The sequence below is a fragment of the Frigidibacter albus genome (assembly GCF_009908165.1).
Lineage (GTDB): Bacteria > Pseudomonadota > Alphaproteobacteria > Rhodobacterales > Rhodobacteraceae > Frigidibacter > Frigidibacter albus.
Genome location: NZ_JAAAUC010000001.1, coordinates 113,017 through 169,324, shown reverse-complemented (window position 1 = coordinate 169,324; position 56,308 = coordinate 113,017). Strand labels below are relative to the sequence as shown.

The following is a 56,308-nucleotide window of genomic DNA, read 5'->3' as shown; positions in this document are numbered from 1 at the left end:
CCGGTGGCCGATTGCCCCGCCTCCACCCCCATCGCGCCGGGCAGGACGCTGCCGGGCACCGCGCCGCAGATGCCGGCGACGGGCGGCGTATCGGCCCCCATCGCCGCGATGATGCAGGTGGAGGTTCCGACCACGTTCACCACCTCCCCGGTGCGGATCCCGGCGCCGACCGCGTCCCAATGCGCATCAAAGGCCCCGAACGGAATCGGGATGCCCGCGCGCAGCCCCAGCCTCTCGGCCCACTGCGCCGACAGGGTCCCGGCGATCTGGTCCGAGCTGCCATAGCGCCCGCCGAGCTTGGCGTTGATCCCGTCCAGCAGCGGGTCGACGGCGGACAGGAAGTCCTGCGGCGGCAGTCCGCGCCATTTCGGCGACCACATCCATTTGTGGCCCATCGCGCAGATGCTGCGCGGCAGCTGGTCGACGGCGGTAATCCCGCAGAGCGTCGCCACCAGCATGTCGCAATGCTCCAGCGCGGTCGCGACCTTGTCGCGCTTGCCGGGATTGTGGCGCAGGAAATGCAGCAGCTTGGAGTAGCCCCATTCGTGCGAATAGGTGCCGCCGCACCAATCCAGCGCCTCGATACCGCGGGCGCGGCCAAGGGCGGTGATCTCGGCAGCCTCGGCATGGGCGCGGTGGTCGCACCAGAGGTAATAGTCGTCCAGCGGCTGCAGCGCGTCATCCACCATCACCACGCTGGACCCGGTGGTATCGGCGGCGAAAGCCGCGATGTCCTGGCCGTCGATCCCCGCCGCGGCAATCGCCTCGCGCATCGCCGCGGCAAGGGCCTGCATGTGGTCGGCGTGGGCCTGCTGGCCCAGCAAGGGATCGGCGGCGCTGCGCTTGAGCGGATAAGGCGCAACCGCGACGGCCAGAGCTTCGCCCGAGCCAGTGTCCATGATCGTGACGCGTACGCTCAGCGTGCCGAAATCGGCACCTGCAACCAGATGGCGCGGCCCCCCGGCGCCGGTCACGACGGCTGCCCGTAGGTGGCATCGGCGCCGTGCTTGCGCAGGAAATGACGGTCGAGCAGATGCGTCGCAATCGGCTGCAGGGCGGGACGCAGCATCATCGCGTGCCAGGCCATGCGCGCCACCTCTTCCAGGATCAGCGCGTTCAGCGTCGCCTCTTCGGGGGTGCGCCCCCAGACGAAGGGGCCGTGCCCCGCGACCAGCACGGCGGGAACGTCCAGCGGGTCGCGCCCCCGGAACGTCTCGACGATGACGGCGCCGGTGGCTTCGACATAGTCGGCGCCGGTCTCATCGGGCGTCAGCGGGCGGGTCACCGGGATCTCGCCGCGGAAGTAGTCGGCATGGGTGGTTCCGAACGGCGGGATCGGCACCATCGCCTGCGCCATGATCGTGGCAAAGGTCGAATGGGTATGGATGACCGAGCCGATTTCGGGAAAGGCACGGTAGAGCGCAAGGTGCGTTCCAAGATCCGACGAGGCGCGCAGCCGGTTGTCCAGCACCTGCCCGTTCAAGTCAGTAACCACCATCGCCTCGGCGGTCATCTGGTCATAGGGCACGCCGCTTGGCTTGATGACCACCCGCCCGGCGCCCCGGTCGATGCCGCTGGCATTGCCGAAGGTCGCGATGACCAACCCGTGCTGAACGGTTGCAAGATTGGCCTCGAGGACGGCATTCTTAAGCTCGGTCAATGGCATGGTCGGGTTCCGGGAACAGGGGCCTGGCGGGGGCAGCGCGACGGAGCCGCCCGGAGGGTCTGCAGGCGGCCCCGGAGGGCCGCCTGCCATGCGGCATCTTCAGCGGACGGCGGTCCAGCCCTGATACTCGGCAAGGTTGTCGGAGGTGATCAGCTGCGGCTCCAGCAGGATCGTGTCCTCTGCGGGGACATTGCCCTGGAAGAACTCATAGGCCATTTCCAGCGATTGCCCGGCCATCACATAGGGGTCCTGCGAGGCGGAGGCCTTGATCAGCGCCTCGGGGTCCTTCAGCGCCTCCTCGATGTCCGGGGCGCCGTCGACGCCGGTGATGATGAACTCCGACCGTCCCAGTTGGCGGGCGGCGAGTTGCGCGCCGATGGCCGTCGGATCGTTGATGGCAAACACGGCGTCGATCTTGTCATGGCGGGTCAGCAGGCCCTGCATGACATTCAGCCCGCCATCGCGCGAGCCCTGACCGTTCTGGTCCGACGACAGCACATTGATCCCGCTATTGGCGGAAAACACCTCCTGGCAACCGGCGACCCGGTCGCGGATCGACGAGGATTGCGGGCCGTTGATGATGACGACATCGCCGGTCCCGTTCAGGTGATCGACGATGTACTGGCAGGCCTTCCGCCCGGCATCGACGTTGTCGGTCATCACCGTGACATCCGCGCCCGGCGCCGAGACGTCGAAGGCGGCGACGACGACGCCGGCGGCCTTGGCGCGCTGCACTGCGGGGGCAATGGCCTCGGCATCGACGGCGTTGAGCATGATGATGTTCATGCCGGCCGCGATGAAGCTGTCGATCTGCGAGGACTGGCGGTTCAGGTCATAGTCGGCCGAGACCGAGGTGATCTCCACATCGGGGTTGATCTCGCGGGCGCGGTCCTCGATCCCGGCGATGGTCGCCACGAAGAACGGGTTGCCAAGCAGTCCGACCGAAATGCCGATGCGCTCCAGTTCCTGGGCGCCGGCGCTGCCGGTCAGGGTGATCACGGCGGCGGCCGTGCCAAGCATGGTGGTGATGGTTCGCATGGTATCCTCCCAATAATGCGACGTAGTTCAGGTGCGGGCGTTGCCTTGCAGGCGCAGCCGGTCAAGCGAGACGGCGACGATGATCACCAGCCCCTTGATGATGAATTGCCAGATGTCGGACACGCCGCTGAGGATCAGCCCGTTCGACAGCACGGCGATGATCAACGCGCCGATCAGCGTGCCCCAGATCGAGCCGACGCCGCCGACAAAGCTGGTCCCGCCCAGGATGACGGCGGCGATCGCGTCGAGCTCGTAGGCCTGGCCCAGTTGCAGCCCGTTCGCGGCATAGAGCCGTGCGGCCGACATCACGCCGCCAAGCCCCGCCAGCAGGCCCGAGATGCCATAGACGAACAGCAGCACCAGCCAGACCTTGATGCCGGTCAGGCGCGCGGCCTCCTGGTTGCCGCCCACGGCGTAGATCCAGGTGCCAAGCACCGTCCGGCGCAGGATGAACCACGAGGCAATGATGATTCCAAGCGCGATGATCGCCAGCCACGGGATGCCCAGGAAGGTCGCGTTGCCCATGGCGGCAAAGGGCAGGTCGGCGTTGAAGACGGTCGTGTCCGATCCCATCAGCCGCGCGATGCCCCGCACCGCCGTCAAGGAGCCGAGGGTGACGATGAAGGGCGGCAACCTCAGAAAGGCGATGAGGCAGCCGTTGATCAGCCCGAAGGCCAGCCCCGTCGCCAGCCCCGCGGGAATGGCCATCGCCCCCCATCCGGGGGTGACCGAGGCGATCAGCGACGCCATGGCCGAGGCCGACAGGATCGAGCCGACTGAAAGGTCGATCCCGCCGGTCAGGATGACATAGGTCATCCCCGCCGCCAGCACGATATTGATCGAGGCCTGCTGCATCACGATCGACAGGTTGTTGGTGGACAGGAAGCGCCCGCTGATCAGCTCGAACGCGATGGCCAGGATCACCAGCACAGGCAGCATTCCAAGCGCGCGGACGAAGGTGCGCATTCGCGCCTGCTGGCCCTGCACGGTGCGGGCGTTTTGGTCGGTCATCACAGCTCCTCCTGCGGGATGGGGATTTGGGCCGTCTCGGGCGCGGCGCCGGTCGAAAAGGTCATGACCGCCTCTTGCGTGATCGGCGCGCCGGGGGCGGCGGTGATCTCACCCACGATGCGGCCCTCGCGCATCACCAGCACGCGGTCGGCCACGCCGATGATCTCCGGCAGCTCGCTGGAAATCATCACGACGGCCATGCCGCGCTGCGCCAGCCCGTCGATCAGGCGGTAGATTTCGGATTTCGCGCCGACATCGACACCCCGCGTCGGCTCGTCCAGCAAGATCACCCGCGGCTCCAGCTCCAGCAGCCGGGCCAGCAGAACCTTCTGCTGGTTGCCTCCCGAAAGGGCGCCGACCGTCAGCCGCGCCGAGGGCGCCTTGATCGCGAGCGCGGACATCGCAGAGGCCGCGCGCTGCCGGACCCGCGCGAAATCGATCACGCCGACGGCGTGGGCGTCGCTGCCAATCACGCACATGTTGATGTTGTCGGCGATGGTCATGTCGAGGAACAGGCCGAGCCCCTTGCGATCCTCGGTCAGGTAGACGATGCCCGCCGCCAGCGCCTCGCGCGGGGTGCGGGGCGTCACGTCGCGCCCGTCCAGCAGCACCCGGCCAGAAGCCGCGGGATCCGCGCCATAGATCAGCCGCGCCAGTTCGGTCCGGCCGGACCCGACCAGCCCCGCGATCCCCAGCACCTCGCCTGCGCGCACAGTGAAGCTGCACCCCTGTACCAGCCGGCCATCGCCCATGCCCTCGACCGCCAGCACCGGCTCCCCCGCCGCGACCTGCTTATGGTCCTTCTTGTAGAAGGTGCTCAGATCGCGCCCGACCATCATCGACACCAGCTTGGACGCCGACAGCTCTGCCCGGTCCAGCGTGCCGACATACCCACCATCGCGCAGCACCGAGCAGCGGTCTGACAGGCGATAGATCTCGTCCATGCGGTGGCTGATATAGACGATGGCGATGCCTTGGGCCTTGAGGTCGGCGATCACGTCGAACAGCTTTTCCGCCTCGCGGCTGGAAAGCGAGGTGGTCGGCTCGTCCATGACCACGATCCGCGCATTGGCGCCGATGGCCCGGGCTATCTCGACCAGTTGCCGCTCGCCCATCGACAGGGTGGCGACCTGGGTCTCGGGACCGAAGCCAACGCCCAGCCTGTCGAGGATCGGGCGCGTCTCGGCCGCCATGCGGTGGCGGCTGACGATGCCCAAGCGTGACCGCTCGGCGCCCAGAAACAGGTTCTCAGCCACGCTGAGGTTCGGGGCCAGCGACAGTTCCTGATAGATCACGGCGATGCCCGCGGCCTTGGCGGCCTTGGGATCGCCGGTGACAAGCGGTGCGCCCCCGACCATCACCTCGCCGCCCGGATCGGGCGTATAGGCCCCCGACAGGATCTTCATCAGCGTCGACTTGCCGGCGCCGTTCTCGCCCATCAGGGCATGGACCTCGCCGGCGCGCAGCGTCAGGGATACATCCCTGAGAGCGCGGATCGGCCCGAAGGTCTTCGAGATGCCGCGCATCTCCAGCATGACAGCGCCGCTCATGCCGCCACCTGCCCGGTCTCGGCGATGATGTAGTCCACGCCCTGATCCTCCAGCATCTGCGCATCCGCGTCCGACAGCCCGTCATCGGTGATCAGCCGGTTCACGCGGGCCAGCGGCAGCGCCACGTTGGGCGGCCGCTCGGCGAACTTGCGGCTGTCCACCAGCACCACGACCTCGTTCGCCAGCTCGACCATCTCATTGATGAAGCGCACCAATAGTGGGTGCGATTCCAGCAGCCCGCGCGAACTGATGCCAAGCGCACCCACGAAGAACTGCGAGCCGTAGAAGCTGTCCGGCGCGCGCTGCGGATCGTAGAGCACGCCCGGCTCGCGGTGCAGGTCACCCCCGCCCACCGTCAACTGGCAGGTGCCATTCTCGGCCAGATAGGCGGCCAGCGGCATGGAATTGGTGAAGACGCGCAGGTTCCGGTCGGCGATATGCGCGCCGAAATGAAAGCAGGTGGAGCCGGCGTGGATGATGATCAGGCTGCCATCGCGCACGATCTGGCCAGCCGCCTTGGCAATGGCGCGCTTGGCCTCGGTGGCAATGTCACGGTTGACAATGAACGGCAGAGCCACGGCGCGCCGCTCCTGCCCCTCTAGTGCCGCGATGCCGCCATGGACCTTCTTCGAAAGGCCCGCCGCATCCAGTTTTTCAATGTCACGCCGGACTGTGGCAGGAGAAACGCCCGTGGCGGCGACAAGGTCGTGCACCGACAGGAAAGGCCGGTTCGCCAACAACTGCAGAACAGCTTGATGTCGCCGATGTTCGCTCATGCTTCGTCCTCCCCCTGGCTGAGAATGACGCAATTAAATCGTGGGTGCAATAATTTCTTCGCAACCTGATCCAAGATGATCATTCATGCACAATGCGGCCCGCAAATCATCCACGCTCGGCTTTGGCCCCCGCATCCGCATTGCCCCGACAAAACCGCTGCAATTCGGACGGATTCCACGCTAGGATAGGAAAAAACAAGATGAGCAGGACCACCATGACCCGAACCCGAACTGCCCTGCGCCTTGCTGGTGCGAGTCTCGCGCTCGCGCTGCTGACAAGCTGCGGCGCGCGGCATACCGAAGTCGAATGCATGGAACGCGCGATGTATTTCGAATCCAACCGCTCCAGCCTCGACGGCATGGTCGCCGTCGGAAGCGTGGTGATGAACCGCGTCGAATCCGGCCAGTATCCGCGCAGCGTCTGCGGCGTCGTCGGCCAGCGCAACCAGTTCGCGCCCGGTGTGCTGGACCGCCGGATGGAGACGCGGACGGCCCCTCTGGTGCCTCAAGCCGCGCGGTCGGTGCTGCGCGGCCAGCGCCACCCCCTTGTCGGCAACGCGCAGTTCTTCCATGCGGCGAGCTACCGCGCCTCCTACAACAACATGCATTACGTGCTGACCACCGGCGGGAACGCCTTCTACGAGCGGCGTGATCCCGAACGGGTCACCCAGCCGGTGCCATTGCCGCCGATCGAGGGCATTGTCGGGAGGTGAGGGCCGCCAATTGCGCTTTGGCGCAAATGCGTCAGCCGGGCGGGGAAAAGGTGCTCGTCTCGCCTGACCCCAGCAACCTGTGGCGGCCAATGGGCAGCATCATCGGGCGGCCGGTCACAGGGTCGGGCAGCGTGACGCAAGGCAGTCCGAACACGGCCGCCACAAGGTCCACGGTCAGCACATCCTCAGGCGCGCCGGCGGCATGGACGCGGCCGGCCAGCATCGCCACCAGCGTGTCGGCATAGCGCGCTGCAAGGTTCAGGTCGTGCAGCACCATGACGATGGTCGTTCCGCGCGACTGGTTGAGGTCGGTGAGCAGGTCCAGCACCTCGACCTGATGCGCGATGTCGAGGAAGGTCGTCGGCTCATCCAGCAGCAGAAGGCCGGTTTCCTGCGCCAGCGCCATCGCGATCCAGACCCGCTGGCGCTGGCCGCCTGACAGCTCGTCCACCGCGCGTTCGGCCAGATCCGCAGTGCCCGTCGCCTCCAGCGCCGAGGCAACGGCCGCGTCATCCGCGCGGGTCCAGCGCGACAGCAGCCCGTGATGCGGGTGGCGGCCGCGGCTGACGAGGTCCAGCACGGTGATGCCGTCGGGCGCGACGGGGGATTGCGGCAACAGCCCCATTCGCCGCGCAAGCTCTTTCGGGGCCATCTGATGCACCGATTTGCCATCCAGCAGCACCTGGCCCTGCGCCGGAGCCAGCAGCCGCGACATCGTATGCAGCAGTGTGGACTTGCCGCAGGCATTCGCACCGACGATGGCGGTGATGCGGCCGGGCGGCAGCGCAAGGTCGAGCCCCTGCAGGACGGGCTGGTCCCGGTAGCCGGCATGGATGCCGCGGGCGACAAGGCCGGGGGGGATCATATCGTGCCTCCTGCCCGGTTCATCCGGACGATCAGGTAGATGAGGTAGGGCGCGCCAAGCGCCCCGGTCACGACGCCGACCGGGTAGCGCCCCGGCAACAGGAACTGCCCGGCATAATCGCCCAGCAGCACCAGCGCCGCCCCGATCAGCGCGGCGGGGATCAGCACCGGCTGCCCCGGTGCCGCAATCCGCGCCGCGATGGGGCCGGAAAGAAAGGCGACGAAGGCGATGGGGCCGACCACGGCAGTTGCAACCGCGATCAACCCGACCACAGCCACGATCGTCAGCAGCCGGGTGCGCGCCAGCCGCACGCCAAGCGCGGCGGCCTTGTCATCGCCAAGCTGCATCGCCTGAAGGTTTGCGCCCTGCGCCAGAAGGATCGTGCCGAAGACGCCGAGCGAGAGTAGCAGCGGTACCGCATCCGGCAGCCTTGCGCCGTTGACGCTGCCGGTCAGCCAGCGCAGCGCCTCTTGCAGGCTCCATTCGGGGGCTTGCAGCAGCATGTAGGCGATCACGCTTTGCAGCATCGCCGAAATGCCGATCCCGACGAGGATCAGCCGCGTGCCCGCCACCCCGCCGCGCCAGGCCAACAGGTAGATCAGGCAGGCGGTGCCGAGACCGCAGACGACGGCAAGCACCGACACCGCCGGCCCGGTCCAGGCCAGCACCACGATGGCAAAGACCGCCGCGGCGCTGCTGCCGGCAGAGATGCCGATGATGTCGGGGCTGGCCAGCGGGCTGCGCAGCAGGGTCTGGCAGGCGGCCCCGCCAAGGCCGAAGCTGAGGCCCGCGAGGATGGAGATGATCGCCCGCGGCAGCCGCAACCGCCCCACGGTAAAGGACGCGCCCGGCACATCATGCCCGGCCAGCACCCGCAGCACGTCCAGCGGCGGCGTCAGGCTTTGTCCCAGCATCAGCGTCAGGGCCAGCCCGGCCAGCAGCACAGCCAGCAAGGCGAGCGCAAGGCGGGTGGACCGGCGGGAGACGCTACGCCGGTGGCGGGCGACGCGGGCGCTGAGGTCAAGAGCGCTCACAGCTCGCGGATCCTTCTGCGCCGGACGATCCAGATGAACACCGGCGCGCCGACAAAGGCGGTGACGATGCCCACATCCAGCTCGCCCGGGCGGGCAACGATGCGGCCCACCACGTCGGCCAGCACCAGCAGCACCGCCCCGGTCAGGGCCGAGAACGGCAGCTGCCAGCGGTGATCGACGCCGACCAGCAACCGGCACAGATGCGGCACGACGAGCCCGACAAAGCCGATCGGCCCGCAGATCGCCGTGATCGCGCCGCAGAGCAGGACCGCCCCAGCAGCGGCGGCAAGTCGGCTCAGCGCAACCGGAACGCCCAGACCGGCCGCGGCTTCGTCGCCAAGCGCCAGCATGTTGAGGTTGCGCGCCGATAGAAGGCTGACCGCGAACCCAACAACAAGGAACGGCAGCATCGCGGCAATCGCGTCGTAGCTGGCGCCACCGACGCCCCCTATCTGCCAGGACTGCACGGATCCGGCGATATCATTGCGCGGAAGGATGATGGCCACCGTGAACGAGGACATGGCAATCGAGGTGGCGGCTCCGCCGAGCGCGAGCTTCAAGGGCGTTGCCCCGCCGCGGCCGACCGACCCGATGGCATAAACCAGGCAGGCCGCGCCCGCCGCACCCAGGATCGCAGTCCACAGATAGCCGCCAAGCGACGCTAACCCGAACCAGGCCATCCCGATCACCACCGCCAGGGCTGCGCCCGCATTCACACCAAGGATGCCGGGATCGGCCAGCGGGCTGCGCGTGATCCCTTGCATCACCGCGCCCGACAGGCCAAGCGCCGCCCCGGCCAGCACCGCAAGGACGGTGCGCGGCACCCTCACGGCAACCACCGATTGGCCGATCGTGGCCGTCTCTCCGCCAAGCCCGGCGAGGATGTCGGACCAAGCGACATCCCGTGTGCCGATGGTCACCGACAACCCGCAGACCAGCAGCAGCGCCGCCAAGGCCACCAGCAGCCAGAGCAGGCGCACGCTGCCGGGGCGCCGGGAAGGGAAGGCCGCCGGGGAGGAAACGGGCGTGATCATTCTGCCTTGCGCGCCGCCTCGGCCAGCAGCGCGGCATAGTCCTCCAGCACCCAGGATATCGACAGGGGCGTCGGGTTGGCGGCGGTGCCGACCGGATCGTTCCCCAGCAGCACGACCGCGCCGGTTTCCACCGTCTTCATCCGCGAGGTCAGCAGGTTCTTGCGAACCCGGTCCATCAGCGCCATGCCGCCATAGGTAACGACGATGTCCACGTCATCAAAGCTGTCGATCCGCTCGGCACTGACCTCGGCAGAGAAGCTGCCGCCCTCGCTCGCCCCCAGCACCGAGGCGGGCGAGACGAGGCCGAGGTCCTCGAAGAACTTCACCCGCGTGTCGTTGGCCGTGTAGAAGCGGATCACACTCAGATCGCGGATGTCGAGATGGGTCACGAACATCGCCGACTTGCCCTTGAGCTCGGGGTGGCGGGCCGCGACCTCGGCAATCTCGCCCTCGATCTTGCCAATCAGCGCCTCGCCTTCCGCGGCCATGCCGATGGCGGCCCCGTTGAGGCGGATCATCTCGCGCCAGTCGGTGGCCCAGGGCGCCTCGCGATAGGCGACGACGGGGGCGATCTCGCTGAGGGTATCGTAGTCCGACTGGCTGAGCCCGGAATAGGCGGCAAGGATCACGTCGGGCGCGGTGGCCGCGACCGCCTCGAAGTCGATGCCGTCGCCTTCGTCGAACAGCGGCGGAACGTCCGCGTCCAGTTCCTGAAGCCGTTCCGCGACCCAGGGCAGCAGCCCGTCGCCATCGTCATCGCCGAAATTGGCCCGGGCAAAGCCGACCGGCACCACGCCAAGCGCCAGCGGCACTTCATGGTTGGCCCAGGCGACAGTTGCCACCCGCTGCGGCTTTTGCGCGATGGTGGTGCTGCCGAAGGCATGTTCGAGTGTCACCGGAAACTCGTCTGCGGCCCCTGGGGCAGCAGAGAAAGCCGCCGCGAGGCACAGCGCAATCAGCATTCGGCCCTTCCGGAAGAGCTTGGACATCGGGGGCACCTTTCGCGGGATGAAAGCCAACCGTTTCTGTCGACCTTTCATCTTGCCAGCGCAGCGTCAAGCAGCGGAGGCGGGGTTCTGCGCCTTGATCTCGGTGTGATCGCAACTTTTCCATAGAAACTGACAAAAACAGTCTGAATCTACAAGACAGCCGCACTGCGCGTGCTGTAGCGCTTGCGGCGGATCACTCCGTGCCCTGCACCGGCCGCCTGTTCGGCTGCACCGCGCAGGCGCCGGGTGGCGCGCCTCGATCGACAAAGGTCAGCAAGCACGCGGCGCTCCGGCGCCAGGGGCCAGCCAGAACCACACCCCAGCTTTGGATACGAACCCATGCACTCAAGACCCGACGATATCCGGCGCCGCTGGCCCCGTTTCCGCTTTTGCGCGCGCCTGCTGATGGGCTGCACCGCGCTGGTGGCGCTGCCGATGGGCGCGCTTGCGCAGACCGCAGCGACAGAAAATGAGACGACCTTCCGCCTGTCGCCCATCATCGTCTACGCGGGCGCCGCGGCCGACGACGACGCGGCCTCGATCGTCGCACAGGAGATGTCGGTCGGCGGCAAGGTCGCGACCAGCATCCTCGACACCCCCGCCTCGGTCTCCGTGATCACCCAAAAAGAGATCACGATCCGCGACGCGGGCACGACCGAAGAAGTGCTGCAATACTCCGCCGGCATCGTCACCGACTATTATGGCAGCGATGACCGCAACGATTACTTCCTGCTGCGGGGCTTCCAGGCCTCGACCTACCGGGACGGGCTGACGCTGGGAACGATGCGCGGCGTGCGCGAGGAGCCCTATGCCTATGAACGGCTGGAGGTGCTGAAGGGCGCCAACTCCACCCTGTTCGGCGCCTCGGATCCGGGCGGATCGGTCAACTTCGTGACCAAGGTGCCGAAGTTCATGCGCTTTGGCGAGGTCTATGGCCAGGCGGGGTCATTCGATCAGGCCGAGGTCGGCTTCGACTTTGGCGACACCCTGAATGAAGACGAGACCCTTGCCTACCGGCTGACCGGCAAGATCCGCGACAGCAAGCTGGAATACGCCACCTCGCGCGATGACGAGGCCTTCCTGATGGGCGGGCTCAGCTGGCGGCCGACGGACGATACCACCCTCTCCGTCGTGTTCGACCATCTCAAGCGCGACGGTACCCCGAACAGCGGCGGCTACCCGCTGGACCGCGAGTATGACCGCAGCAACTTCTATGGCGAGCCGGATTACAACGATCACGACGTCGAGCGCAGCACCCTGACGGCCCTGCTGCAGCACGATTTCGGCGGCGGGCTGACCCTGCGCGGCAACCTGCGCTACAGCGACCTGACCGACGATTTCGGCTATGTCTACCTCACCGACTCCGCCACGCGCGTGGGCGACATCGTCGAACGGGACTATTTCGGCACCGACAGCACCGCCGAAGAGCTGATCGGCAATGTGATCTTGCAATACGATACCAGCTTCGGGTCCACCGACAGCAGTACCCTGCTCGGCGCAGAGTTCCGCAACGCCTCGACCAGCGAGACCTCTGTCTACGGCGATGCTACACCCATCGACCTGTCGGACCCGCAATACAGCGGCGCGCCCGCCAGCCTGAACGTCTACAGCGAGCGCGACAGCAACTATGACACCCGCTCGGTCTTCATCCAGCAGAACCTGTCCTTTGCGGACAGGATCATCGCCACCTTCGGGGCGCGTCACGATTGGCTGGACCTCGCCAGCAAGGGCCAGACCTTCGGCACGGCCTTTGACGACAGCGACGACTTTTCGGAAACCTCCTTCCGCGGCGCGGTGACCTACAAGGTCACGGATCAGATTTCGGCCTATGCAAGCTACGTGGAATCCGTCGCCCCGCCCGATATCGGGGTAGAGCCGGAGCGCGGGTCGCAATACGAACTGGGCGTCAAGTATCAGCCCGCCGGCACCAATGCGCTGATCTCGGCCTCGGTCTATGACCTGACACAGGACAATGTCACCGTCGCGGTTGTCCAGGGCGACGGCAGCATCGAGCGGCAGGTGGTGGGCGAATCCCGCGCCCGCGGCTTCGAGATCGAGGCGAGGGCAGAGATTGCGGCAAGCTGGGACGTGGTCGCCGCCTATGCCTATACCGACACCGAAGTGCTTCGCGGCCCCGATACCGGCCCCGACGTGACCGGCAACCAGTTCGCCACCGTGCCCGAGCATCTTGCCTCGGTCTGGGTGACCTACACGATGCCGAGTCAGGGCTCCCTGGGTGACATGACCTTCGGCCTTGGGGCACGGCATGTCGGATCCTATTACTACACCCTGGCGAACGATACCGGGATGAGCGAGGCGACAACGCTGCTGGACGCGGCCTTCACCTATGACCTGGCCGAGAATACCGGCCTCTCGGTCAACGTCAGCAACCTGCTGGACAACCAGCACGTGGTGGGAAGCGGCACGGCCGATTACTACAACCCCGGCCGCACCATCTCGGCGACCCTGCGCCGGACGTGGTAGGCGGATGATCCCCGCGGCAAGGCCTGGCTCGTCAGGCCTTGCGCTGCGGCGGGTCCGATGCGGCGGGCGCCCCGGCCGGATGCGTGCGCCGCCAGGCGGCAGGCGTCTCGCCCGTCACCCGGCGGAACACCTTCGTCAGGTGCGCCTGATCGGTGAAGCCCAGCCGGCCCGCGATCTCGGCCAGGCTGAGGCCGCTGCTGCCCAGCAGGTCCTGCGCAAGCTCGACCCGCTGGCGCAGTTGCCATTGCAGCGGGGTGGTGCCGGTGGTGTTCTTGAACAGGTGCGAGAACCAGCTTTCCGACAGGCCCACCTCCGCCGACATCTCGGCGATGGTCAGGCGGCGCCCACCCCGCGCCCTGAAGCAGGTGACAAGCTTGCGCATCTGGCCCCGGGTCAGGCGGGGCTCTGCCCGATCCGGCTCGCCCACTCGCGCACCCACCCCAATATCCAGCAGCCCGGCCACGAGGCTGTCCACGAGGCTTTCGGCGAAGAGCGCATGGCGGGCCCGCGTCCGGATTTCATCTGTCAGAAGCGTTGCCAGCGCGTCGATGGCCTGGTTTCCCTCGCACTCTACCGGACGGCCCAGAACCCTGATCGCGCCGGGCTTGCCCAAGGCAGGCGAGAGCATCTTCACAAGGCGCGAGGGGTGCAGGTGGATATCCAGATGCGAAAAGGCATGGCCCGAGGTGAACAGCGTCCACATCGGCAGTCCGGCCGGCACGAACAGCACGCGCGCCATCGGCCTTCCATGTCCGGCAGCCCCCTGAGCCACCGGAAGCAGGCCCCTCCCCTCGGCGGTGCGATCCGACGCAAGCAGGTGTGTGTCCTCTGGCACGGCGTCATTCGAGACGCGGACGCCGGACATGTCGTTGAAGAAGACCGATATCCGCGGGTGGTTCGACAGATAGTAGCCGCGCGCGCCCCTTGCTCCCTCTGCCTGCCAGAAGACGCCCACGGCCCCGTCCAACCGCTGCCACCGTACCGGCGCCGTCAGGGTGATGCCGTTCGTCTGTCCGACAAACTCATGCTCATGATTCATGGCCGGGCTCCGCCGCGGGTCTGTCATTGATCTGCTGGCTGGCCGGCGGACGGACCGCGCCGGTGGCTGGTGTCGCAGCGGGGAAAGGCCTCACCGCCGCTAGGGGCTCAGTCAGCCGCTGAAACACGGGGGGCGTCAATGCCGGTTCGTGGCGCGCACCGGCGGCAACTCTTCATCCTTGCCAATAGGCCACCGACGTCAGCCGGTCCCGCGACACAGAAAGGACGTCGCGCCCGTGGCGACGGATCTTCCGGGCCGCCTCTTGCGACGCCGCGAACCATAGCCAGGTGTCATTGCCCGCCGGCACCGGCACCGAGGCAACGGCGTCTACCAGATCGGCCTCCGTTGCACCTTCGCTGCGATAGAGCCAGGTGACGGCAGGGCCATCCGTCGGCACCGGCTGCCGGTCCGCGGCATCTGCGACAAGCAGCACCACCTGGCCCCGGGTGCCAGCGGGCAGCACAGACAAGGCGCGCAGGATCACGGGAGCAGAGGTTTCATCCCCGCCCGACAGCAGCCAGCCACCGTTTGCGCCGACCTCCGGGCCGGTCTTGCCACCCGGGCCGATCAGGCCCACCGCCTCACCCGCCGGGGCCGCCTCGGCCCAGGTGCAGGTGTGCCCACCCTCATGGCGGAAGATGTCGAAGGCCAGGGTTCCGCCCTCGATGTCCAGGTCGCGCACCGTGTAGGCGCGGTCGAGGAGGGTATCCTCTCCCGCCGGCCAGTCGAGCGTGCCGCGCGGGTTCAGCCTTGGCCAGATCGGCACCCGCCCTGCCGCCATGGGCCGCAGCAGGCGGAAGTGCCAATGTGGCACGGCAAAGCGCCGGAGCGCCGCGGGCTCTGCCGCAAGCGTCATCCGCAGCCACGATATCCCCAACGGCTCACACCCCGCGACGCGAGCGGCGGCGAAGGACGGTGGCAGGGTCCCGGCCGCGTCCGCGCCGGACCAGGCGAGCGGTGGCAGGTCCGGGGCGAACTCTGCCATATGCTGGTCGATGCCGATGCGAAGGTCGACCATGAGCCCAGGATCATCGCAGGCGATCTCGATCTCGCCCAGGCCGGGCAGTGTTCGCACGGTGACGCGGGCAAATCCGGCGTCGGCCGCCACCACGCCGGGCTCGGGCTCGATCGGCGGCACCCCATGTTCCATGAACTCCTCGCGCCAGAACGCGACCAGAGCGGGGGCGTCGGCACAAGGAAATTGCGCGAGCGAGTGTTGCACGATCAGTCTCCGATTTTCACAGGTGATGTGCCGCTTTGGCGTAGGGGGCTCAAGCCAGGCACGCGCATCATATGCGTTCGGAGGCTGGGCGCAACGGGGCGATGTGGAAACCGCGGCCGGCTTGGTGGTCAGCCGGCCAAGCCAAGGGAGTGCGGACCCGGACCTGCTGGACCGTTTGAAGCTGGAGTTGCCATCGGACCTTTCCGGGCTGCGAAGGAGATGAGAACCTTGAGGGCCCGAACCGCGCACTGCGCCTGAGGACATCCCATGCTTCTCATGGCGCAGCCTGGCGATCTCCGGCGCAGCCTGCAGCCTGAAGTCGCCCTTGACAGCACGGCCGGGGGGCGGAAGAAGGACCCAGCCCCCGCGTGCAAGCCCAATGCCAGCGCGCTTTCCCGTGACGGAGAGCCCGATGTCCGCCTGCCCGCCCCTCATGCCGTTCCTGCGCCTGCTCATGTTGCTGACGCTGGCGCCGATTGCTGCCGACGCGCAGCCTTTTCCGCAGACCTTCACCCATATGTACGGCGAGACCGTCGTGGCCGCGCCACCCGAACGCGTGGTGTCGCTTGGCTATATCGGCCATGACAACCTGCTGGCGATCGGGGTGGTGCCCGTGGCGATCCGGCACTGGTTCGGCGACACGCTGCATGGCGTGTGGCCCTGGGCCGAGGCGGATCTGGGAGAGGCGCGGCCGATGGTGCTGCGCGGCGAGGTGTCGATGGAGGCAGTGGCGGCGCTGCAGCCCGATCTGATCCTTGCCGTCGGGTCCGGCATCAACGCCGAGGAATACGCGGTGCTGTCGCAGATCGCGCCCACCGTCGCTTCGGAAGCGGCGTATGGCGGCTACAACACCCCGTGGGACGTTCATGCCCTGACCCTTGGCCGCGCCACCGGGCGACTGGCCGAAGCCGAGGCGGCCGTCGCCGCGATCCGGGCCCGGATGGCGGCGATGCGGGCCGCGCATCCCGGCTGGCAGGGGCAGACCGGGGTGGCCGCCTATCTGTGGGCTGGCGAGCCCGGGGCGTTCCTGCCGGGCGATACGCGGGCCAATCTGCTGATCGACCTGGGCTTTGCCCCGCCGCCGCCGATTGCCGCACTGGCCAGCCCGGACCGCTTCTTCGCCCCGCTCTCGCCCGAGGATCTGGCGCCGCTGGAGGCGGGGGTGCTGGTCTGGATGGGGGACAGCGGCGATGCTTCGGCTCTGGCCGCCCTGCCCCTGCGCCGTACCCTGCGCGCCCATGCCGAGGGCCGCGAGATCTGGGCAGACCCGCTGCTCGCCGCCGCGATGAGCCATGCCAGCCTGTCGAGCCTGCCCTATGCGCTGGACCGGCTGGAGCCGGAACTGGCCGCCGCCGCCGATGGCGATACGGCAACGCCGGTGCCTTCGGCCGTCGCCGCGGGCCTCGCGCCGTGAGCCCGGGAATGGCCGCGGCAACCGATCTCGTCTGCGGCGCGGCCCGCCGAAGGGCCGGGACCGCCGCACCGTGACCGGCCTCCACGCACGCACCGCCCTCACCCTCGCCGCGCTAGCCGCAGCGCTCGCGGGTGCAGCCCTGCTGGCGCTGATGGTCGGCACCCGGCCGCTGGCGCCCGCGCAGGCCTGGGCGGCGCTGGTCCAGCCCGATGCCGCCGATCCGGCGCATGTGGTGCTGCGGCAGTTGCGGCTGCCGCGGCTGGCGGCCGGGCTTGTCGCGGGCGCGGCGCTCGGGATGGCGGGGGTGCTGATGCAGGCGGTGACGCGCAACCCTCTGGCCGAGCCGGGGCTGCTGGGGGTGAATGCCGGGGCCAGTTTCGCGGTGGTGCTGGGGGCCTTCCTGTTCGGGGTGAATGACAGCGCGGCGCTGTCGGCGCTGGCGTTTCCGGGGGCGGCCCTGGCGGCGGCGGCGGTGTTCGTGCTTGGCGGCGCCGGGCGCGGCGGCGCGGGGCCGGTGCGGCTGACGCTGGCGGGGGCGGCACTGACTGCGCTGCTGATGTCGCTGGTCGGCGCGCTGGTGCTTGTGCGGACCGAGGCGCTGGAGGTCTGGCGGTTCTGGGTCGTGGGCTCGCTGGCGGATGCCGGTTCGCGCCCCTTGGCGATGATGGCGATGGTCGCGCTGGCCGGCGGCCTGCTGGCGCTGGCGCTTGGCGCGGCGCTGGATGCGTTGGCCTTGGGCGAGGAGGCGGCGCGCAGCCTCGGCGCACGCACGGGCTGGGTGCGCGCGGGCACGCTGGCGGCGGTGACCGCCCTGTGCGGGGCGGCAGTGTCGCTGGCCGGGCCGGTGGCGTTTCTGGGGCTGATGGCGCCGCATCTGGCCCGGGCGCTGGTCGGGCCGGGAGTTCGCCCGATGCTGCTGGCCGCGGGGCTGATCGGCCCGCTGGTGCTACTGCTGGCCGATGTCGCCGGGCGCGTGGCGCTGCCGCCGGGCGAGGTGCGGGTGGGGGTGATGACGGCGCTGCTTGGCGGTCCGGTGTTCATCCTCGTCGCCCGCCGGATGCGGCTGGGGGCACCGGCATGAGCCGCGGGCTGTCCCTCCTCGCCGCCGCACTGCTGCTGGCCTGCCTGCTGGGGCTGGCGGTGGGCGAGGTGCTGCTGGGGCCTGCCGACCTGTGGCGGGGGCTGCTGACTGGCGAGGGGCCGGGCGGCTTCACCCTGCGGGTGCTGCGGGGGCCGCGGGTGGCGACCGGGGCGCTGGCGGGGGCGGCGCTTGGGATGTCGGGCGCGATCTTCCAGTCGGTGCTGCGCAACCCGCTGGCCGCGCCCGATGTGATGGGCTTCACTGCCGGTGCCGGGCTTGGCGCGCTGGCGGTGGCGGGGTTCGGCGCCGGCGCCGGGCTGTCGGTGACGCTTGGCGCGGCAGCGGGCGGCGCGGGGGCGGCGGTGGCCGTGGCGCTGCTGGCGCTGACGCGCGAGGGGCTGGTGCCGCTGCGGCTGGTGCTGGTCGGGATCGGCGCGGGCTTTACCCTGACCGCGCTGACCGGCTTTGCGATGACCCGACTGCCCGGCCCCGAAGCGATGGAGGCGCAGCGCTGGCTGAGCGGATCGCTGGCGGCGCGGACCTGGGGCCATGCCGGGCAGATCGCGCTGACGGCGCTGCCGCTGGCGCTGCTGACGGCGGCGCTGGTGCCGGCGCTGGCGCTGCTGGAGATGGGCGACGATCTGGCGGCCGGGCTGGGGCTGCGGGTGCAGCGGGCCCGCGCCGGGCTGGCCGCGCTTGGCGTGGCGCTGGCGGCGGCGGCGGTTGCGGTGGCGGGGCCGGTGCCATTCATCGCGCTGATGGCCGGGCCGCTGGCCCGCGGCGCGCTGCGGCGGGCGGGCACGGCCGGGCCGGGCGCAGTGCTGGCCGGGGCGGCGCTGACCGGGGCGACCATCGCAGTGCTGGCCGATCTGGCGGCGCGGGCGGCGGTGCCGGGGGTGCAGCTGCCGCTGGGGGTGATGACCGGGATCCTCGGCGCGCCCTGCCTGCTGTGGCTGCTGACACGAGAGATGGAGAGGGGCGGACTGTGACGGGACTTCGCGCAGAGAACCTGACGCTGGCTTATGACCGGCGGATCGTGGTGGAGGGGTTGACGCTGGCGCTGCCCGCGGGGCGCGTCACCGCGATCCTCGGGCCCAATGGCTGCGGCAAGTCCACGCTGCTCAAGGCGCTGGCGCGGCTGATCCGGCCGCAGGCGGGGCGGGTGACGCTGGACGGGGAGGACATCCACGCGCTGCCCACCCGGGCAGTGGCGCGGCGGCTCGGCTTGCTGCCGCAGGCGCCGATTGCGCCCGAGGGGATCACCGTCGGCGATCTGGTCGCCCGGGGACGGGCGCCCTGGCGCGGCCTGCTGGCCGGGTGGAGCGCGGCGGATGAGGCGGCGCGCGCGGCTGCGCTGGCGGCCACCGGGCTGACCGATCTGGCGGCGCGGCCGGTGGCGGACCTGTCGGGCGGGCAGCGCCAGCGGGTCTGGATCGCGCTGGCCCTGGCGCAGCAGACCGAGCATCTGCTGCTCGACGAGCCGACGACCTGGCTCGACCTGCCGCACCAGATCGAGGTGCTGGCGCTGCTGCGCCGGCTGAACCGCGAGCAGGGCCGCAGCATCGTGACCGTGCTGCATGACCTGAGCCTTGCCGCGCGCTTTGCCGATCATCTGGTGCTGATGGCGGCGGGGCGGGTGCTGGCCGAGGGGACGCCAGAGGAGGTGCTGACGCCGGGGGCGCTGGAGGACGCCTTCGGGCTCAGGGCGCTGGTGATCGCAGATCCGGTGACCGGAACGCCGCTGGTGGTGCCGGCATGACCGAGCATCTGGCCGCCACCCTGCCCGGCCTTGCGCCCGAGGCGGCGCTGGCCGCCTTGCGCGCGGCCGCCGCCCCCTATGACGCCCCCTGCCGCGAGGTGCCGGGCGGGCTCGCGGTCGAGATCTGGGGCGGCGAGGTACGACTGGCGCTGACCGGCGGCGCCCCCGCACTGGCGGTCTTTGCGCCCGACATGCGGATCCTGTTCGTGCTTCAGGACGCCCTTGGATCGGTGTTCGAAGCCGCCGGCTGTGCTCCGGTCTGGGACCGGGTGGACGAAGGCGCGCTGGCGCCGGGGCTGGCGCTGATGCGGGTGGTGTCGGTGCGGCAGGTCTCGCCCGGGTTCCGGCGGGTGCGGCTGGCCGGGCCCGAGGCGGCGCGGTTCGGCGCGCAGGGGCTGCATTTCCGGTTGCTGCTGCCGCCCGCCGGGCAGCCGCCCGAATGGCCGCGGATCGACGCCAAGGGCCGCACCCGCTGGCCCGAGGGCGCGGCGGCGCTGCACCGGCCGGTCTATACCGTGCGGGCGCTGGACGGGGCGGCCGGCTGGATCGAGTTCGACATCTTCGTGCATGAGGGCGGCGGCGCGACCGAGTGGAGCGCGGGGGTGCAGGCCGGGGCCGAGGTCGGGGTGATGGGCCCGGGCGGCGGCTGGGTGCCGGCGGCGGGGCATGTCACGCTGATCGGGGATGAGACGGCGCTGCCGGCGATTGCGCGGATCCTGTCGCTGCTGCCTGCGGGCGTGCAGGGCAGCGCGCATGTGGCGGTAGCAGCTGAGGACCTGCCGGACCTGCCGCGCCCGGACGGGATGGCATTGCACCGGGTCGAGGGGCGTTGCGCGCTGGTGCCGGCGCTGGAGGCGGTGGAGGTGCCGGCGGTGGACCGGTTCGTGTGGTTCGCCGCCGAGAAGCGGCTGGCGGAGGCGGCGCGCAAGGTGTTGCGGGCTCGGGGGCTGGGGAAGAGCGAGATGATGGCGGCGGGGTATTGGGCGGCGGAGGGGGAGGTCTGAAGGGCTGCGCCTTTGGCCGGCCGCCGGGGGCGCTGCCCCCGGACCCCCGGGATATTTTCGCCAGCAAGAATGGAAAGGCGGTTGCGTGCCTGGGGATGGTGCTGGCCGATCCCGCACCTGAACGTCCAGACGGTTGCGCGTTATGAGCGCGGCGGTGACATGCCTCGGCCAGCGGGGCGGGTGGTAGCCGGGAAACGCGGATTGGCAAGGGCCGCCGTGTCGGGGGCGGCGGATCACGGAAGGGCGCGCGCCTTCCGGGGGCGCCCTCCCTACGCCGCGTTCAGCCGCGCATAGCGCCCGCCACTTGACGCCAGTTCGGCATGGGTGCCGGTTTCGACGATCCGGCCTTCCTCCATCACCACGATGCGGTCGGCATGGCGGATCGTGGCCAGACGGTGGGCGATGATCAGGGTGGTGCGGCCCACGGCGAGGGCGTCGAGGGCGGACTGGATCTCGCGTTCCGTCTCGGTGTCGAGGGCCGAGGTCGCCTCGTCCAGAATCAGGATCGGCGGGTTCTTGAGGAAGGCGCGGGCGATGGCGACGCGCTGTTTCTGGCCGCCGGACAGCATCACCCCGCGCTCGCCCACCACGGTGCCCAGGCCAAGTGGCAGCGCCGCGATCATCGGGGCCAGTTGCGCCTGTGCGGCGGCGCGCAGGATGTCTGCCTCGGACGCGCCGAGGCGGCCATAGGCGATGTTCTCGCGCAGGGTGCCGCCGAACAGGAACACGTCCTGGCCGACGATGCCGATCTGGCTGCGCAGGCTGGGAAGCGTCATGTCGGCCAGCGGAATGCCGTCGATGGTGATGCGGCCGCAGTCCGGGTCGTAGAAGCGCGGCACCAGCGCCAGCAGCGTGGTCTTGCCCGCGCCCGAGGGGCCGACGAAGGCCAGCGTCTCTCCGGGGCGGACGGTGATCTCGATGCCGTCCAGCACCGGGCGCTCGGCGTCATACCCGAAGCCGACGCCCTCGAACCGGATCGCGCCGGTCAGCGGCGGCGCCGGGCGGGCGCCCGGGGCATCGGCGATCTCGGGCTCTGTCGCCAGCAGCTCCAGATAGCGGCGGAACCCGGCGATGCCACGCGGGTAGGTCTCGATCACCGCGGCGATCTTGTCGAGCGGGCGGAAGAACACGCCGACCAGCAGCAGGAAGCCGACAAAGCCGCCGGTGGTCAGCTCACCCGCCAGCACCGCCGAGGCGCCCGCGACCATCACCACCACCTGCACCGCCCGCATCCCCATGTAGTTGAGCGAGGAGGAGGCCGCCATCACCCGGTAGGCGGCCAGCTTGGTGTCGCGGTAGCGGCCATTGTCGACGGCGAAGAGGGCCTTTTCATGCTCTTCATTGGCGAAGGCCTGCACGACGCGCATCCCGCCCACATTCTCTTCCAGCCGCACGTTGAAATCGGCGACGCGGGCATAGATCGCCCGCCAGGTCGCGGTCATTTTGCCGCCATAGACGGTGACGATGGCGACGGTGGCGGGCACGATCACCGCGGTCAGCAGCGCCAGCTGGACGTTGATGGTCAGCATCAACAGGAAGGCGCCCACGAAGGTCATGATGGCGATGAACACATCCTCGGGGCCGTGATGGGCGACCTCGCCGATTTCCTCGAGATCGCGGGTGACGCGGGCGACCAGCTTGCCGGTGCGGACCTTGTCGTAATAACGCCAACTGAGCCGCTGAAGGTGTTCGAAGGCGCGGCGGCGCAGTTCCGTCTCGATGTTGATGCCCAGCTTGTGGCCCCAGTAGATCACCACCGCCATCAACCCGGTATTGACCAGATAGACCAGCATCAACCCCGCCCCCGCCAGCAGGGTCAGCCCCCAGTCGCCACGCGGCAGCAGGACGTCGATGAACCCGGCGATGGCCAATGGAAAGGCCAGCTCCAGCAGGCCCGAGAGCACGGCGCAGCCGAAGTCGAGCCAGAACAGGCCGAGCCATGGGCGGTAATAGGCGAAGAACTGGCGCAGCATCGGGAAACTCGCGTGGGGAAACGGAAACGGGGGCGGGCATGTGCCCACCCGCCTATGGTTTGGGGCGGGCCTGCGCCCACCCCCGGCGCATCATGACTGCCCGATCACCAGGACTTGCGCAAGACAAGGCTGGCCTTGCGCCCGTCGCCGTAGAAGCAGGCGGACGCGCCTGGGCAGGAGGCGACGTAGGTTTCGTCCGTCAGGTTGCTGACGGCGAGGTTGGCGTTCCACCCCTCGGCAAAGTCATAGCTGACCCCCGCATCGTAGAGCGTGGCCGACGGCACCTTGAGCGTGTTGGCGTTGTCGGCCCAGCTGGAGCCGAGGTAGCGCGCGCCGCCCGAAACCGTCAGCCCCGGCACCTGCGGCAGGTCATAGGCCAGCCCCAGCGAGGCAAACCGCTCGATGGTGGAATAGGGGGTCTTGCCCTCGGTGGTGGGATCGTTGCCCTTTTCCACCTTCACATCCATGTCGGTATAGGCGGCGGTCAGGGTCAGGCCCGGGGCGACCTCGCCCACCGCTTCCAGCTCGACCCCGCGCGAGCGCACGGTGCCAAGCTGCTCGGTCACGAACAGGGCGTTGGACTGCACCACATTCTCGCGGGTCAGATCGAAGGCGGCGAGCGTCACCAGCAGGTTGCGGCCGGTGGGCGCCCATTTCACGCCGATCTCGTATTGCGCGCCCGTCTCTGCCTCTTGCGGGGCGCCGGTGCTGAGCGTGCCGATCTGCGGGTTGAAATAGGTGGCGTAGGAGGCATAGGGGGTCAGGCCGTTCTCGAACTGGCGCGCGAGACCCAGCCGCCAGGACGTTTCGCGGTCGGTGCGGTCGAACTCCGGCAGGCCCTCGGACTCGGTTGTCACCACGTCATAGCGGCCGTTCAGGGTGCCGATCCAGCCATTGCCCCAGCGGATCTGGTCCTGCACATAGACGCCGGCCTGTTGCTGGGTGACGGTGCTGTCATTGTAGGGTGCCAGCAGCGGGGCCTGCGGGGTGCCATAGACCGGATCGGTCAGCGACAGGTCGCTGGCAAAGTTGAAGGCCTGCACCTGGCTCATCTCGAACCATTTCAGGTCCAGCCCCGCCATCAGCCGATGCTCCAGCGCGCCGGTCTGCAGGGTGGTTTCCAGCCGGGTGTCGGACAGCACGGTGCGGGTTTCGGTCTGGTGCGCGAAGTTCAGGCGATAGACGCTGTCCGTCGCGTCATTCAGCCCGTTGCCATAGGGAGCGCTTTCGTCGATGTCGGACCAGCCGGCGCGGGTGGTGTTGGTCAGCGCCCAGCCATTGCCGAAGTCATGGCGGAAGATGCCCGTCGCCAGGAACTGCTCGCGCTCGTACCAGTCCAGCCCCGGCTCGCCGGTGTTGAAATCGCGGTCGATGCGACCGAAATCGCCGCTGACCACGGTGCCGGTATAGGGCAGCCAGGCGCCGCCGGCATGGTCCTCGTCGATATGGGTATAGCTTGCCAGCAGCGTGACCTCGGTCCCTGCCTCGGTGGTGAAGGACAGCGAGGGCGCGAGGATACCGCGGAAGCCATCGTCAAAGGCGCCGTTGCCGTCGGTGCGCTCGACCTTGCCGGTCAGCCGGTAGGCGAGGCCACCTTCGGTGACGGCATTGCTGTCGATGCCGGCCCAGACCCGGCCGTTTTCGTCGAGGCCAAGCTCGGCACTGCCTTCGGCCGTGCCGGTCGGCACCTTGGAGACATAGTTGACCAGCCCCCCCGGATTGGCCCCACCGTAAAGCACCGAGGCGGCGCCTTTCAGCACCTCGATCCGCTCGATGGCATAGGGGTCGATGTAGAAGCCGCCAAAGCCATAGGCGTAATGCGCCAGCCCGTCCTGGAAGACGCCGGTCGAGGTGGAGGAAAAGCCGCGGATGAAGTGCCAGTTGGTATCGCTGTCATAGCCATAGGGCGCGCCGATCACGCCGGCGGTATAGCCAAGCGCCTCGTCGATCTTGGACAGGTTGCGCGCCTTCAGAGTCTCGGCGCCGATCACCGACACGGATTGCGGGATCTCGGACACCGGGGTCGCGGTCTTGGACCCGGCTTGCGTGCCGGGATTGGCCTTGCCGTCGACCGGGCCGGTGCCGGTCTCGTCCCCGGTGCCCTCGACCACGATCGGGTCCAGGGCGATGGCCTGCTGCGCAAAGGCGGCGAAGGGGGCAAGGGCGGGAAGCGCGGCAAGGGCGGTCTGGCCCAGAAGCCGCGCGAGGAAAGGGGCGCGCGTCATCGATCTATCCTGCAAGCGGGGCCACGGGGGCGGGCCCATCAATCCCGACTGTTTAACTAGGGAAGCAGGCGCGGTCTTGTCGCTTTCTGCTGCGGCTTGTCATTTCTGCTGCAAAGCGGCGACCGGGATGGCTGGACGGGACGGCCCGTTGCGGCGCCAGGCGGCGGGGGTGGTGCCGGTCAGGCTGCGGAAGGCGCGGGTCAGATGCGCCTGATCGGCAAAGCCGGTGGCATCGGCCACGGCGGCAAGGCTCAGCCCCCGGTCCTCCAGCAGCGCCCGTGCCCGCGCGATCCGCATCTGCATCTGCCAGCGATGCGGGGTCTGGCCGGTGCTGTGCTTGAAGGCATGGGCAAACCAGCTTTCCGACAGGCCGACCACGGCCGCCAGTTCGGCAATGGCAACGCGCCGGTCCAGCCGGGCGCGCATATGCGCCGTCACGCTGCGCAGTTGATGCGGGGTCAGGCCGCCGCGGGCCTCGGCCTGCGCCTCCTCGGGCGGCAGCGCAAAGACCTCGGCCAGCAGCGCCTGGGTCAGCCCGTCCAGCATCAGGCTGTGCCGCGCCGGAGTGGCGCATTCCGCTGCCAGCATCCCCGCCAGCGCCCGCAGCCGCGGCTGCCCCTGCATCAGCACGGGGCGGGCCAGATCCAGTCCTGGCACCCCGGCGAGGCGGCGGTCCAACCCTCCCGCGTCGAAATGCAGGTCGAGATGGGAAAAGCCGCTCGCGCGCGTAATCCGCGACCACAGCGGGCGCCCGGCCGGGACATAGAGCACCGAGACCTCGGCCCGGGCCCCTTCGAAATCGGCGCGCTCTGACAGATCGACGGCCGCTGCGCCGTCATCTAGGAAGACCACCAGCCGCGGATCGGGCGACAGGTAATGCCCGCCTCCCCCTTCCTGCCCCTCGACGTGCCACAGATCGGCGACAATCCCGTCCCAGGCCCGCCAACGCAGCGGTCCGAGTGGGCGGATGCCTTGGGTAAAACTGGTCATCTGCGGGCGGAAGGTCATCAGGGCGTCCAGAGCGGCCCTTGGCGGGCGGGTGTTCGGGGTTGGCTGGCCCTGCGTCCGAACGCGGCTGACTGCCTTGGTGTGCCGCAAGGCCGGGGCCGAGTCAACTCTGGCCAGATTGCCAGACCTCCCGGGGTGGCGCGGTATCTGGGCACCTGCGATCCGCCCCGCCCACCCCTTGAGCCTTGCCTCAGCCCCGGACCGGCTGGAGGATTGGATCGGCGAGGACAGTCTGGTCCACGTCGATCTCTTCGTCGGTGAACTTGATCTTGCTGGTCTCGGGTTCGCGCGGTCAGCCCTGGCGTGGGCAGGGCGGCCCGACTACGCCCTGTTGCTCCGGACAAGCACGAGGTTGTCCTCAAGCATCGCCTCTGCCCCGTCCGGGCTGCGCCCTGCACGCGTGACGACCTGCGCTTCGATCACCTCCAGCGCAGCTGACGGCGCGCCTAGAGCGTCCAGTTCCTCGGCCACGGTCGGGAAGATGGTCGACGAGGTGGCTTGCGGCGACAAGGGGGGCGCGGCGGCATGGGACAGGACCAGAAGATGGCCACCGGGCCGAAGGCGCCGCGCCGCGATGCGAGGATCGCCGCGCGCGCCAGGACCACGGGCGATTGCAGGTAGAGCGCGGTGATCAAGTCGAAGGCGCCCCCCGGCAGGGAGACCGACAGGTCGCACCGCTCGAACTGCGCCCGCTGTGCAAGCCCAAGCTCCGCCGCGCGCGTGCGGGCCCGCTCGATGGCGACCTCGGAGATGTCGCACCCCCGCGCTTGCCAACCCTGCTGGGCGAGCCAGATCACGTCATCGCCGTGCGAGGCACCCAGATCCAGCGATAGGCCCGGCGTCAAGGCGCCCGCGATCCGCTGAAGGGCGGCGGTCGCGCGGCCGCTCGATGAGGTGCGTTTGGTCAGGTAGAACTCTTCCCAGAACGCTTCGGGATTCTGAAGATGATCGGTCGTCATGCTGTATCCTTTCGGTAGTATAAAAGCCGCCCGCGCAGCAGCACGACAGCCAGCAGCGCCGCCCCGCCGGTCGAGGTGATCTGCAGCCACAGCATCATCGACCCGGCCTCGAGCCCCGGCCGCGTTGCCAGCGCATGGCCGTAGACCGCGAAGCTCAGCGCAATCGAGGCGGCCATGCAGACCTGCTGCATCGTCTGGATGGCGCCGGCCCCCGCTCCGGCCAGGGTCTTGGGCAGGCCCGACATGCCAAGCTGCATCACGGATGTGACCGTCAGCCCCATCGACAGCCCGGCGGCCAACATGCCGAGGCGCAGCGGCCAGAGGCTTTGTGCCGTCAACTGCGGAAGGATGGCACGGATCAGCACGAAGCTGGCGCAGAGCAGGCCGACCCCAAGCGCCACCCGGGCCATTGCGTGCAGCGGAAGGCGCCCGGCGATCCAGGACCCGACCACGACACCGGCGGGAAAACCTGCCGTCACCAGTCCGGTCTGAAGCGGGCTCAGTCCCCGTTCGCCTTGCAGGACCAGCGACAGGACAACGAAGAAGCCCGGCGGCGCCGACACGGCCAGAAAGAGGAACGCGAGGCACCGGCGGAAGCTGGGCACCTGGAACAGACCGGGCGGGATCAAGGCTGCCGGTCCGGCCCGCGCCGTGAGGCGGGCGAACAGGGCCGCGCAGGGCAGTGCGGCGGCGGCCATCAGAAAGACCGGCGCCGGCCATCCGAAGGCTGGCCCGACATAGAGCGGCGCGACGAGGCAGAGGATGATCGCGGCAAAACTGGCGATCTCGGCCGGGCGGCCGCCACCGCCGGCGACTTGATCGTCATGGTCCAACTGCCGCGCAGCCAGCAGCATGACGGCCAGCGCAAGCCCCGCTTCGACCAGGAAGATCGCGCGCCAGCCGATCCAGCCGGGCGCCGCTACCAGCAGCATCCCCGCCACCAGCGGTCCGCAGACCGAGGCGAAAGATGCGGTCATGGCAAGGCGCGCGAAGGCGCCGGATTGGGCTGCGGGCGCGAAAAGACGCGGGATCAGCGCCAGCGCTTGAGGCGCGAGCGCAGCCCCACCGATCCCCTGCAGCATCCGCGCGCCCGCAAGGACAGACGGACCGGTCGCAACCGCCGCAACAAGCGCGCCCAGGACAAACAGCGCTCCGCCCACCAGAAACACCCGCCGCCGCCCGAAGCGATCTCCGGCGCGGCCCGCCGGAAGCAGAAGCATGGCAACAAGCAGCGGATAGGCGCCCGCGATCAGGGCCAGCATTCCGGTCCCCAGCCCGAGGTCGCTGCCGATCCCCGGCATGGCGATGGCCATCATCGACACATCGGCGACACTCAAAGCCATGCCGATCAGCAAGGCCGAGAAGCCGCGCGCGACGGGTAGCGGGGCGGGGGCAACCATATCTGCCGAATCATGTAACTTCATGAGTATCTTGATAGCACGGCACGCACAGGTCATGTAATAGGTAAAGTTACACGACCCGAGGAGCCCGAATGCGCCAGGACACCCGCCTCTCCCGCCTGCTGCATGTGCTGCTGCACATGGCGCAGACCGATGCGCCGATGACCTCGCAGCAGATCGCGGTAATGCTGGGCTCCAACGCGGTGGTGGTTCGGCGGATCATGGCGGGGCTCCGCGACGGCGGCTATGTCGAGGCCGAGCGCGGCCATGGCGGCGGCTGGCGTATCATCAGGCGCACAGACGAGATCACGGTTCTTGATGTCTACCGCTCGCTCGGCTCTCCCGACCTTTTCGCGTTCGGTTTCTCGAACCCGAAGCCACCCTGCCTGGTCGAGCAATCCGTGAATGCCACGATCGAGGACACGATACAAACTGCCACAACCTCGATCCTCGGGCAGTTCGGTGCTTTGCGCCTGTCGCAGATCGAGGCGGAGGTTCGGGACAGGATGCCGCCTCTTGGCTAGGCTATAAAGTCTTGGCAGTTCGATCCGTCATGCTGCGATTTGCCTCAACTTCATGTCCGGGGACGTCGCATTGCGGCGGGATTTGCTCTTCGACTGCCGCATGGGGCTCTTCACATCGGTGCACGGCGCCCTGAAGCGCAAGACCAGATCATAACGGTCAACTGGCTGAGTGCGCGGCTTTCGACGCTTTCGTTCAGGGCCGAGGGCTCAGGCGCCCCGCAGGGCCGCCACGGCGCGGGGGAAGAAGTCTGCGCCGCCCATCTGCCCGCCCTTCAGCGCCATCAGCAGCGGGGCGCCCTGCACCTGCGCCTGCAGGATCGGCACGCCGGGGCAAAGCTCGCCGGCATAGTCGAGCCAGGCCGGGGCCAGCACGCCGACGATGGCGCTGGAGGTATCGCCGCCCGCGACGATGAGCCCGCCAAGGCTGGCCGAAGCGTAAAGGCCCCCCACGAACGCTGCCGTCTTCTGTGCCAGATCGGCGGGGGTGATGGCACGCTGGTCGTCGCTGGTCAGATAGATCAGGCAATCCTGCCCGCGCGCCAGCCGTTCCAGCGCCCAGTCCCGCGCGGCCCGCCGGTTCGCCCCGCCCTCCATCATCGCGCCGGGCGAGATCGGCAGGCGCGCCAGCCCCTCGGCCGCGCCGACCTGCGCGGTGGTCAGGGAGGAACGAGAGCCGGCAAAGGCGAAGATCGGGCCGGTGATGGCGGGCGACGGCATCGGCGATTGCAGGCGTGTGGGCTGCGTGGCCAGCCAGGCCTCGGCGACCGAGGAGGCGCCCATCACCACGAGCGGGCGGGCGGTGGCGGCAAGGTCGGCGCCAGCGCTGGCCACATCGCCCTGATCGAGCAGATCATAGAGCCGCGGGAACGCGCCCCCCGCCTGCCCGCGCCCGACAAGGTGCAGCCCGTGCAGCCCAAGCGCCGCCAGATGCCGCGCCAGATCGGCTTCGTGCATCGGGGTGACGGGATGCACCGCCATCACCGGATGCCGGTCGATGCGGTGGACCCGCCCATCGGGCCCGCGCGCGAACAGGGTGCCGAACACGGCATAGCGCCCCAGCGAGGGCTGCCCGGCCAGCACTGCGATATCGGCAATGCCAAGCGCCCCCGCCAGCCCCTGCGCCAGCAGCGCCACATTGCCGATCCCGGCGCTGCTGTCGAAGGTGGAGCAGATCTTCACATGCACGAAGTCCGGGCCGAAAGCCGCGAGCCCCCGGCCGATGCGGTCCGCCAGCGCGGCCATGTCATCGCGCCCCAAGGATCGGGCGTGGGTGGCAACTCCCCATGCGTCGATCCCCGCCAGATCCTCCGCGCTTGGCATGTCGCGGAACAACCGGGCGCGCAGGCCCCCCCGCGCCAGCGTCGCCAGCGTGTCCGACGCGCCGGTGAAATCGTCGGCGACGAAGACGTAGCCCATCCCTCAGCCTTTCGGCCCAAAGGTGGCCAGCGCCTGCGCCAGCTCGGGATGCGCGCGGGCGTGATCCGCCAAGGACACCCCCGCGACCACAGCCTCATGCGCCTGCCGCAGCGACACCAGCCCCGCCGCCGGCCCACCCGGATGCGCCATGATCCCGCCGCCCGACAGGAACATCAGGTCGTCCGATCCGATCTGCGCCAGCGTGTGCGGCAGCGTCCCCGCCCATTGGCCCGAGGAGAAGATCGGCATCACCCGGTCGTCCCCCTCTCCCATCGGCTGCAGGCAGTGCAGCGCGGCTTCGGTCACATCCTCGTCGAGGTCGGAGAACTTGCCGCCCATGCCATGCACATGCATGTGGTCGATCCCCGCCAGCCGATACAGCACCTGATAGGCGCGCACGCCCATCCCCAACAGCGGATGCCGCCCCATACCGCCAAAGCCGTTGCGGTGGCCGTGGATCGCGAGGCCCGAGTGCCGCCGCAGCGTCTGCACCGCCGACAGGCCGACCCAGTTCAGCGAGACCATCGCGCAGGTGCCTTCCTCGGCCGCCAGCAGGTCGGCATGGCGGCGCATCGCGTCCGTCTCGTCGGTGATGTTGAAGGCGACCATCACCAGCTTGCCGCTGCGGTCGCGGTGGCGGCGCACCCGGTCCATTACCGCACGGATGCGGTCCTGCACGGGCGCATGGGGGTGGGTGCCCGCAATCTCGTCATCCTTGACGAAATCGGTCCCGGCCTCGCAGAGCCGCTGCACGAGGTCGGCGATCTGGTCCGGGGCAAGGCCAATGTTCGGCTTGATGATCGTGCCGAACATCGGGCGGCCCTGCACGCCAGCCGAGGCGCGGGTGCCGGAAATGCCCATCGCCGGAAGGTCATAGCGGGCGCGATATTCGGGCGTCACCGACACATCCAGCAGCTTCAGCCCCGTCACCTCGCCAAGGTCATAAAGGTTGCCCGCCACGACCGAGGCGAGCGTGGGCAGGTTCACCCCCACATTGTCCTCGGGGTAGTCGATCACCACCCGGTAGATGCCGCGCGGCCCGGTCAGCCCCTTGCGTTCCGCCCAGGCGGAGCGCAGCGAGGGGGTTTCCGAGCGGCCAACCTCTGCGGTGGACACCACGGTTGCGCCAAAGCGGGCGCGCAGCGCGTCGGTCTCGCCTTCGACCCGCATGAAGGTGCCGGCGCTTTGCTCGCCCGCCATCATCGCCGCGACATCGGCAATCGGGCAGGGCGTTTCCACCAGATAGGCTGCGCGGATCATCAGATCGTCGCCAGATCCGGGAACGGGCGCACCGGGTCGGTGCCGTCCCAGCCTTCGGAGGCTGCGCGGATCAGGTCGAACATCCGGCCCTTGGGCCCCTTCACCTCGGACAGCTCGATGCAGGTGCCGGGATGATCCTCGCGGTCGAAATAGGCGAAGCGGCCGTTCTGGCCGACGGTGCCCGACATCCGCACCCTGAAGCCCTGATCCGCCATGATCCCCAGATCGCGGTCATACTCCTCGGTCCAGTAGGCGGTGTGCTGCAGGCCGCTATGCCCCGCATCGGTGAACTCCTTGTAGCACGACGGCACCGCGTTGCGGCACTGGATCAGCTCCACCTGGATATACCCGGCATTGGCCAGCGCGACGGAGTTGTGCGGCTCATACCGCTGGCCGTCGAAGGTGTACTCCTCGATCGGCACCTGCGGGTTGTAGTAGAACGGGCCGACGCCCATCACGTCGGTCCAGTGCCGCATCGCGGCCTCGATATCGGGGACGACGAAGCCAAGCTGGCGGATCGGGCCTAGGAAACGGCTCATGGGGTCACTCCATCAGATAGGTGGGCAGCCAGGCGGTGAGACCGGGGAACAGGGTCACCAGCGCGAGGGCCAGGAAGAGGGGGGCGAAGAACGGGGCGACCCCGCGCACGACCTCGGCAAAGGGGATCTTCACCGTGATCGACATCATGTAGAGGCTCATGCCCACCGGTGGGGTCAGCAGCCCGATCATCAGGTTCAGCACCATGACGACGCCGATCTGTTCCGGCGGGGCCCCGGCGGCGATCAGCGCCGGGGTGACGATGGGGGCGATGATCAGGATGGCGGCGATGGATTCGAGGAACATCCCCGCCACCAGCAGCACGACGTTCAGGATCAGCAGCAGCACCAGCGGGTTGTCGGAGATTCCCAGCAACCATTCGCCGGCGCGGGCGGGCACCTGATCCATGGTCAGCACCCAGGCGAACAGCGCCGCCGCCGCCACCACGAACAGGATATTCGCCGTCGCCAGCACGGTTTCACGGGCCGAGGCGATCAGCTTGCGCAGCGTCAGCGTGCGGTAGACCAGCAGGCCGATCACGATGGCATAGGCGACGGTGATCCCCGCCGCCTCGGTCGGGCCGAAATAGCCCGACAGCAGCCCGCCGATCAGCAGCACCGGCGTCATCAGCGCAGGAGCCGAGATCAGCGACAGGCGCAGGAAGGCCGGCAGCGTCGGCGAGATCGGGTCACGCGGCAGGTTCTGGCGGCGGGCGATGAGGGCGATGTACCCCATCAGCATCCCCGCCAGCAGCAGCGCAGGCACGATCCCCGCCAGCAGCAGCTTGACCGGCGAGACCTCGGCGGCGGTGGCAAAGATGATCAGCGGGATCGAGGGCGGAAAGATCGGCCCGATGGTGGCCGAGGCGATGGTCAGCCCGGCAGCAAAGCGGCGGGTGTAGCCCTGCTTTTCCATCTCGCGCACCTGCATCCCGCCAAGCGCGCCGATATCGGCCAGCGCCGCGCCCGACATGCCGGCAAAGACCAGCGACAGCAGCACGTTCACATGCGCCATGCCGCCGCGCAGGCGCCCGACGATCATTCGCACCAGATCGAACATGTAGGTGGTGACCCCGGTCGCACTCAGCAGCGCCGCGGCCATGATGAACATCGGCACCGCCAGCAGCGGCGAGGAGTCGATGGAGTTTACGGCGCGCTGCAGCAGCACGGAGGCGGGCAGGCCGTGCATGACGATGGTGACGGCCGACGAGAGGCCAAGCGCCACCGCGATCGGCGCGCCGATCACCAGCAGCATCGCGAAGGCCAGCAGAAGGGTCAGGGTCATCTTGGGGCCCTCTCGGCACGCAGCACGGCAAGGATGCGCCACAGCGCGATCACGATCAGCAGGGCGATGCACAGCAGCACCGGCCCGAACAGCCAGATGTTCTGCATCCCGAGCGCGGGGGTGCGGAACTTCCACGCCCGGTCCAGATACAGCCAGCCGCCCCAGATCGTCAGCGCGGCGAAGGCCAGCATGGAAAGTTCTGCCAGCACGAAACAGGCAAGGCGCGGCGTGCGGGGCATAAGGTTGGTGAACACGTCCACCGCCACATGCTGGCCGTGCAGCGCCAGCAGCGGCGCGGTGCAATAGACCGCCAGCACCCCGGCAAGGCGCGAGATTTCCTCGGCCCGCGGCAGGCCGGTGTTCCACAGGTTGCGCGCCAGAACCTGCGCCACGATCAGCGCGATGATCAGCAGCAGCAGCCCGGTTGCCAGCGTGAACAGGCCGCGGGTGATCAGGTCCAGCGCCCGCGGGGGGGCGGGCGCTGTGATGTGATGGGAGGCCATCTCGGTCATGGTCAGGCGACGGCCGCGATCTTGGCGTAGAGATCGCCCCACTCGGCGTCGAACTCCGCGGAGACGCGGGCCTTCACGCTGTCCTTGAATGCAGCAAGGTCGAGGCCCGCGGCTTCGTCCAGCACGGTCATGCCGTGGCCGCGCAGCGCCTCCAGATCGGTCGCCTCGGCCGCCAGCATCTCATCCGAGGCGCGGGTGCGGGTTTCCGACGCGGCGGCGGCGACCGCCTCCTTGTGGGCATCGGACAGGCCGTTCCACACGTCATCATTCATCATCACCACCTGCGCGGCGGTGATATGCCCGGTCAGCATGAGGTGGCTTTGCACCTCATAAAGCTTAGCCGAGACCAGCACGTTCATCGGGTTTTCCTGCCCGTTGACCACCCCAGTCGCCAGCGCCGTCGGCACCTCGGACCAGTCCACCGGCACCGGCACGCCGCCAAGCCCCTCGACCGTCGCCATGTAGATCGGGAACGGGATCGAGCGGATCTTGACCCCTGCCAGATCGGCCGGGGTCATCGCGGCACGATCCAGCGTCAGGTTGCGGGTGCCGAAGTAGAAGGCATAAAGCGCCCGGGTGCCCGAGGCGTCGATCAGGCCCGCATTCAGCTCTTCCATCACCGGGCTGGCCGCATCCATCACGTTCATCAGATGCGGGATGTCGCGGTAGAGGTAGGGCGTGTCGAAGGCCGCGAAGGGGGCGTAGAGCGAGCCGACCGCGCCCGCGGTATTGTGCGAGAAGGCGATGGAGCCGGTGGAAACCGCTTCGGCCAGTTCCTGCAACTTGCCAAGCTGCGAGTTCGGGAAGATCTGGATGTCGATCTCGCCCCCGGTCTTCTCTTTCACCGCGGCGGCGAACCATTCGGCCTGCGCGCCCGCAATCGAGGCCGGCGTGTGCATGTGGCCATAGCGCATGGTCGTGGCGGCGCGGGCGCCCTTGCCCAGGAACGGCGTTGCCAGCAGGGCGGCGCCCCCGGCCAGCAGCAGGCCCCGGCGTGACAGTGCAACAGAATTGGTCATGGTCATCCTCCCATCTGCAAAAAGCTGATGCGAGGCTCCCTCCCCGCGTCATTGACGGACACCTTAGAACATGGCCCTATCGGGTCAATCGAGGGTTTTTGACGGGTTTTGATGGATCGTGGCGAAACGGGCAGGCATACGAGAGATTGCACAGCTGGCGGGCGTGTCCGAAGCAACGGTGGACCGCGTGCTGCATGGCCGCCCGAACGTGCGCCCTGCAACCGTCGACCGGGTACTGAAGGCCACGGCCGAGTGCCGCTATCTGTCGGACGAGGATCTGGCGCGGCTGACCCGGCCCGAGCGGCTGCGGCTGGCGGTGGTGCTGCCTGCCAGTGCCAACCCCTTCATCCGCAGCATGAATGCCGAACTGCGGGCCTGGGCGCAGGTGCGCGACCGGGGCGCGCGCATCCACAGCTATCTGACAGACTCGCTGAACCCGGATGCGATGGCGCGCAGTCTGCGCCGCCTTGGCCGCCGGTCCGACGCGCTGGCCTTCTTCGGCGTCGATCATCCCGATGTGCGCGACGCGGTCGACGAGTTGACGGACAGCGGCAAGCTGGTTCTGACGCTGATCAGCGATATCACCGGCTCGCGGCGCCAGGCCTATATCGGCATCGACAATCTGGCGGCGGGCCGCACCGCCGCCTACCTGCTGGCGCAGACCGCCCCGCCGGGGCAGGGCACACTGGCAATCATCGCCGCGACGCGCCACTACCGCGCCCATGTCGAACGGGAACTGGGCTTTCAGGAATTGATCCAGCGCAGCCACCCGCATCTTGCGGTGCCCGCCACCATCGAGGGGCAGGACGATCCGGCTACCAACATGCGGCTGACGCTGGCGCTGCTGGAGACCTGTCCAGACCTGCTCGGCATCTACAATGTGGGTGGCTCGTCTGAAGGCATCGGCATGGCACTGCAGCGCACCGGCCGCGCGGGCCAGGTCCGGCTGATCGGCCACGGCCTTGGCCCCGGCACGCGGCAGCTGCTGCAGGACGGCACGATGATGGCGGTCTTCACCCAGCGGACCCAGACCCTGCTGGAGGTGATGCTGGACCAGCTGCACGCGCCAACGCTGCCATCGCTGCTGCCGATGCAGATCGTGTTCCCGACCAACCTGCCGTCCAGCTAGGCGGGGCGCAGGCGCAGGGCCTGACGCTGCGCAAGCTCCTCTGTCCCGGCGATGTCGAGGCGGATCGAATGGTCGATATGGGCGCGCACGGCGCGCTCCGCCGCGTCCGGCCCGGCTGTGGTCAGCGCGCGGTACAGATCTTCATGCTCGGCCACCAGCGGGCTGCGCCGCGGCCAGTGCCGTTCCGACCACCGATAGAGCCACTCGACCTTGCCGGCCAGGGAACGGTGCCGACGGATCAGATGGCCGTGGCCGGTCTGGTTTACGAAACTGGCGTGAAACCCGAGATCGGCCGCGACGCGCGCATCGGTATCGTCGCCATCGGCCCGGCGAAGCGCGTCGAAGGCAGCATCGACCAGATGGGTGCCGCAGCTTTCGCGCCGGTCTGCCAGGATGCGGGCCGCGAGGCCTTCGAAAGCGGCGCGCAACGTGTAGATTTCCCAGATGCTCTGCGCATCCAGCGGCGCGACGCGCCAGCTGGAATAGGGCGTGCGCATCACCAGCTCTTCGCCCTCGGCCATGAACAGCGCGGCGCGCACGGTGCCGCGGCCGACGCCGATGGCCTCGCTCAACGCGGTTTCTGTCAGGACAGAGCCCGGAGCGAACTCGCCCAGGATGATCGCGCGGCGCAGCCAGTCCGTCGCGTCATCCTGAAGGCTCTTTCGTTCCAGCTTCTGGCGCATCACCTGTTCCTTTGAAAATGCCCCGACACGAAGGCGCGGCAGCGGTCGGAAACCGGGTTGCCGAACACCTGATCCGGGTGACCATCTTCCTCGATCCGCCCCTGATGCAAGAAGACCGTACGCGTTGAGACCTCGCGCGCAAAGCCCATCTCATGCGTGAGGATCAGCATGGTGCGCCCTTCCTCGGCCAGGCTGCGGATGATCTTCAGCACCTCGCCCACCAATTCAGGGTCCAGCGCGCTTGTCGGCTCGTCGAACAGCAGGGCGCGGGGGGCGGCCCTGCAGATGGATCGGCGCCTCGATGACTTTCTCCAGCACGGTGCGATGGGGCCACAAGTTGAAGCTTTGGAAGACGAACCCCAGCTCGCTGCGGATGGTGCGGGCCGTCACCTTGTCGCGCCGCGACAGGATGCCGTTCTGCGGCTCGATCACTTGCTCGCCGACCGCGACGCGGCCACTATCAGGCACCTCCAGCATCGGAATGCAGCGCAGGAAGGTTGAATTTCCCGACCCCGAGGCGCCGATCAGCGAGATCACCTCGCCATCCTGCGCCTGAAGGTCGATGCCGCGCAGCACGGCATTCGCGCCAAAGCTCTTGTGGAGGCCGGTGACAGAGAGGGCGGGCGCGGTCATGCGGGGGTTCCAAACTTGTAGGGAGACAGGCGCCGTTCCAGCCAGCCCGCGCCCCGGGTCACCAGCAGCGACAGGGCAAGGTAGATGACGGCGGCACACAGGAAGATCTCGACTGCACGGTAGGTGGCCGACACCTCGGCGCGCGCGAGGCCGGTGACATCCAGCAGCGTGATGGTGCTGACCAGCGCCGTGGCCTTGAGCATCGAGATGACCTCGTGGCTGTAGGCGGGCAGCGCCTGGCGGATCGCCAGCGGCAGCAGGATCCGGCGCATGACCATGAACCGGCCCATGCCCGACACGCGCCCCGCCTCGACCGCGCCCTGCGGCACGGCGCGCAGGCCCCCACGCAGGATTTCGGAGGGCCCTCAAACCCAAGCGCGGTGCCGACGGCCGCCACCACCTGACGCCCGCCGAAGCAGAACAGGCAGATGACCAGAAGATCCGGCACCCCGCGCAGCACGACGTATAGCCCGTGGCCAGCCGACGAACCCAGCGGCTGCCCGCGATCCGGGCCCAGGCACCGAAGGTCGGGCTGCTGATGGCAACTTTGCCCTCGTTCTTCTTGAGGAAGGCCGACAGGTTGGTGACCGAGGCCATGACCGCATCCGCCCGCCCGTTGAGCAGGTCCTGATAGGCCTCGGGCCCGGTCTGATGGGCGCGCAGCGTCACACCCTTCGGCACGAGATAGGTGTCAAGGAAGCCCGACTGGATGGTCGAGACCTGCACCGCGACGGTCTTGCCCTTCAGCGCTGCGGCGATGGCGTCGATGGCGTCGATGGCGGGTTTCACCCCGGCCTCATCCGCAAGGTCCACCGGGACCCGGTCTCTCGGGCAGGGTCAGGCCGGTTTCATTTACCGTCACGAAGGCCGAACCGCCGGTGGTGTAGTTCAGCGAGAAGCCGATCAGCTCCTGCCGCGCCGGGGTGACGGAAATGGCATCGACCACGGCGTCATACTTGCCGTCGATCGGGCCCTGGATCATGCCGTCCCAGGCCTGTGCGATCAATTCGAATGCGAAACCCTGGCGTTCGGACAGAGCCTGCACCAGATCCGGCTCGAACCCGGTGATCGCGCCCGAGGGGCGGTCTGGTTGAGCGGAGGGAACGCGCCTTCGGTGGCGAAGCGGATGGTGCGGGCCTGCGCGCGCAGCAGGCCGGGCGCGGCCAGCAGGCCGGTTCCGGCGGCGAGGGTCGAGACGAAGGTTCTTCTGGTGATGGTCGTGGGACTAGCCTCTGGATCAGGATGGTCAGGACAGGAGTTCGACGGCCATGCGGGTCAGCGCCACCGCGCTTTGCGCGATGCAGGCCTCATCCGGCTGGTAATCGGAGTTGTGGACGCGGTCATCGCGGCCCGGCTGGCCAGAGCCGACATGGATCTGGATCGACGGCATCCGCTCCGAGAAGAACGAAAAGTCCTCGGCCCCGAAGCTGGTGCCCTGCTGCACCTCGGGCGCGGTGCCGAATTGCGCGGCCAGCACATTGGCGGCCAGGTCGACCAGCCGGTCATCGTTCAGCACCATCGGCGCGCCGCGGATAGACTCGACCTCGGCGCGCAGGTTCTGTGCCAGGGCCACGCCCTCGCAGATCCGGCGCAGCGATGCCTCGGCCCGGTCGCGCGATGCGGGCGTGCGGGCGCGCACGGTGCCCTCGAACATGCAGCTGTCGGGGATGATGTTTTGCGTGGCCCCGCCGGTGATATGGCCAACGGTCAGCACCGCCGACATCGCCGGGTCCATCTCGCGCGATATCACGGTCTGCAGCTGCGCGATGACAAAGGCCGCGGCAACGATGGGATCGGCGGCGGCATGGGGCGCGCGGCATGGCCGGACTTGCCGTGCATCACCACGCGGAATTCGTCGCTGGAGGCAGTGCTGGCGCCGCGGTTCAGCGAAACCTGTCCCGCCGGCAGTTCCGGGCGGTTGTGGAAGGCAATCGCCATGTCGGCCCCGTCGGCCGCGCCATCGGCGACCATCGCGGCGGCGGCGCTTTCTGGCGTCTCCTCAGCGGGCTGGAACACAAGGCGCACGGTGCCGCGCAGCCGCGGGGCCAGCTCGTTCAACGCTGCGGTGTGCAGGTCATGGCCGCAGGCATGCATCTTGCCGGGGATGGCCGAGGCGAAGGGGAGGCCCGTCATCTCGTGGATCGGCAGCGCGTCCATGTCGGCGCGCAGGATCAGGCACGGCCCGGGCGCGCCGCCCCTGATCTCGGCCGCGACGCCGGTCCGGCCGACGCCGGCTTTCGGCGACAGGCCGAGGGCTTCCAGCGCGCACGACGCTGGCGGCGGTGCTGACGTCTCGAAGCTGGTCTCGGGATGGGCGTGGATATCGCGGCGGATCGATGAGGCGGGCCTCGACCGGCTGGATGAGGGCGGCGATTTCCGGCCCCGGATCGTTGACGAGCGTTTGCGCCATGATGCGTCCTTCGAATGTGGCTTGCAGGGGCCGGCTTCTGTAGGGCACGTTACGGTCAAGGCTCGACAATCGACAGTCGGCCTTCAAGAGAGAATGCGACGAAACTTTGGGCGGTTGCACAAGAAGATGAAAATCGACACCCTCCTCGCCGGGCTCGACGGCGTCAGCGACGGCGCTGGCGGTCTGGTCCCGCCGCTGCGGCTGTCGGTGACCCACGCCCCGCAGCCGGGCGGGCCGTCGCGTGGCTATGCCCGCTCCGGCCCCGAGGGTGAGACGCTGCTGGAAACGATCCTCGCCCGGCTGGACGGTGCGGCAACCGCGCTTGCCTTCGCATCCGGCGCGTCGGCGGCGCAGGCCGCGCTGACCCTCGTGCCGCCGGGCCGCGAGATCTTGCTGGAGGCCGAGGGGTATTACGAGTTCCGCGGCATCCTCACCCGCGCCGCTGCCGCGCGCGGGCTGTCGCTGCGGCTGGTGGAGATGACCGACCTTGAGACTGTGGCTGCACTGCTGTCCTCCGGCCGTACCGGCATGGTCTGGGCGGAGTTTCCCGGCAACCCGCTGTGGCAGGTGCCGGACCTGCGCCGCCTGTCGACGCTGGCGCACAGCGCTGGCGCGCTGCTGCTGGTCGATGCGACCGCCGCCACGCCCCACCATATCCACCCGCTGACCCTTGGGGCCGATGTGGTGCTGCATTCGGCGACCAAGTTCCTGAACGGGCATGGCGATGTGCTGGCAGGGGCGCTCGCCTTGGCCGATCCCGCCGCGCGCAAGACGCTGGCGCAGCACCGCACCGATACCGGCACGATCCTGCCCCCCTTCAGCGAGTGGCTGCTGCTGCGCGGCCTGCGCACCTTCGTGCTGCGAATGGAGCGGGCGTCGGCCACCGCTGCGCGACTGGCGGTCTGGCTGGCGGATCGGGGGCTGACGGTGCATTATCCCGGCCTGCCGGATCATCCGCAGCACGCCCTCGCCTGCGCGCAATATGCCAATGGTTTCGGGCCGATGCTGTCCTTCCGCATGGGCAGCGCCGCCCGCGCCGATGCCGTGGTGGCCGCGGTGCGGATCTTCCGCCCCGCCACCTCGCTTGGCTCCCCCGAGAGCCTGATCGAGCGGCGGGCAGCAACGGAAGGCCCGGGCACCCGCTGCCCCGCCGATCTGATCCGCCTCTCCATCGGGCTGGAGGCGGCGGAGGACCTGATCGGCGATCTGCAAGCCGCCCTCGACACCACCAACCGCAAAGGACAACCCGGCATGATCACCATTCTGGATGGCGGCATGGGCCACGAGTTGGAGCGTAGCGGTGCCCCCTTCCGCCAGCCTGAATGGTCGGCGCTGGCGCTGATGGAGGCGCCCGAGACGGTGCGCGCCGCGCATGCGCGGTTCGTTGCGGCGGGGGCCACAGTCATCACCACCAACAGCTACGCGCTTGTGCCCTTCCACATCGGCCAAGCGAGGTTCGATACGGATGCCGAGCGTCTGGCCTCGCTCGCCGGGCAACTGGCGCGCGAGGCGGCGGATGCCGGCAGCGGCGTGCAGGTGGCAGGCTCCCTGCCGCCGGTCTTCGGCTCCTACCGCCCGGATCTCTTCCGCGCAGATCAGGCCGCGGCGCTGCTCGCCCCGCTGGTCGCGGGCCTTGCGCCCCATGTCGACCTGTGGCTGGCCGAGACCCAGAGCAGCCTTGAAGAGGCCGAGGCGGCGGCCGAGGCCGTGGCGGGCACCGGCAAGCCGATCTGGCTGTCCTTCACGCTGCGCGATGGCGACGAGGCGACGGACGAGCCGTGCCTGCGCTCTGGTCAGCCGGTGGCCGATGCGGCGCGGCTGGCGCTGCGCCTTGGCGCCTCGGCGATGCTGTTCAACTGCTCGATGCCCGAGGTGATGCAGGGCGCGCTGGACGCCGCCCGCGCGGTGCTTGGGGACAGGATTCCGCTTGGCGTCTATGCCAATGCCTTCACCTCGCAAGATGAAGACGGCGGCGCGAACGAGGTGGTCAGCGCGGTGCGCGAGGATCTGACGACATCGGCCTATACGGCGATGGCAGAAGGCTGGGCCGCGGGGGGGGCCACGATCATCGGCGGCTGCTGCGGGATCGGGACCGAGCATATCCATGCCGTCGCGGGCGCACTGCGGGGCTGAGGCCTGGCAGCGCGCCCGGCGCGCAGCGCGCGATGCATCCCTCAATGCCGTTCTCGCGCAGGAAGCCGGTCATCATCGGATACCGGGTCGCAGTCAGCGGCGCTTCGGCTCGGCGCCAATTCTGTCGGCGCTCCACAAAAATCTGCCGCCACGCGCCCCCGGCCGAAGGCGGGTTTTACCCGAAGGCGGGCCGCGCTACAGTCGCAGTGCTTCCTGCCCGCCTCCCGGCCGGGTGACACTGTCCAGCCAGAAAGACTAGGTTTGGCCCATCAAAGACCTTCCTTGCCGTTCACCTGCGAAAAGCGCCCTGCCTCGGGTGCCTTGGGCGTGGTGGTCACCAACGCCCCGCTTGGCTCTGCCGCGGGGACCGAGATGCTGGCCGTGGGCGGCAATGCCATCGACGCGGCGGTCGCGGCGATGCTGACGCTGACAGTGGTGGAGCCGATGATGGTCGGCATTGCCGGGGGCGGTATCACCCATATCCGGCTGGCGGACGGTCGGCATGTGGTGATCGACGCGCTGTCCGTGGCGGGACAGGGGGCCCGGCCGGACATGTTCGAGACGGTGTCGGACCTGCCGCCGACCTACATGGATACCGTGGGGCGCCGCAACATGGTCGGGGCTTCGGCCGTGGCGGTGCCCGGCAACCTGCGCGGCTGGTGCTTGATGCACGAACGCTATGGCAAGCTGCCCTTCGCCGATGTCATTGCCCCGGCGATCCGGGCGGCGGCGTCGGGTTTCGTGGTCAGCAACTACCTGCACGGCGCCCTGCGCGAGCATCAGGCTGATCTGCTGGCGGACCCCGAGATGGCGCGGCTGTTCCTGCCCGGTGGCGCGCCAGTGCCGGTAGGTCACCGGCTGGTGATGGCAGATTATGCCGAAAGCCTGCGGCTGATTCAGGCGCAAGGCGCCGACGCGCTGCATGGCGGGGCGCTTGGGCGGGCCTTGGTGGACCGGCTGGCCAGCGGCGGCCATGTGACGCTGGACGATCTGGCGGCCTACCGGGTGGTGGAGCGCGAGGCGATCTTCGGCAGCTACCGCGGCCATGTCATCGCCGGCCCGCCGCCGCCCGCCTCATCCGGGGTGCATGTCGCGCAGATGCTGAACATGCTGGAGCCGCATGACATCGCCGGCATGGGCTTTGGCAGTGAAGGCAGCCTGCACCTTCTGGCCGAGGTGATCCGCGTGGCGTTCGAAGACCGTCGCGCCGCCTCGGGTGACCCGGATTTCGTGGATGTGCCGATCGAGAAGTTCACCTCGAAGGATTACGCCCTTGCCTGCCAGGCCCGCCTGCGTGACGTGGCACAGCCGGGGACACCCGCCGTCAGGGGCCATGAGAGCCGCGACACCACCCACCTGACGGTGGCGGACCGCGAGGGCAATGTCGTCGCCTCCACCCACACGCTCAACGGCCTGTTCGGCGCGCGGATCATGGTGCCGGGCACCGGCATCATCCCGAACAACTACATGCTGAACTATGACCCCCATCCTGGACAGGCGCTGTCCATCGCGCCGGGCAAACGGGTGCCGACCTCGATGGCGCCGATGATGGTGCTGAAGGACGGCCGCCCGCTCTATGCGCTCGGCCTGCCGGGGGCGGTGCGGATCTTCCCCTCGGCGATGCAGGCCATCGTCAACCTGATCGACCACGGCATGACGCTGCAGGAGGCGGTCGAGGCGCCGCGCCTCTGGACCGACGGGCCGCATGTCGAGCTGGAGCCGGCCTATGCGGGCATGGCGGATGCGCTGCGGGAACGGGGGCATGAAGTGCGGCTGGCCAAGACCATCGGCGGCGGCATGAACGCCATTGCCTTTGCAGAGGATGGCATGATGACCGGCGCCGCCTGCTGGCGCGCCGATGGCACCGTCATGGCGCAGGGCGGCGGGCTTGCGCGCCCCGGCGTGCGCTTTCAGATCTGACCAGACGGAGATTTCGATGACCACTGTTGTGATGCTCGACCCTGCCATGCCGGACCGGCTGGAGCGGATTGCGGCCTTCCTGCCAGAGGGGTGGAGCCTGACGACCGCCGCCTCGCGCGCGCCCGAAGATCAGCTCGCGGCGATCAGCGGTGCGCAATTTGCCATCACCGGCGACGTGCCGGTGACAGTGGCGATGATGGCGGCGCCGGGGCTAAGGGCGGTCCACAAATGGGGCGTCGGCTATGACGGGATCGACCTCGGGGCCGCGCGCCAGCACGGGGTGCGGGTGCTGCGGACCACGGGGTCGAATGCGGTGACGGTGGCGGAAACGACGCTGGGGCTGATCCTGTCGGTGAACCGCAATCTGGTGCGCGGCCATGTGGGGATCCTCGGCGGCGACTGGCTCAAGGGCTCGCTGGCGCCGACCTCGATGACGCTATCGGGCAAGACTGTCGGCATCATCGGCATGGGCTATATCGGCAAGGCGCTTGTGCAGCTTCTGCGCGGCTTCGGCTGCACGGTGCTCTACACCAAGCGCAGCCCGCTGCCTGCGGAGGAGGAAGCGGAACTTGGCCTCCGCTTCGCCCCGCTGGCAGAGTTGCTGGCGGCCGCCGATGTGGTGACGTTGAATTGCGAGCTGAACGCATCGACCCGCGACATGATCGGCGCCGAGCAGTTGGCGCTGATGAAGCCCGAGGCGATCTTGATCAACGCCGCCCGCGGCGGGGTTCTCGACGAACAGGCGCTGGCCGACGCGATCCGCGAGGGCCGCCTGCGCGGAGCCGGCATCGACGTGTTCGCGGCCGAGCCGATCCAGCCGGACAACCCGTTGCTGGGGCTGGAGCGCGTGGTGCTGACCCCGCATATCGCCGCCATCTCGGCCGACAGCTTTGCGACCTCGCTGACCCGGATGTTCGGCAACCTCCAGGCCATCGACAGCGGTAGGGCCCCGCGGGAGATCGACATCCTCGTCTGATCGAATGTCAGCCGGCTGTGGCCGCGCCGACAGCATCCATCCCAAGCTCGCCCGCGATCCGCCGTGACACACGCCGCGTGGTCTCCAGGAAGTCCAGAACGATGGGCGAGCTTTCACCGCCGGGCCATGCTGCCACCAGCTCGATGGCGCGGGGCAGCTCGGGAACCGGGCGGAACTCGAGATAGGGCGAGCGGATATTGGTGATCCAGGCCGGCATCACCGCCACCCCCAGCCCCGAGGCGACATGTGCTGCGACAGAGGTGGTGTGGGTGCATTCCTGCACGATCCGCAGATGCAGTCCGGCGCGCCGAAACTCGTTCCGCAGCAAGGTGGCATAGCTGGCCCCGAGGATCGGCGCATAGCCGATCAGGGGTTCTTGCGCGAGGTCTTGCAGGCTCACTGACTCTTTGGCCGTCAGCGGATGGCCGGTGGGCAGGGCCGCGACGAAGCCCTCGCGCATCAGCGTTTCCACCTGCGCGTGGGGCGGCCGCTCGGTGGGGCGGATGAAGGCGACGTTGATCTCGGCCAGTTCCAGCCTGCGCAGCTGTTCCGAGGTGCTGAGGTGGATGATGTCGACGATGACCGCCGGCCAGGTCTTGCGAAACTCGGCAAGGATCGGCGGGATCACATGCGTCATCGCCAGGTTGACGCCGGCGACGGTGATCCGCCCCGTCGTCTCGCCAGCCATCGCGCGGGTCTGCGCCACGGCAAGGTCCATTCCCCCCAGCAGGCCGCGGGCGTGGCGCAGCAGCGTGTCGCCCGCCGCCGTCAGCCGGGTGCGGCGGGTGGTGCGGTGGAACAGCGCCACGCCAAGGCGTTCCTCCATCGCGCGGATCTGCTGGCTGAGCGGGGCCTGCGCGATGCCCAGCCTTTGGGCGGCGCGGCCAAAGTGCAGCTCTTCTGCAAGGCAGACGAAGTAGCGAAGCTGGCGAAGATCGATCCCGGTATTCATATGCGGAACATATCAAACCATTGCCGATTAGGGAATTGATCCCTGTGCAAACGCGTGGTTCGCTGGGGGCTTATCGACAGGCAAGGGGTTCATGACACGTTTCTGGCTGATCAAGCTTCTGCGCACGATCATCACGCTGTGGTTCGTCGTGACCTTCGCATTCATCGTGCTGCGCACCTCGGGCGACCCGGTGGTGGCGCTGCTTGGCGCCGATGCCATGCCGGACGAGATCGAGCATTTCCGTGAGCTCTGGGGGCTTGATCGGTCGCTCTTTGCCCAATATATCAGCTACATAGGCCAGATGGCCACGGGGCAGTTCGGCAACTCTCTGCGCGACAGCCGCCCGGTGATGGACATCATTCTGGAGCGTTTGCCGGCGACGGCGCAGCTGGGGCTGGCCGCATTCCTGATCGCCGCCGTCATCGGCATCCCGGCGGGAATCGTTGCGGCGTTGCGGCGCGGGCGGCTGACCGACCGGATCGTGATGGTCTTTGCGGTGTTCGGCTTTGCGCTGCCCAACTTCTTTCTGGGCATCTTGCTGATCCTTCTCTTCTCGCTTTACCTGCAAATCCTGCCCTCTTCCGGTACGGGCACCTTCCTGCACCTGCTGATGCCCTCGATCACGCTGGCGACCTTCACCGCCGGGACGCTGGCCCGCTTCACCCGGTCGGCGATGCTCGAGGTGCTGGAGAAGCCCTACATGCGCGCCGCCGCGGCCCGTGGGGTGCCGTTCTGGCAGCGCGTGCTGTTCCATGCCCTGCCCAATGCGGCCATCCCCATCGTCACGGTAATCGGCCTCAACCTCGGGCAGCTGGTCGCCGGGGCCATCGTGATTGAATCGGTGTTCGCCTGGCCCGGGATCGGTCGGCTGCTGGTCGTGGCGGTGTCGCAGCGCGATCTGGCGGTGGTGCAGGGGCTGGTGCTGGTGATCGCGGTGACGATGGTGCTGGCCAACCTGATCGTGGACCTGCTCTACGGCCTGCTTGACCCCCGCATCCGGGAGGGCGCGAAATGAGCCGTCCGAACGTCATCACCGTTCTGGCCAGCGGCATCCTGACCGCGGCCGTTGCCGTCGCCGTGTTCGGCAACGTCTTCACCCCGCATCTGGTGACCGATCAGGCGCTGCTCAGCCGCTTGCAGCCGCCCGCCTTCATGGAAGGCGGCAGCGCAGAGTTTCCGCTCGGCACCGACCGGATCGGGCGCGACATGGTCGCCCGGCTGGTCGCGGGGCTGCAGATGTCATTGTCGGTGGCACTGGCGGGCACGCTCATCGGCGCGATCTTCGGCACCTTCGTCGGCTTCCTTGCCGCCCACTTCCGTGGGCTGACCGAGGAAATCCTGATGATGTTCGTGGATTTTCAGGCATCCTTGCCCTTCATCCTGATCGCGCTGACGCTGCTGGCCTTCTTCGGCAACTCGATGGTGCTGTTCGTCATCCTGATGGGGATGTTCGGCTGGGAAACCTATGCCCGCCTTGCCCGCGGCGTGGTGCTGTCGGCCCGCGCGCAGCCCTATGCCCGCGCGGTCGAGGCGTTGGGGGCAGGGCCGGGGCGGCTCTACCTGCGCCATATCCTGCCCAATGTCGCCTCGGCGCTGATCGTGCAGGTGACACTGACTTTCCCGCAGATCATCCTGCTGGAAACCTCGCTGTCGTTCCTCGGGCTGGGGATCCAGCCGCCCAATACCAGCCTTGGGCAGATTCTGGGCGATGGGCGCGATTACCTGTCCACCGCCTGGTGGATCTCGGTCTGGCCGGGGCTGCTGATCTTCCTGATCACCCTGTCCATGTCGTTGCTGGGGGATGCCTTGCGCGACCGGCTCGACCCGATGCTGAAGACGAGAACGACCTGAAACCCTGAAAGCCAACCGGAGGCTAGCCGATGATCAGCAGACGCAACTTTGGGAAATATTCGCTTGGAGCCGGGGCGGCGACGCTGTGGTTGCCGCAGGGCATGGCGCTTGCGCAGGACGGCACCCGCCCGACGCTGACCATCGCGGTGGACAACCTCTGGGCCAACATCAACACCATCAACGGGATTTCCACCACCACCCGGCGGTTCTTCCCCAACATCTACTCGCATCTGGTCGAACGCGATTACATCGCCGATGAACAGGGGCTGGCGCTGGTGCCCGGCCTTGCGACAGAATGGTCGCGCGAAGGCACTGTCTGGACGCTGAAGCTGCGCGAGGGCGTCAAGTTCCATAACGGCGAGACGATGACGGCCGAGGATGTGGCCTTCACGCTTGGCCCGGAGCGGCTGTGGGGCGAGAGCCCGTTCGAGCCGCGGGGCAAGACCTTCACCGCGGGCTTCGTGCGGGTCGAGGCGATCGATGACCTGACGGTCGAGATCGAGACTGCGCGCGAAGACCCCTACATCCCCGGCAAGCTGACCGGCTATATCGGCTTCGTCGTGCCGAAGGCGGCCTATCTGGAAATGGGCGTCGATGCCTTTGGCCAGGCGCCCATCGGCACCGGGCCGTATCGGGTGACGCTGTTCCGGTCCGGCGAAGTGCTGGAGATGGAGGCGTTTGACGATTATTGGGGCGGCACGCCGCCAGCCGAAAAGCTGATCTGGCGCATCGTGCCGGAATTCGCGGGCCGGATGGCGGGGCTGGTGTCGGGCGAGTTCGACTTCATCGCCAACATCCCTACCGATCAGGAAGCGCAGCTTGCCAGCTATGACGAGGTGATCGTCGCGCGGGCGCTGGCCGGCAACTACCCGGCCTTTGCGTTCAACACCCGGCCGGACCCGGAAGACAACCCGCTGGTCGATGTGAACCTGCGCAAGGCGATGGTGCAGGCCATCGACATGGATGCCATCGTGCAGGCGCTGTTCGGCGAGACCACCTTCCACCCGCCGGTGCCGTTCAACTTCCCCGAATATGGCGACTTCTACGACCCCGACATGGTCAACCCGCTGCCCTATGACCCCGAGGCGGCGCGGGCCCTGGTCGAGGCGTCGGGCTATGACGGGCAGGTGCTGCGCTGGCATATCACCCGGCAGTTCTACCCGAACTACGAGGCCGCGGCCGAGATCATGGTGGAACAGTGGCGCCAGATCGGCGTCAACGTGCAGGCGGTGATCCTCGACAATTTCGAGCTGGTCTACACCCGCCCCTACCACCTGATGAACATGTCGATGTCGACGGACTTCATCCCCGGCGACCCCTATCAGCCGCTGTGGCTCGACTGGGGCCCGACGGCCAGCCGGTCCACCGCGCATTGGAAGACCTGGGACCCGACGCCCGAATACCTCGCCGCCGGCAAGGAGTTCGAAGAGGCGGTAGAGTTCGAGGACCGCAAGGCCGCCTATCTCAAGCTGTCGCAGGCCTGGCAGGACGTGACCCCGGGCTACTACCTGTGGAAGAGCGTCTACAACTGGGCCCACCGCGCCGATATCGAGTTCGTGCCGCGCCCGGATGGCGAGATGCGGATGTTCGGCGATTACATGGCGCTGCCGGCGTGAAACATGCGCTGAAAGACATGACGGTCGCGGAGTTCCGCGACCGTCTGGCGGATGACCCGGTGATCCTGCTGCCGCTTGGCAGCCATGAGGAGCAGGGGCCCCATGCGCCGATGGGCGACTACCTGCTGGCCGAAGAGATCGCCCTGCGCGCGGCCAAGGCCTCGGGCGCCATCGCCGCGCCCTGCCTGCCCTTTGGCTATGCCGAGTTCTTCCGCGGTTATCCGGGCGGGATGCAGCTGCGCGCCGCGACCTTCCGCGCGGTGATCGAGGATATGGTCACCTCTTTCCTCGACCATGACATCACGCGCCTGCTGATCGTGAACGGCCATTCCACCAACGCCGCGCTGATCGACGAGGCGCTGCGCGGCCTCCGCCGCAGGACCGGGGTCGCCGTTGCCTCGATCGACCTGTGGCGCTCGATCCCCGACAGCCTGTGGACGCAGATCCACGGCCCCGCAGCCGCGCAGGCGCGGGGGCACGGCGGCGATCCTGTCACCTCTGTGTCGATGTACCTGCGCCCCGCCGAGATGCGTCCCGACCTGATGCGCGCCGCGGTGCCTGCACAGGCGATGGGCTTGCCAGCCATCGGGGTGACCGGGGTGCGGTTCGAAGGCTTGCCGCTGAACCTGCCGCTGGACGGGCATGAGCTGCACCCTGACGGGATGATGGGCGGCGATCCGGCGCTGGCTTCGGCCGAGGCGGGGCGGCTGATCGTCGAGCACCTGACCGGTCATTGCGCGCGGCTGGTGGCCCACCTGCGCCAGCATGATCCGCGCCAGCTGAATGTGGGGGCCGCATCATGACCGAACCGCTGATCGACATCCGCCATCTCTCGGTGCCTCTGCCCCGCGGTGCCGACCGCGCCTTTGCGGTGGAAGACCTGTCGCTGACGCTGAACCGCGGCGAGATCCTGTGCGTCGTGGGCGAAACCGGGTCGGGCAAATCGCTGACCGCGCTGTCGCTGATGGGGCTGCTGCCGACCAACCTGCCGCGCCCACAAGGCGAGATCCTGTTCGAGGGCCGCGACCTGCTGGGTCTGTCCCGGCGCGACCGGTTGCAGCTGTCGGGCCGGCGGCTGGCGATGGTGTTTCAGGAACCCATCGCCGCGCTGAACCCGATCTACCGCGTCGGCGCGCAGGTCTCCGAGGTGTTCCGCCTGCATACTGACCTCAAGCGCGACGAGATCCGCGACAAGGTCATCGACCTGTTCCGCGAGGTGCGCCTGCCGGACCCCGAAGCGATTTTGCGCGCCTATCCACACCAGCTGTCGGGCGGGCAATGCCAGCGGGTGATGATCGCCACCGCGCTGGCACTGGACCCGGCGCTGCTGATCGCGGATGAGCCGACGACGGCGCTGGACGTGACCACGCAGGCGCAGATCCTGAAGCTGATGCTGGACCTGCGCAGCAAACATGGCACCGGGATCCTGTTCATCACCCATGACTTCGGGGTGGTGGCCGAGATTGCCGACCGCGTGGCGGTGATGCGCCATGGCAAGCTGGTGGAAATCGGCACCCGCGATGCGGTGCTGAATGATCCGCAGGCCGACTATACCCGGCAGCTGATCGCCGCGGTGCCGCGTCTGGCGCCCAAGACCACGGCCGCGGTTCTGGGCGCGCCGGTGCTGAGCGCCGAAGGCCTGACCAAGACCTACAAGACCCGCACCATGCTCGGCACCGGCCGCGAGGTGCAGGCGCTTAAGGGCGTGGACGTGACCCTGCGGCGGGGCGAGACGCTGGGGCTGGTGGGCGAAAGCGGCAGCGGCAAATCCACGCTGGCGCAATGCGTGATCCGTCTGGTGGAGCCGGACGGCGGCGAGGTGGTCATCGACAATGGGGCCTTCACCGGGTTGACCGGCAGCGCCCTGCGCCACGCGCGGCGCAAGGTGCAGATCGTCTTCCAGGATCCCTACACCGCGCTCGACCCGCGCCACGCCGTCGGCGACGCGATTGCCGAGGGCCCGATCATCCACGGCCTGCCGCGCGAGCAGGCGAAGGCCCGCGCGCTGGAGCTGATCGAGGCGGTGGGGCTGGAGCGTAGCGCCGCCCGGCGCTTCCCGCATGAGTTTTCGGGCGGGCAGCGCCAGCGCATCTGCATCGCCCGCGCGCTGGCCGTGCGGCCCGACCTGCTGATCGCCGATGAAAGCGTGTCGGCGCTGGATGTGTCGGTGCAGGCACAGATCCTCGAGCTGCTGGCGCGGATGCAGAAGGACCTGCAGTTCGGCCTGCTGTTCATAACCCATGACCTGCGCGTCGCCTCGCGCATCTGCGACCGGATCGCGGTGATGCAGCGGGGCGAGATCGTGGAGCAGGGGCCCGCGGCCGACCTCTTCGCCCATCCGCGCAATGCCTATACCCGCGAGTTGCTGTCGGCCGTGCCCGGGCGCGACTGGCAGGACCGCCCGAGCCAAGGACCGCAGCCATGAAGAAATACCGGATCGGCCCGCGCCCCGTCGCAGTGGCGGATGACCTCCTTGCCGGTTTCCGCGAGGTCGAGATCGCCACCATCGGCCATTTCCGCCACCGCGGCTTTGTCAGCCGCGCGCTGCGCCCGATTGCGCCGATCACCGGCACGCTGACCGGCACGGCGGTGACGGTGGCGATCCCCGGCACCTGTTCGACCATGCTGCACCATGCGATGTCGGTGGTGCAGCCGGGCGATGTGGTGGTGATCGACCGGCTTGGCGATGCCCGCCACGCCTGCCTTGGCGGCGGCGTCGCATTTGCCGCCAAGGTCGCAGGGGCGGTGGCGGTGGTGCTCGACGGTCCCTGCACCGATCCCGATGAGATCATCGAGGTCGGCCTGCCGGTGTTCTGCACCGGGGTCTCGGCCATCACCACGCGGCTGAACGATCTGGGCGGCGCGCTGAACCTGCCAGTGTCTTGCGGCAACGTGCCGGTGATGCCCGGCGATCTGGTGGTGATGGATGCCTGCGGCGTGCTGATCCTGCCGCCGGACGAGGCGCATGAGGTGCTGGCCGAGGCCACGGCCCGGCAGGCCCGCGCAGGCCGCAACCGCGGCCTGATCGAGGCGGGGCAGAAGCTGGGCGATCTGTCGGGCGCCAGCAAGCTGGTCGCTGCGGCGCTGGACGGGTAGCGAGACCAAGGCCGACCTGTGACCGCGGTCGCTTTCCAGCAGTCTGCCCGATCGGCAGACACGGCTCTGTCACACGGGCGAATATCCCCGGCGAAGCTTTGCCCGTGTCAGCCGGGCTACACTCACCAGCGCTGACTCCGCAGAGCTGCAGGTCTCGATCATCGCCCGCCCCCGCGGGCCAATCCGTCCCCAGCTGCGCAGGACCGTGACCTGGCCGAAAAGGTTCGGTGCCAGATCGACATGGTAGAAGCGCGCCATGTTTCTGGTGGGATCGATCTTGCGCAGACAGACGGCAGACATGACGCCACCTCCTCTTCCGAGGAGGACCCCGGGTGCGCGTCCCTGTCCAATCCCATTCAGAATCCATCACGCCGCGTCGGTTCACAACTGTGATGCCTTGTCGACTGCGGGCTTGGTGGTTGGCAACTGGAGCAGGACATGATCGCCACCCCGCTGGGGCGCCCGCTTCGCTATGTGATCGTCGCTGCGGGCGCGGGTACAGGCCAGGCGGCCTTGTCGCGGTCGCGCTGCGGTGGGGCGCCGAACAGGCGGGCATAGTCGCGGCTGAACTGGGTGGGGCTTTCATATCCCACGGCAAAGGCGGTGCCCGACACTGACAATCCGCCGTCGCGGATCAGCCGCCGCGCCTCGGCCAGTTTCAGCTGCTTCTGGAACTGCAGCGGCGTGGTTCCGGTGATGGTGCGGAAGTGGTCGTGGAAGGCCGAGGCGCTCATCCCTGCGATACGCGCGAGGGTGGCCACCGGCTGGGTGGTGGCAATGTCCTGCCGGATTTCGGCGATGGCGCGGGCAATGCCCGCGGCGCGGCTGTCGGCCAGGGCGAGGTTCCGCAGCATCGCGCCATGGGCCGAACTCAGCAGCCAGAAGTGAATCTCGCGCGTGATCAGCGGCGCGAGGACGGGGATGGCCCGCGGCTTGGCCATCAAGCCGAACAGCCTTTCCATGGCACCAGCGATCTCGGCGTCTGCCGGCGCGGCCGCAATCGCCTGCGCATTGGCGCAGGGGAGGGCTGGCATCTCGGCGGCAAGGTCGCGCAGCAGCAGCGGATCCAGCTCCAGCGCGAGGGCGACATAGGGCTCGGCCAGGCTGGCACGGGTGATGCGCGACAGGCCAGGAAGGTCGAGGCTGACGATCAGCGATTCGCCACGCCCGAAGGCAACGGTTCGCGGGCCGGCGATGATCTGCTTCTCGCCCTGCAGGACCAGGCAGAAGACCGGGGCAAATACCGTGTGCAGCAATTGCGTCGGCGCGCGGGTCTGCACCATCGCAAGGCCCGGCACGGATGTTGGATGATGCACGTCGCCTCCGCCGCGTTCAGCGGCAAACTGCAGGATGCGGTCGATCAAGCTGTTCGTCATGTTGGCAGTCTCCTGCGGACGACAGTGCCACGGGCCCCGGGCACCGCCCAGCCCGAACCCGCATCTGTGGAGGATCAGGCAGATATGCCGGAGCATGTGGCAGGCAGTGGCGGGGCCTCGTTGCTAGATTGAGGGCATCACCAGCATGGAGACACCAGATGACCGACCGTACCACCCCCATCGCCCTGATCACGGGCGGCAGCCGCGGCCTTGGCCGCAACACAGCGCTGCACCTCGCCCGCAAAGGCTGCGATGTCGCACTGACCTATCACAGCCGCAAGGACGAGGCCGAAGCCACCGTCGCCGAGATCGCGGCCTTGGGGCGCAAGGCGGTTGCCTTGCGGCTCGACACCGCGAAGACCGCAGGTTTCGCGGACTTCACCACGCGCCTGCAGTCGGCGCTGACCGATCTGCGCGGCGAGGCGCGGCTGGACTTTCTGGTGAACAACGCCGGCACCGGGATCAACGTGCCGTTTGCGGACACCACCGAAACGCAGTTCGATGACATGATGGCCGTCCACCTCAAGGGCGTGTTCTTCCTGACGCAAGGAATGCTGCCGCTGATCCGCGGTGGCGGGAAGATCGTCAACATATCCTCCGGCCTCGCGCGGTTCAGCCTGCCGGGATACTCGGCCTATGCCGCGATGAAAGGCGGGGTCGAGGTGATGACCCGCTATCTGGCCAAGGAGCTGGGGCCGCGCGGCATTTCCGTGAACGTTGTCGCTCCGGGCGCGATCGAAACCGATTTCGGCGGCGGCGTAGTGCGCGACGTGACCGAGGTCAACCAATACATCGCCAGCCAGACCGCGATGGGCCGCGTCGGCCTGCCCGATGACATCGGCGGCGCCATCTCCAGCCTGCTGATGGGCGACATGACTTGGGTAACCGGGCAGCGCATCGAGGTTTCGGGGGGCATGTTCCTCTGATCCCGGGCGCGTGACCTGCATGGCCCGATCCGCAGCCGCGGGTCGGGCTTTTCGCGCCCCCCCCTGGGGTGCAAGCGGTTCGGATCACGCTGTGGCGGCCCGACTTGCATGCAGGCCGATGATCTCGGCCAGCACTGAAACCGCCAGCGCGTTAGGTTCGCGCGAGGAGGGGATCAGGCCGACCGGCCCGTGGATGCGCGCCAGCTGATCCTCGGGCACGCCCATCACGCGCAAGCGGGACAGGCGCACCGCCTGCGCGGCACGGCTGCCTTGGGCGCCGATGTAGAAGGCCGGCGTCTGCAGAAGGTGCTTCAGGATGGCCGGTTCCAGATCGTGGTCGTGGAAGAACAGGATCGCAGCGGTGTCGGCATCGGCCTGCAAGGGCGCCGGGAGGTCAGTGCCGATCTGCATGACCGGGCTGCCGGCGGCGCGCACGGCCCCAAGGCTCAGATCCTCGGGCGAGAGCAGGATGTGCTCATGGCCCATCCCCCGCACGATGCCGGTGAAGGCCGCAGCCTCGGCGCCCGTCCCGAAGACAAGGAACCGCAGGGGCGGCAGGAAGCCGATTTGGAGCGCGGTGCCCTGCAGAGCGGTCGGCTGCCAGCCCTCAAGCGCAAGCCGACCCTCTGCCGAGACCCGCAGCGAGGCGGGCTGCCTGCGGGCGCGGGCCTGGGCCAGATCGTCCAGAATGTCGGTATCCTGCAGCGCGAAAAGCCGGATCTGGGCTGCACCGCCACAAGGCAGGCGCAGGTCGAAGAACGGCGAGCCCCGCCCATAGCGCAGGTCCTGGACCTGCCCGGTCTGGCGGACTTCCGTTGCCCGCGAGATCAGGTCCGCCTCGATGCAGCCCGAGGTGATCGCCCCCGCGAACCGGCCATCGGGGTGAATGGCCATTCCCGCGCCCGCGTTGCGATAGGCCGGGCCCTCGGTCGCGGTCAGCACGGCCAAGACCGTGCCGGCGCCCCATGCCAAGGCGCTGTCCCACGGGTCCAGCATCGCGGGATGCCGGGGCGTCCGGAGTGGCGCGAGGGTGAATTGTGGGTACATCTGGTGACCTTACAGCAGTTTGTCGAGCGTCAGGGGCAGATCCCTCACCCGCTTGCCCGTGGCGTTGAACACGGCGTTGGCGATGGCCGCGGCGACGCCGGTGATGCCGACCTCCCCGATCCCGCGCGCCCCGAGCGGCGAGCGCGGGTCGGGGATGCCGGTCCAGATCACCTCGATATCGGGCACGTCGAGATGCGCGGGGATGTGGTAGTCGGCCAGGCTGGCATTCATGATCCGGCCGCTGCGCTCATCGAACAGGGTCTCCTCGGTCAGCGCCATTCCCAGCCCCATGATCATGCCGCCGCGGAACTGGCTGGCGGCGGTCTTGGGGTTCAGGATCGTGCCGCAGTCGAAGGACCCCAGCAGGCGGGTGACGCGGACCTCGCCGGTCACCGCGCTGACCCGCGCCTCGCAGAAGATCGCGGACATGCTTTGCATGGCGAATTTCAGCATCTCCAGCGGCGCGCTGGCGCTGGCGGTCACGGTGACCGTCTCGCGTCCCGCACGCGACAGAATGGCGTGGAAGCTGTCGCGCCGCGCCGGGTCTTCGAGGCTGACCAGCTCGCCGCCGACCAGCCGCACCTCGCCCGCGCGCAGGCCCGCGACCGGGCTGGCATTGCCGGCCATCCGCAGCAACTCGCCCGTCAGTTTGTCTGCAGCCGCTGCGATGGCGGCGGCGATCGACACCGTCTGCGCCGAGCCGCCTGCCATCGGGGCCGGCGGCAGGTCGGAATCGCCCATCTCGAAGGTGATCGCCTCCAGCG

51 protein-coding genes and 3 pseudogenes (2 of these 54 running past the window's edge) are annotated in these 56,308 nt (G+C 68.6%); 19 read left to right on the top strand and 35 right to left on the bottom strand.

Features of this window, described 5'->3' with window-relative positions:
* The 7 genes and pseudogenes from GVY41_RS00760 to GVY41_RS00735 form a co-directional block, all read right to left on the bottom strand.
* Positions 1 to 974: the 5' portion of a ribulokinase gene (locus tag GVY41_RS00760; protein WP_202456059.1), read on the bottom strand. Its footprint begins 625 nt before the window's first position; 974 of the gene's 1,599 nt are visible here — the first part of the coding sequence; it begins with the start codon at positions 972 to 974; its stop codon lies beyond the left edge, outside the window.
* Positions 971 to 1,666, bottom strand: a complete 696-nt coding sequence (gene araD / locus GVY41_RS00755) for an L-ribulose-5-phosphate 4-epimerase AraD (RefSeq protein ID WP_161342402.1) — start codon at positions 1,664 to 1,666, stop codon at positions 971 to 973. Before araD ends, GVY41_RS00760 begins: the two co-directional genes overlap by 4 nt.
* A gap of 99 nt (positions 1,667 to 1,765) precedes the next feature.
* Complete coding sequence (locus tag GVY41_RS00750; RefSeq protein ID WP_161342400.1) at positions 1,766 to 2,704, bottom strand: ABC transporter substrate-binding protein; 939 nt, start codon at positions 2,702 to 2,704, stop codon at positions 1,766 to 1,768.
* A 27-nt stretch (positions 2,705 to 2,731) separates the two neighbouring features.
* Positions 2,732 to 3,715, bottom strand: coding sequence for an ABC transporter permease subunit (locus GVY41_RS00745; protein ID WP_161342398.1), 984 nt, complete (start codon positions 3,713 to 3,715; stop codon positions 2,732 to 2,734).
* A pseudogene (locus GVY41_RS20660) lies at positions 3,715 to 4,434 on the bottom strand (ATP-binding cassette domain-containing protein); the annotation flags it as partial. The pseudogene GVY41_RS20660 and the gene GVY41_RS00745, both read right to left, overlap by 1 nt.
* A gap of 327 nt (positions 4,435 to 4,761) precedes the next feature.
* Positions 4,762 to 5,190: pseudogene (locus GVY41_RS20655) on the bottom strand (ATP-binding cassette domain-containing protein); the annotation flags it as partial.
* Between the two features lie 71 nt (positions 5,191 to 5,261).
* The gene (locus GVY41_RS00735) at positions 5,262 to 6,041 is read right to left on the bottom strand and encodes a DeoR/GlpR family DNA-binding transcription regulator (RefSeq protein WP_161342394.1); all 780 of its coding nucleotides are present in this window, start codon (positions 6,039 to 6,041) and stop codon (positions 5,262 to 5,264) included.
* Positions 6,042 to 6,256: 215 nt separating this feature from the next.
* Between GVY41_RS00735 and GVY41_RS00730 the strand changes: the two genes are divergently transcribed.
* Positions 6,257 to 6,754, top strand: a complete 498-nt coding sequence (locus tag GVY41_RS00730) for a cell wall hydrolase (RefSeq protein WP_161343084.1) — start codon at positions 6,257 to 6,259, stop codon at positions 6,752 to 6,754.
* 31 nt (positions 6,755 to 6,785) lie between these two features.
* Here the strand turns inward: GVY41_RS00730 and GVY41_RS00725 are convergent, their stop codons facing one another.
* From GVY41_RS00725 to GVY41_RS00710, 4 genes are read right to left on the bottom strand one after another with little or no spacing between them, the layout of a single operon-like run.
* Complete coding sequence (locus GVY41_RS00725) at positions 6,786 to 7,619, bottom strand: ABC transporter ATP-binding protein (protein WP_161342392.1); 834 nt, start codon at positions 7,617 to 7,619, stop codon at positions 6,786 to 6,788.
* A complete protein-coding gene (locus GVY41_RS00720) occupies positions 7,616 to 8,653 on the bottom strand; it encodes a FecCD family ABC transporter permease (RefSeq protein ID WP_161342390.1) in 1,038 nt (345 codons plus the stop codon). Before GVY41_RS00720 ends, GVY41_RS00725 begins: the two co-directional genes overlap by 4 nt.
* A complete protein-coding gene (locus GVY41_RS00715; RefSeq protein ID WP_161342388.1) occupies positions 8,650 to 9,687 on the bottom strand; it encodes a FecCD family ABC transporter permease in 1,038 nt (345 codons plus the stop codon). Before GVY41_RS00715 ends, GVY41_RS00720 begins: the two co-directional genes overlap by 4 nt.
* The gene (locus tag GVY41_RS00710; RefSeq protein WP_161343082.1) at positions 9,684 to 10,649 is read right to left on the bottom strand and encodes an iron-siderophore ABC transporter substrate-binding protein; all 966 of its coding nucleotides are present in this window, start codon (positions 10,647 to 10,649) and stop codon (positions 9,684 to 9,686) included. Before GVY41_RS00710 ends, GVY41_RS00715 begins: the two co-directional genes overlap by 4 nt.
* Positions 10,650 to 11,015: 366 nt before the next feature.
* Here GVY41_RS00710 and GVY41_RS00705 point away from each other — a divergent pair, with 366 nt between their 5' ends.
* Positions 11,016 to 13,160, top strand: a complete 2,145-nt coding sequence (locus tag GVY41_RS00705) for a TonB-dependent siderophore receptor (protein ID WP_161342386.1) — start codon at positions 11,016 to 11,018, stop codon at positions 13,158 to 13,160.
* A gap of 31 nt (positions 13,161 to 13,191) precedes the next feature.
* On the opposite strand, the gene GVY41_RS00700 is transcribed toward GVY41_RS00705, so the two are convergent.
* Together GVY41_RS00700 and GVY41_RS00695 are read right to left on the bottom strand one after the other, a co-directional pair.
* Entirely contained in the window at positions 13,192 to 14,199 is a 1,008-nt protein-coding gene (locus GVY41_RS00700) for a helix-turn-helix domain-containing protein (RefSeq protein WP_161342384.1), read from the bottom strand.
* Positions 14,200 to 14,371: 172 nt separating this feature from the next.
* The gene (locus GVY41_RS00695) at positions 14,372 to 15,421 is read right to left on the bottom strand and encodes a siderophore-interacting protein (RefSeq protein ID WP_161342382.1); all 1,050 of its coding nucleotides are present in this window, start codon (positions 15,419 to 15,421) and stop codon (positions 14,372 to 14,374) included.
* A 412-nt stretch (positions 15,422 to 15,833) separates the two neighbouring features.
* Between GVY41_RS00695 and GVY41_RS00690 the strand changes: the two genes are divergently transcribed.
* The 5 genes from GVY41_RS00690 (at position 15,834) to GVY41_RS00670 (ending at position 20,679) form a co-directional block, all read left to right on the top strand.
* Positions 15,834 to 16,835, top strand: coding sequence for an ABC transporter substrate-binding protein (locus tag GVY41_RS00690; protein WP_229725897.1), 1,002 nt, complete (start codon positions 15,834 to 15,836; stop codon positions 16,833 to 16,835).
* Between the two features lie 70 nt (positions 16,836 to 16,905).
* Positions 16,906 to 17,916 carry a FecCD family ABC transporter permease gene (locus GVY41_RS00685; RefSeq protein ID WP_202456058.1) on the top strand — a complete coding sequence of 337 codons (1,011 nt, stop codon included), beginning with the start codon at positions 16,906 to 16,908 and terminating at the stop codon, positions 17,914 to 17,916.
* Complete coding sequence (locus GVY41_RS00680; RefSeq protein WP_161342378.1) at positions 17,913 to 18,905, top strand: FecCD family ABC transporter permease; 993 nt, start codon at positions 17,913 to 17,915, stop codon at positions 18,903 to 18,905. The genes GVY41_RS00685 and GVY41_RS00680 overlap by 4 nt, the downstream gene beginning before the upstream one ends.
* A complete protein-coding gene (locus GVY41_RS00675) occupies positions 18,902 to 19,675 on the top strand; it encodes an ABC transporter ATP-binding protein (protein WP_161342376.1) in 774 nt (257 codons plus the stop codon). The genes GVY41_RS00680 and GVY41_RS00675 overlap by 4 nt, the downstream gene beginning before the upstream one ends.
* Positions 19,672 to 20,679, top strand: a complete 1,008-nt coding sequence (locus GVY41_RS00670; RefSeq protein WP_161342374.1) for a siderophore-interacting protein — start codon at positions 19,672 to 19,674, stop codon at positions 20,677 to 20,679. The genes GVY41_RS00675 and GVY41_RS00670 overlap by 4 nt, the downstream gene beginning before the upstream one ends.
* A 269-nt stretch (positions 20,680 to 20,948) precedes the next feature.
* Here GVY41_RS00670 and GVY41_RS00665 read toward each other — a convergent pair whose 3' ends face one another.
* From GVY41_RS00665 to GVY41_RS00645, 5 genes are all read right to left on the bottom strand, one after another.
* Positions 20,949 to 22,652, bottom strand: a complete 1,704-nt coding sequence (locus tag GVY41_RS00665; RefSeq protein WP_161342372.1) for an ABC transporter ATP-binding protein — start codon at positions 22,650 to 22,652, stop codon at positions 20,949 to 20,951.
* 104 nt (positions 22,653 to 22,756) lie between these two features.
* Entirely contained in the window at positions 22,757 to 24,877 is a 2,121-nt protein-coding gene (locus GVY41_RS00660; protein WP_161342370.1) for a TonB-dependent siderophore receptor, read from the bottom strand.
* Positions 24,878 to 24,976: 99 nt separating this feature from the next.
* Complete coding sequence (locus tag GVY41_RS00655) at positions 24,977 to 25,885, bottom strand: AraC family transcriptional regulator (protein ID WP_161342368.1); 909 nt, start codon at positions 25,883 to 25,885, stop codon at positions 24,977 to 24,979.
* 446 nt (positions 25,886 to 26,331) lie between these two features.
* Positions 26,332 to 26,844, bottom strand: coding sequence for a class I SAM-dependent methyltransferase (locus tag GVY41_RS00650; protein WP_229725898.1), 513 nt, complete (start codon positions 26,842 to 26,844; stop codon positions 26,332 to 26,334).
* Positions 26,841 to 28,244 (bottom strand): MFS transporter, encoded by a 1,404-nt coding sequence (locus GVY41_RS00645; RefSeq protein ID WP_229725899.1) that lies wholly within the window; start codon positions 28,242 to 28,244, stop codon positions 26,841 to 26,843. Before GVY41_RS00645 ends, GVY41_RS00650 begins: the two co-directional genes overlap by 4 nt.
* A gap of 92 nt (positions 28,245 to 28,336) precedes the next feature.
* Between GVY41_RS00645 and GVY41_RS00640 the strand changes: the two genes are divergently transcribed.
* A complete protein-coding gene (locus tag GVY41_RS00640) occupies positions 28,337 to 28,768 on the top strand; it encodes an RrF2 family transcriptional regulator (protein WP_161342365.1) in 432 nt (143 codons plus the stop codon).
* 207 nt (positions 28,769 to 28,975) lie between these two features.
* Here GVY41_RS00640 and GVY41_RS00635 read toward each other — a convergent pair whose 3' ends face one another.
* The 6 genes from GVY41_RS00635 to GVY41_RS00610 are packed head-to-tail and all read right to left on the bottom strand — an operon-like array spanning position 28,976 to position 34,796.
* A complete protein-coding gene (locus GVY41_RS00635; RefSeq protein WP_161342364.1) occupies positions 28,976 to 30,184 on the bottom strand; it encodes a four-carbon acid sugar kinase family protein in 1,209 nt (402 codons plus the stop codon).
* 3 nt (positions 30,185 to 30,187) lie between these two features.
* Positions 30,188 to 31,444, bottom strand: coding sequence for a RuBisCO large subunit C-terminal-like domain-containing protein (locus GVY41_RS00630; protein ID WP_161342362.1), 1,257 nt, complete (start codon positions 31,442 to 31,444; stop codon positions 30,188 to 30,190).
* Positions 31,444 to 31,983 (bottom strand): VOC family protein, encoded by a 540-nt coding sequence (locus GVY41_RS00625; RefSeq protein WP_161342359.1) that lies wholly within the window; start codon positions 31,981 to 31,983, stop codon positions 31,444 to 31,446. Before GVY41_RS00625 ends, GVY41_RS00630 begins: the two co-directional genes overlap by 1 nt.
* Positions 31,984 to 31,987: 4 nt before the next feature.
* Positions 31,988 to 33,265: a TRAP transporter large permease gene (locus GVY41_RS00620; RefSeq protein ID WP_161342357.1), complete on the bottom strand. Its 1,278-nt coding sequence runs from the start codon at positions 33,263 to 33,265 to the stop codon at positions 31,988 to 31,990.
* Positions 33,262 to 33,777, bottom strand: a complete 516-nt coding sequence (locus tag GVY41_RS00615; RefSeq protein ID WP_161342355.1) for a TRAP transporter small permease — start codon at positions 33,775 to 33,777, stop codon at positions 33,262 to 33,264. Before GVY41_RS00615 ends, GVY41_RS00620 begins: the two co-directional genes overlap by 4 nt.
* Positions 33,778 to 33,779: 2 nt before the next feature.
* The gene (locus GVY41_RS00610; protein ID WP_161342353.1) at positions 33,780 to 34,796 is read right to left on the bottom strand and encodes a TRAP transporter substrate-binding protein; all 1,017 of its coding nucleotides are present in this window, start codon (positions 34,794 to 34,796) and stop codon (positions 33,780 to 33,782) included.
* Positions 34,797 to 34,914: 118 nt separating this feature from the next.
* On the opposite strand from GVY41_RS00610, the gene GVY41_RS00605 reads away from it, so the two are divergent.
* Positions 34,915 to 35,925 carry a LacI family DNA-binding transcriptional regulator gene (locus GVY41_RS00605; RefSeq protein ID WP_161342351.1) on the top strand — a complete coding sequence of 337 codons (1,011 nt, stop codon included), beginning with the start codon at positions 34,915 to 34,917 and terminating at the stop codon, positions 35,923 to 35,925.
* Here GVY41_RS00605 and GVY41_RS00600 read toward each other — a convergent pair.
* The 6 genes and pseudogenes from GVY41_RS00600 to GVY41_RS20160 all read right to left on the bottom strand — a co-directional run bounded on the left by GVY41_RS00600 (position 35,922) and on the right by GVY41_RS20160 (position 39,710).
* On the bottom strand, positions 35,922 to 36,608 hold the full coding sequence (locus GVY41_RS00600) for a GntR family transcriptional regulator (RefSeq protein ID WP_161342350.1): 687 nt from the start codon (positions 36,606 to 36,608) through the stop codon (positions 35,922 to 35,924). The two genes, GVY41_RS00605 and GVY41_RS00600, sit on opposite strands and share 4 nt — an antisense overlap.
* Positions 36,608 to 37,241, bottom strand: a pseudogene (locus GVY41_RS00595) (ATP-binding cassette domain-containing protein). Before GVY41_RS00595 ends, GVY41_RS00600 begins: the two are co-directional and overlap by 1 nt.
* Positions 37,238 to 37,570, bottom strand: coding sequence for an ABC transporter permease subunit (locus tag GVY41_RS00590; protein ID WP_229725915.1), 333 nt, complete (start codon positions 37,568 to 37,570; stop codon positions 37,238 to 37,240). Before GVY41_RS00590 ends, GVY41_RS00595 begins: the two are co-directional and overlap by 4 nt.
* Positions 37,571 to 38,037: 467 nt before the next feature.
* A complete protein-coding gene (locus GVY41_RS20455) occupies positions 38,038 to 38,310 on the bottom strand; it encodes a transporter substrate-binding domain-containing protein (RefSeq protein WP_268234488.1) in 273 nt (90 codons plus the stop codon).
* A gap of 177 nt (positions 38,311 to 38,487) precedes the next feature.
* The gene (locus tag GVY41_RS20165; protein ID WP_229725916.1) at positions 38,488 to 39,030 is read right to left on the bottom strand and encodes a M20/M25/M40 family metallo-hydrolase; all 543 of its coding nucleotides are present in this window, start codon (positions 39,028 to 39,030) and stop codon (positions 38,488 to 38,490) included.
* On the bottom strand, positions 38,988 to 39,710 hold the full coding sequence (locus tag GVY41_RS20160) for a M20 metallopeptidase family protein (RefSeq protein ID WP_202456057.1): 723 nt from the start codon (positions 39,708 to 39,710) through the stop codon (positions 38,988 to 38,990). Before GVY41_RS20160 ends, GVY41_RS20165 begins: the two co-directional genes overlap by 43 nt.
* Before the next feature lie 67 nt (positions 39,711 to 39,777).
* On the opposite strand from GVY41_RS20160, the gene GVY41_RS00570 reads away from it, so the two are divergent.
* The 3 genes from GVY41_RS00570 (at position 39,778) to GVY41_RS00560 (ending at position 44,680) form a co-directional block, all read left to right on the top strand.
* Entirely contained in the window at positions 39,778 to 41,784 is a 2,007-nt protein-coding gene (locus tag GVY41_RS00570) for an aminotransferase class V-fold PLP-dependent enzyme (protein ID WP_161342346.1), read from the top strand.
* Positions 41,785 to 42,066: 282 nt separating this feature from the next.
* Positions 42,067 to 43,704, top strand: coding sequence for a gamma-glutamyltransferase (gene ggt / locus GVY41_RS00565; protein ID WP_229725900.1), 1,638 nt, complete (start codon positions 42,067 to 42,069; stop codon positions 43,702 to 43,704).
* A 16-nt stretch (positions 43,705 to 43,720) separates the two neighbouring features.
* Positions 43,721 to 44,680, top strand: coding sequence for a 2-hydroxyacid dehydrogenase (locus GVY41_RS00560; RefSeq protein WP_202456056.1), 960 nt, complete (start codon positions 43,721 to 43,723; stop codon positions 44,678 to 44,680).
* 7 nt (positions 44,681 to 44,687) lie between these two features.
* On the opposite strand, the gene GVY41_RS00555 is transcribed toward GVY41_RS00560, so the two are convergent.
* Positions 44,688 to 45,632, bottom strand: a complete 945-nt coding sequence (locus GVY41_RS00555) for a LysR family transcriptional regulator (RefSeq protein WP_161342342.1) — start codon at positions 45,630 to 45,632, stop codon at positions 44,688 to 44,690.
* Between the two features lie 91 nt (positions 45,633 to 45,723).
* Here GVY41_RS00555 and GVY41_RS00550 point away from each other — a divergent pair, with 91 nt between their 5' ends.
* From GVY41_RS00550 to GVY41_RS00525, 6 genes are read left to right on the top strand one after another with little or no spacing between them, the layout of a single operon-like run.
* On the top strand, positions 45,724 to 46,647 hold the full coding sequence (locus tag GVY41_RS00550; protein ID WP_161342340.1) for an ABC transporter permease: 924 nt from the start codon (positions 45,724 to 45,726) through the stop codon (positions 46,645 to 46,647).
* A complete protein-coding gene (locus tag GVY41_RS00545; protein ID WP_161342338.1) occupies positions 46,644 to 47,483 on the top strand; it encodes an ABC transporter permease in 840 nt (279 codons plus the stop codon). The genes GVY41_RS00550 and GVY41_RS00545 overlap by 4 nt, the downstream gene beginning before the upstream one ends.
* Before the next feature lie 29 nt (positions 47,484 to 47,512).
* Positions 47,513 to 49,099: an ABC transporter substrate-binding protein gene (locus GVY41_RS00540; RefSeq protein ID WP_161342336.1), complete on the top strand. Its 1,587-nt coding sequence runs from the start codon at positions 47,513 to 47,515 to the stop codon at positions 49,097 to 49,099.
* Positions 49,096 to 49,902 (top strand): creatininase family protein, encoded by an 807-nt coding sequence (locus GVY41_RS00535; protein WP_202456055.1) that lies wholly within the window; start codon positions 49,096 to 49,098, stop codon positions 49,900 to 49,902. The genes GVY41_RS00540 and GVY41_RS00535 overlap by 4 nt, the downstream gene beginning before the upstream one ends.
* On the top strand, positions 49,899 to 51,524 hold the full coding sequence (locus GVY41_RS00530) for an ABC transporter ATP-binding protein (protein WP_161342334.1): 1,626 nt from the start codon (positions 49,899 to 49,901) through the stop codon (positions 51,522 to 51,524). The genes GVY41_RS00535 and GVY41_RS00530 overlap by 4 nt, the downstream gene beginning before the upstream one ends.
* Positions 51,521 to 52,195, top strand: a complete 675-nt coding sequence (locus tag GVY41_RS00525) for an RraA family protein (protein ID WP_161342332.1) — start codon at positions 51,521 to 51,523, stop codon at positions 52,193 to 52,195. The genes GVY41_RS00530 and GVY41_RS00525 overlap by 4 nt, the downstream gene beginning before the upstream one ends.
* A 69-nt stretch (positions 52,196 to 52,264) precedes the next feature.
* Here the strand turns inward: GVY41_RS00525 and GVY41_RS00520 are convergent, their stop codons facing one another.
* On the bottom strand, positions 52,265 to 52,495 hold the full coding sequence (locus tag GVY41_RS00520; RefSeq protein WP_161342331.1) for a WGR domain-containing protein: 231 nt from the start codon (positions 52,493 to 52,495) through the stop codon (positions 52,265 to 52,267).
* A 170-nt stretch (positions 52,496 to 52,665) separates the two neighbouring features.
* Complete coding sequence (locus tag GVY41_RS00515; RefSeq protein WP_161342329.1) at positions 52,666 to 53,571, bottom strand: AraC family transcriptional regulator; 906 nt, start codon at positions 53,569 to 53,571, stop codon at positions 52,666 to 52,668.
* 158 nt (positions 53,572 to 53,729) lie between these two features.
* Between GVY41_RS00515 and GVY41_RS00510 the strand changes: the two genes are divergently transcribed.
* On the top strand, positions 53,730 to 54,497 hold the full coding sequence (locus GVY41_RS00510; protein WP_161342327.1) for an SDR family NAD(P)-dependent oxidoreductase: 768 nt from the start codon (positions 53,730 to 53,732) through the stop codon (positions 54,495 to 54,497).
* 84 nt (positions 54,498 to 54,581) lie between these two features.
* Here the strand turns inward: GVY41_RS00510 and GVY41_RS00505 are convergent, their stop codons facing one another.
* Both GVY41_RS00505 and GVY41_RS00500 read right to left on the bottom strand, forming a co-directional pair.
* A complete protein-coding gene (locus GVY41_RS00505; protein ID WP_229725901.1) occupies positions 54,582 to 55,493 on the bottom strand; it encodes an XdhC family protein in 912 nt (303 codons plus the stop codon).
* A 60-nt stretch (positions 55,494 to 55,553) separates the two neighbouring features.
* Positions 55,554 to 56,308 carry the end of a xanthine dehydrogenase family protein molybdopterin-binding subunit gene (locus tag GVY41_RS00500; protein WP_161342323.1) on the bottom strand. Its footprint extends 1,558 nt past the window's final position, so 755 of the gene's 2,313 nt are visible here — the last part of the coding sequence; its start codon lies off the right edge, out of view — the gene reads right to left on this strand; it ends in the stop codon at positions 55,554 to 55,556.

Bases quoted from the DNA above. Each gene is read 5' to 3' on its own strand.
- GVY41_RS00725 (WP_161342392.1), bottom strand. From the start codon at position 7,619: ATGATCCCCCCCGGCCTTGTCGCCCGCGGCATCCATGCCGGCTACCGG.
- GVY41_RS00715 (WP_161342388.1), bottom strand. From the start codon at position 9,687: ATGATCACGCCCGTTTCCTCCCCGGCGGCCTTCCCTTCCCGGCGCCCC.
- GVY41_RS00730 (WP_161343084.1), top strand. From the start codon at position 6,257: ATGACCCGAACCCGAACTGCCCTGCGCCTTGCTGGTGCGAGTCTCGCG.
- GVY41_RS00610 (WP_161342353.1), bottom strand. From the start codon at position 34,796: ATGACCAATTCTGTTGCACTGTCACGCCGGGGCCTGCTGCTGGCCGGG.
- GVY41_RS00680 (WP_161342378.1), top strand. From the start codon at position 17,913: ATGAGCCGCGGGCTGTCCCTCCTCGCCGCCGCACTGCTGCTGGCCTGC.
- GVY41_RS00515 (WP_161342329.1), bottom strand. From the start codon at position 53,571: ATGACGAACAGCTTGATCGACCGCATCCTGCAGTTTGCCGCTGAACGC.
- GVY41_RS00555 (WP_161342342.1), bottom strand. From the start codon at position 45,632: ATGAATACCGGGATCGATCTTCGCCAGCTTCGCTACTTCGTCTGCCTT.
- GVY41_RS00645 (WP_229725899.1), bottom strand. From the start codon at position 28,244: ATGGTTGCCCCCGCCCCGCTACCCGTCGCGCGCGGCTTCTCGGCCTTG.
- GVY41_RS00520 (WP_161342331.1), bottom strand. From the start codon at position 52,495: ATGTCTGCCGTCTGTCTGCGCAAGATCGATCCCACCAGAAACATGGCG.
- GVY41_RS00600 (WP_161342350.1), bottom strand. From the start codon at position 36,608: ATGCGCCAGAAGCTGGAACGAAAGAGCCTTCAGGATGACGCGACGGAC.
- GVY41_RS00655 (WP_161342368.1), bottom strand. From the start codon at position 25,885: ATGACCTTCCGCCCGCAGATGACCAGTTTTACCCAAGGCATCCGCCCA.
- GVY41_RS00550 (WP_161342340.1), top strand. From the start codon at position 45,724: ATGACACGTTTCTGGCTGATCAAGCTTCTGCGCACGATCATCACGCTG.
- GVY41_RS00570 (WP_161342346.1), top strand. From the start codon at position 39,778: ATGAAAATCGACACCCTCCTCGCCGGGCTCGACGGCGTCAGCGACGGC.
- GVY41_RS00525 (WP_161342332.1), top strand. From the start codon at position 51,521: ATGAAGAAATACCGGATCGGCCCGCGCCCCGTCGCAGTGGCGGATGAC.
- GVY41_RS00690 (WP_229725897.1), top strand. From the start codon at position 15,834: ATGTCCGCCTGCCCGCCCCTCATGCCGTTCCTGCGCCTGCTCATGTTG.
- GVY41_RS00640 (WP_161342365.1), top strand. From the start codon at position 28,337: ATGCGCCAGGACACCCGCCTCTCCCGCCTGCTGCATGTGCTGCTGCAC.
- GVY41_RS00625 (WP_161342359.1), bottom strand. From the start codon at position 31,983: ATGAGCCGTTTCCTAGGCCCGATCCGCCAGCTTGGCTTCGTCGTCCCC.
- GVY41_RS00545 (WP_161342338.1), top strand. From the start codon at position 46,644: ATGAGCCGTCCGAACGTCATCACCGTTCTGGCCAGCGGCATCCTGACC.
- GVY41_RS00530 (WP_161342334.1), top strand. From the start codon at position 49,899: ATGACCGAACCGCTGATCGACATCCGCCATCTCTCGGTGCCTCTGCCC.
- GVY41_RS00710 (WP_161343082.1), bottom strand. From the start codon at position 10,649: ATGCTGATTGCGCTGTGCCTCGCGGCGGCTTTCTCTGCTGCCCCAGGG.
- araD (WP_161342402.1), bottom strand. From the start codon at position 1,666: ATGCCATTGACCGAGCTTAAGAATGCCGTCCTCGAGGCCAATCTTGCA.
- GVY41_RS00650 (WP_229725898.1), bottom strand. From the start codon at position 26,844: ATGACGACCGATCATCTTCAGAATCCCGAAGCGTTCTGGGAAGAGTTC.
- GVY41_RS00750 (WP_161342400.1), bottom strand. From the start codon at position 2,704: ATGCGAACCATCACCACCATGCTTGGCACGGCCGCCGCCGTGATCACC.
- GVY41_RS00620 (WP_161342357.1), bottom strand. From the start codon at position 33,265: ATGACCCTGACCCTTCTGCTGGCCTTCGCGATGCTGCTGGTGATCGGC.
- GVY41_RS00705 (WP_161342386.1), top strand. From the start codon at position 11,016: ATGCACTCAAGACCCGACGATATCCGGCGCCGCTGGCCCCGTTTCCGC.
- GVY41_RS00745 (WP_161342398.1), bottom strand. From the start codon at position 3,715: ATGACCGACCAAAACGCCCGCACCGTGCAGGGCCAGCAGGCGCGAATG.
- GVY41_RS00505 (WP_229725901.1), bottom strand. From the start codon at position 55,493: ATGCTGGACCCGTGGGACAGCGCCTTGGCATGGGGCGCCGGCACGGTC.
- GVY41_RS00670 (WP_161342374.1), top strand. From the start codon at position 19,672: ATGACCGAGCATCTGGCCGCCACCCTGCCCGGCCTTGCGCCCGAGGCG.
- GVY41_RS00510 (WP_161342327.1), top strand. From the start codon at position 53,730: ATGACCGACCGTACCACCCCCATCGCCCTGATCACGGGCGGCAGCCGC.
- GVY41_RS00700 (WP_161342384.1), bottom strand. From the start codon at position 14,199: ATGAATCATGAGCATGAGTTTGTCGGACAGACGAACGGCATCACCCTG.
- GVY41_RS00735 (WP_161342394.1), bottom strand. From the start codon at position 6,041: ATGAGCGAACATCGGCGACATCAAGCTGTTCTGCAGTTGTTGGCGAAC.
- GVY41_RS00660 (WP_161342370.1), bottom strand. From the start codon at position 24,877: ATGACGCGCGCCCCTTTCCTCGCGCGGCTTCTGGGCCAGACCGCCCTT.
- GVY41_RS00635 (WP_161342364.1), bottom strand. From the start codon at position 30,184: ATGGGCTACGTCTTCGTCGCCGACGATTTCACCGGCGCGTCGGACACG.
- GVY41_RS00615 (WP_161342355.1), bottom strand. From the start codon at position 33,777: ATGACCGAGATGGCCTCCCATCACATCACAGCGCCCGCCCCCCCGCGG.
- GVY41_RS00540 (WP_161342336.1), top strand. From the start codon at position 47,513: ATGATCAGCAGACGCAACTTTGGGAAATATTCGCTTGGAGCCGGGGCG.
- GVY41_RS00560 (WP_202456056.1), top strand. From the start codon at position 43,721: ATGACCACTGTTGTGATGCTCGACCCTGCCATGCCGGACCGGCTGGAG.
- GVY41_RS00630 (WP_161342362.1), bottom strand. From the start codon at position 31,444: ATGATCCGCGCAGCCTATCTGGTGGAAACGCCCTGCCCGATTGCCGAT.
- GVY41_RS00665 (WP_161342372.1), bottom strand. From the start codon at position 22,652: ATGCTGCGCCAGTTCTTCGCCTATTACCGCCCATGGCTCGGCCTGTTC.